Raw genomic sequence first — 44,269 nt, 5'->3', positions numbered from 1 at the left:
CATATCAGGTGGCGACAGCGGCGGGGTTCCACCTCTTCCCATTCCGAACAGAGAAGTTAAGCCCGCTTGCGCCGATGGTACTGCAATGCAATGTGGGAGAGTAGGTAACCGCCTTTTTTCACTTTAAGACTTGAATCCTCCGGAAGAGCAATCCTCCGGGGGATTTTTTTTGCGTCTGTACGCATCAGAGGCTTTCTTGGTCCTCATGCAGCTTTATGTCTGTTTTCATCAGGCGATAATTGAATTGTCCGGACAATTACCAGATGGTTTTTGCATGCAGAAACAGACGGAAGTGACTGAATTATAGACACTTCCGAATCTGGGACCAGATGGTTGACGGTTTTGGGGAAAAAGTGGTTTTGAGGAGTTTTTCATATTCTTTACTTCGGCGAGTATTTCTTTTGTTGGTTTGGCATCCATGTCACATACTTATCTCATTATATTGTTTTTGATACTTCAGTATGTCTACTTTTCTTTAGAATTTATCCAGAATGAATAAATCTCTAAGACTATAATCTATTTTCTTTCTTCATTATTTTCCTTTTTTCATATAATTATTTACCTTTGTGGAAAATATTAAAAACACATGGATATCTTAAAGGAAAGGATTATGCAGGATGGCAAATGCTATCCTGGAGGAATTTTGAAAGTTGACAGTTTTATCAACCATCAGATGGACCCTAATCTCATGATGGATGTGGCTAAGGAGTTTGTTCGTCTCTTTGATGGATTGAATATCAACAAGATCGTTACCATTGAGGCAAGTGGTATCGCTCCGGCCATCCTTGTCGGATATTTGAAGCAGTTGCCTGTGGTTTTCATCAAAAAGAAACAGCCTAAGACTATGGATAATATGCTTTCAACTGTAGTCCATTCTTTCACCAAAGATAGAGATTATACCGTCTGCATCAGCAATTCCTTTTTGACTCCTGATGACCATGTGCTCTTCATCGACGACTTCCTTGCCAATGGCAATGCTGCAAATGGTGTGATAGACCTATGCAAGATGTCAGGAGCAACAATCGAGGCGATGGGATTCATAATCGAGAAGGCTTTCCAGCATGGCGGAGATTTCCTTCGCGAACACAATATCCGATATGAGGCTCTGGCTACTGTGGAGAGTCTTGATGACTGTAAGATATTGCTGAAATAATTTTTTCTGCACTTGTCTTCAACGACTGTTTAAGATGTTCTTCTAAGTTCAATATTTCTCTGGACAGGTAATTCTGACAATTATTACTTCTAATATTTCAAAATCCGCATATGGCACAGCATAATGATTTCGGTAAATGGGGAGAAGATCTCGCTGTACATTATCTTTCTGAGAAGGGATATGCCATATTGGAGAGAGATTGGAGATATGGGCATAAGGATATTGACATCATTGCAATTTCTGATGACACGCTTGTATTTGTGGAAGTGAAGACAAGGAGAAACGACACCTTCATGCGGCCGGAGCAGTCTGTCGACTGGAAGAAGATAAAGAACATCACTCTTGCAGCCAATCATTACGTAAAGATGAATGGTATCGACCTGCAGATCAGATTTGATATCATCTCGATTGTGGCAAAGGGAGCAGATGGCAAATGCAGTATAGATCATATTGAAAGTGCTTTCTTGCCATATTATTTCAGATAATGCGGTATTACAGCTCTTTCAAGAACTATATTGAACGATTCTGTAACAGCGTGTGGAATGCTATTTCAAGAACAACATAGAACTAATAATATTTGAGGATTAATATTGGAAAGAATAAAGGTTATAGAACTTGATTCCGTAGACTCTACAAACCGTTATCTTCATGACTATGACGGTGAGGAGGGTGAGCTGATGACAGTAGTCGTTAGCAGAAACCAGACTGCCGGTCGTGGACACGGTGATAATAAATGGGAGAGCGAGGATGGCAAGAACCTTACGTTCAGCGTAAAGGTACATCCTGAGAATCTGCCAGCCAACAGTCAGTATGTCATGCTCGAAGCAATGGCTCTCGCCATCCGTTCCGCTTTGGATGCGGAAGTGAAGAGCGTGAGGAGCTGGTCGATGTTGGAAGACTACGACTTTATGTTCGGCAGGTCGGTGGCAAGCGGAACTGACTGTCGCGGTTTCACCATCAAATGGCCCAATGACATATATTGGGACGATCTTAAGATCAGCGGCACGCTTTCAGAATGTGAGATAAACAGTAGTGGAGTGAAGAGCTGCATCATCGGCAGCGGCATCAATGTGAATCAGCGAGAATTCGTCAGCGATGCTCCAAATCCCGTTTCTCTGTCACAGATAATGCGCCGCACGGTGCCGTTGAAGAAAGTCTTCGAGGCAGTGCTCGCCAAGTTTGAGCATTATCTCGCCATTGTCAATGCGGGCGAGTATGCAAAATTGAAGGAAGAGTATATGGGTGTTCTCTACCGTCGTTACGGTTCCTATGGATATATAGATGGCGACGGCGAGTTTTATGCTCGTATTGAGGATGTTGGTCAGAACGGGCATATCATGTTGCGCAGAGACGACGGGAAGCTTTCTGAATACGAGTTCAAGGAAGTGAAATTCAAATTGAAACAAAGATAGAATATAAAAATCAAACATAACATGGCAAAGTATAATAGAATCCTTTTGAAGCTCAGCGGCGAGAGTCTTATGGGCAAGCAGAATTATGGTATCGACGTGGAACGTCTCAACGACTATGCGCGCCAGATAAAGGAAGTGCATGAGATGGGAGTGCAGATAGGAATCGTCATCGGCGGCGGAAACATCTTCCGTGGACTCAGCGGTGCCGGGAAGGGCTTCGACCGTGTGAAAGGCGACCAGATGGGAATGTGTGCCACTGTCATCAATTCCCTCGCCCTCAGTTCCGCCCTCGGAGCTGTAGGTGTGAAGACCAAGGTGCTCACAGCTATCCGTATGGAGCCTATCGGCGAGTTCTACAACAAGTGGAAGGCTATCGAGGCAATGGAGGCAGGATACGTATGTATTTTCTCAGCAGGAACGGGAAGTCCGTATTTCACCACCGATACCGGTTCTTCACTCCGTGGAATAGAGATTGAGGCCGACGTGATGCTCAAGGGGACAAGAGTAGACGGTATCTATACCGCTGACCCGGAGAAAGATTCTACAGCTACCAAGTTCAGCGAGATTACCTACGACGAGATCTACACTCGCGGTCTGAAGGTCATGGACCTTACTGCTACAACAATGTGCAAGGAGAACAACCTGCCGATATATGTGTTCAACATGGACATCGTGGGCAACCTGAAGAAAGTGATGGACGGAGAGCAGATCGGTACACTCGTGCACAACTGATACAGAATGTCATAAGATCAAACTGTGATAGTAGCTGTGTCTTGCTATTTGTCCATGATGATGGCATGACACAGCTGCTTTGGCTTTAGTCAGAAATCCCGGAGATTCTAATTGTCAATCGGGCTTAATCCCTAAAACGGTCATTCGACCGTCTTATATAATATTGTATAAAACAATCTAACAGGCATTTGGGATAAACGGCAATCCCCCATCTGACTGCCGAATTAGATTCATATTCATGTAAACGACAAATAATGATGGAGACATATTTGATAATAGCAATAGTGGCGTCTGTAGTCGTGCTTTTCATCGGCTACTATTTGGGAAGTAAAGGCAAGAACGCCAATTCGCCAGACAATTCCCAACTTCTTGACAATATGCGTGAACAGATTGCATCCCTTGAAGCCAGGCTGAAAGAGAAAGACAGTACCGTAGCCCGTATGACCGATGAGATTCGCGGACTCACCTCTCAAAGGGATGTGCAGAAAGCCAAGGCCGACAACGCCGTGCAGACCATCGCCATGCAGAAAGAAGATTTCGAGAACCGGCTCCGTAGGCAGAAAGAGCAGCATGATGTGCTCCTTGCCGACCATAAGACTTCGTATGAAAAGCAGATTGCAGAACTGAGAATTTCATATGACCGGCAGGTTGCCGAGCTTAGGGATAACTTCAACACACAGCTCGCCCAGACCAAGGAGAGCGCCGAGAAACAGATTGAGGCCCTGAAGACAATGAACCGTGAGCAGGTGGACAGTCAGCTGAAGCTGATAAAGGAACAGATGCAGACCACCTCCGAAGAGGTGCTGAAGCGTAGACAAGACGAACTCGGCGAGAGGAACAAAGAGCAGGTGTCGAAAATCATCGACCCTCTGCAGCAGAGTCTGAAAGACATGCAGGAAGCCTTCAACAAGTCTAAGCTCCAGCAGAACGAAGCCCTCACGCGTCTTGACGAAACGATAAAGATAAACATGCAGAAGAGTGCCGCCCTGGGCGAGACCGCCGACAGGCTTACCCGTGCGCTCACCGGTGAGGTGAAGGTGCAGGGAAATTTCGGCGAGCTGAAACTCAAGCAGCTTCTCGAAGACCTGGAACTCAAGGAAGGCGAACAGTTTGATACCCAGGAAACGCTCCGCGACAAGGCTGGACGATCAGCCAGAGGCGACGACGGAAAGGGACTGGTGCCCGACTTCATCCTGCATTTCCCAAACAACCGTCACGTCGTGGTAGACTCAAAGATGTCGCTCACCGACTACGAGCGCTATATGAATGCCGCCGACGGCACACCGGAAAAGTCGGAATATCTCAAGGCACATATTGCGAGTGTTAGGGCTCAAGTGCGCCGACTTGCCCGTAAGGAATACACCAAATTCCTGCCCGACGGATACAACAAGCTCAATTTCGCCATCATGTACGTGCCGATAGAAGGTGCTCTCAACCTTGCTCTGCTCAATGATGACACCCTATGGCGCGAGGCATACGACGAGGGCGTGATGATTCTCGGTCCGCAGACCATGTATATGAACCTACGTGTGCTGGAGATGATGTGGACACAGGTGAGACAGCTCAAGAACCAGCAGGTGATGATCGACGCCGCTAATCAGGTGATAGACCGTGTGCAGGATTTCGGAGTGCGCTTCATGGATGTGGAGACGAGCATGAACGACACTATAAAGAAGATGACCAAACTGAAGATCACCACCGCCGACAGCGGTCCGAGCATCATAACGGCAGCGCGGAAGCTGCTCAAGGCAGGAGCTAAGGAAAACCAGCGCAAGAAGACACTCGCCGAAATGGACGAGTCTATATACATAGAGTCTGACGACGCTCCATTGCTCGCCCATCATCAGACTGGTGATGCCGATGTGGCAGCGGCAGACAATGAAACAGACAATAACCCACATACACCGACTGGCAACGAGGAGGCGGACTCATGAAATATATTCTTGCCATAGATTCATTCAAGGGATGCCTGTCGTCGGTCGAAGTGGAGACGGCATTGGCAGAAACCCTCTGTCGTGAGGGAATAGAGACAGTCTGTCTGCCGATGTCAGACGGAGGCGACGGGATGCTCCATGCCTTTACCGCAGCCCTCGGCGGAACATTGGAGCCGGTGTATATCCACGACCAGATGATGCGTCGGGTGGATGCCCAATATGGCATTGCGCCAGACGGCACGGCGATAATAGAGGTGGCACAGGCATGTGGACTGAATCTCGTAAAGGAGGATGAGCGCAATCCGATGCGTGCCACCACGTATGGAGTGGGGGAGTTGCTGTCGAGAGCCATAAAGCGGGGCTGCCGCAATTTCATTATCGGACTGGGCGGCACGGGGACGAGCGATGCAGGAATAGGAATGATTCGTGCGCTCGTGGATATCTTTGCCCGTGGCAAGAATTTCGATGAGGCGATGAATACGGAACTTGGCGAATGTAGGTTCACTCTCGCTTCCGATGTAACCAATCCTCTTTGCGGTGAGAACGGTGCAGCCTATGTTTATGCTCCGCAGAAGGGAGCAACGCCAGAGATGGTGGAACAGCTCGACCGCCGTGCCCGTCTCTTTGCCGAGAAATCAGCTTTGCATTTCGGTTTCGACAAGTCAAACGAACCGGGAGCCGGAGCTGCCGGAGGGTTGGGCTATGCCTTTATGCAATATCTCGGAGCAGAGATGAAGTCGGGTGCCGACCTGCTCTTGGACCTCACGGACTTCAATGAAAAGATAAAAGATGCTGATTTGATAATAACAGGTGAAGGAAGTGCCGACCGCCAGACCTTGATGGGCAAGCTGCCTGAGCGGGTGCTGAAGTGTGGAAAAGAGTCGGGTGTACCCGTCGGACTCGTTGCCGGCGTGGTGGAAGACAAGGAAGTTCTTCTTTCCGCAGGTTTCTCCTTTGTGAAAAGCATAACACCGGAAGGCATGCCGTTGGAAGAGGCAATAAAAAAAGAAGTGGCATTCAGCAACCTCCGTCACTTTGCCGCTTCTCTTATTTAAAACTTAATTTCCGTTGTCGTCTTTCTCGCCAAGTGTGAACTCATCTGTATAGTATCTGAAGCGTAGGCCTATGTTTTACGAGTCAAAAGTATATGTTTTTTGCCTCGTGAATTATAGGCTGGATAATCTTCTGGATATACCCTGTCAGGCAATGCCCAACAGTTCAATTTCGAACACGAGCGTGGAGCCGCCAGGTATTCCCGGTTGCGAGAACTTGCCGTAGCCTTTCTCTGCAGGGATATACACCTCCCATTTGTCGCCCACACACATCTGCTGCATGGCGATAATCCATCCATCGATGAGGTCGCAGAGGCGCACGGCGAGCGGTGCACTGCCGAGCGAGGAATCGAATTTCTTGCCGTTTATCGTGCGTCCCGTATAGTGGGCGGTCACGATGCTGCGCCTCGACGGGTGTCGCCCGTCGCCGAGTCCCTCCTTCAATACCTTATAATATATGCCTCCGGGAATCTCCCTGACCCCCTCTTCCTTTGCTTTCTCCAATAGCCATTCTTTGTTGACTTTGGCATATTCCTGTTTCTTCATGTTTTCTTATTTCCTATTTCAGAAGTTTCACTACGTTTTCAAGACTAATGCCAGTCATTGTCGAAATCTGCTCCTCTGTCATTCCTTTGGCAAACAACGCTTTAGCCATATTGCGTAGCTGTTCATCCTTCAAAGTCAACTGTTCGCTCTGCTGTGACAACTGTTCGCTCTGCTGTGACAACTGTTCGCTCTGCTGTGACAACTGTTCGCTCTGCTGCGACAACTGTTCGCTCTGCTGTGACAACTGCTGCTCTTGCTCCTTGAGCATTTTGTCGCGCTGCATTATAGCTGTATCACGGTCTTCAATGGCTTTGTAGTATTCATCCTCTACATTCATGTCCTGACGCATCTCTGAATTTGCGGCAGCAGCTGTGAGCTTATGCAGCACGTACAGCATGTCGCTGTCATCAGCATACTTGTCTTCGTCTATTTTAAGTACCTGTTGCGTGTCGCCCTCAACTTGGGTCTGGTCGAACACGCTGAGCACCTTCTCAAGTCTGTTGTTCACATTGCCATGCAGAAGAGGAATCTGCACAATAATGCTATTGTGGGTCAGACTTTCCACAAAAGGCTCTTCATTGACGTCGGCCACGACATTTCCGTTATAGTCAAACACGTCATGATTGACATATACTATCGGTTCCTTGATGTTTCCCACCTTGTGCCCGAGGAGATAAACAGCTACCATCGGGTAGGCAAAGCCTTTCTCATCGGCTTCGCGCATGTTGTTCTTGTTGCTGTATTGGGCTCCGAGATATTGGCGGAAACGCAGGGTCTCGGTATTGAGCCATGTCTTCTGCAGCTCTATCAGAACAATGCGGTCCTTTATCGCACCGCCTTCGCGCTCACGCACCGTCGCCGCAAAATCTATGCGGAACATAGACAGGGTGTCGCGTGTGGTGTTGCTGTATTCATGTGGACGCACCGTCACGTGGATCACTTCTTTCTTCAGCAAAGCCGACAGTATGGTCTTGGCTATGCGCTCGTCTTCCATGAGATATTTGAACACGGAGTCGTAAATCGGATTGGCTACATGTATAATCATAACGTTCTGTTTTGTTTCATTTACAAAAGTAGATAAAAAATCCGAATAATGAGTCTCTGTTGCTTAAAAAACGCCACCTAATTCGTCAAAAGGTATTCTGCTTATTCCACTTCCTCGAAGTCTACATATTCTCCTTCGTCTTGGGTGAATATGCGGCGGTTTATCTCGTCTTCGGTGCGGCGGTCTTCTATCACGTCGCCAGTCGTAGTGGTGTAGCGGCGTGAGGAACTGGCATTGCCAGAGGTTTGGCTGTTGCCTGTGTTAGGGCTGCTCCCGAATCCGCTACGAGAAGTGCCGTTTCCGAATCCGCCTTTGGCATTGTCGCCGAATGGGTTGTTGCCGTTCCACTGTTTGTTGAGATCGTCGAATTGCTTTTTCACTTTGTGTATCTGTCTGAATATCACAAAGAGTTTTATTGCACCCCTTATTCCCCAGTAGATGAAGAAGAAGAGTATGATGTATAATAGCAGTTCCATGTTGAGATGTTTTGGTGAGTACTGTCGTTATGCCGCTCTCTCCCTTACCTTGAATAATGACGATATTCGCATAGGGGTGAGCAGTCGCTTCTGTCTTTGGACCGGCAAATATGATGCCATTTGTCCGGCAGAGGGTGTTCCTATGCCTTAGGGTCGTTGGCAGGGGCGGTTTTCTTTGCTGTCTTGTTCACGCAAACCGACAGAATGACATACCATGCTATTATTATGGCGAATGCCGAGAGCTGGAAAAAGGCTATCAGCGGGATGCAGGTTATGATGAATATGTATTTCACTTCGTTTCCTTTCCATCCCCAGTTTTTGAATTTCAATGCGAACATCGGTATTTCGGCAATCAGTATGTAGCTGGTCAGCAGTACCATTGCCATTACGATGAACACGTTGTATGGCGAAGCCTCCAGCAGGTCTCTTGCTCCCACGATGAGCGATCCCCAGAACAGGGCATTGGCAGGTGTCGGCAGTCCGATGAACGATGTGGCCTGTCGGGTGTCGAGGTTGAACTTCGCGAGTCTGAGCGCAGAGAATGCCGCCATTATGTATGCGAAGTATGGCAGGTATTGCCGCAGCGGTTCGAGAGTGGCGGGATAGTCCATCACGGCAAGTTCGGCGAACACCATAGTTGCCGGTGCTACTCCGAACGTGATGTCGTCGGCGAGCGAGTCCAGTTCTTTTCCTATCGGCGACGACACTCCGAGCAGTCTTGCGCTCATGCCGTCGAAGAAGTCGAACACGGCACCTATGATTATCCACAACAGAGCCAGTTCAGGGCGGTTGACGAATGCGAAAGATGTGGCTATGCAGCCTGATATGAGGTTGCAGCAGGTTATGGTGTTTGGTATGTTTTTGGTGATGAAGTTTGCCATTTCTTTTTCTCCTTCCTTTTGTTTCGTTGTTTTGTTTGTTGTTTTTCTCTATGATGGGTTCTTGTCTGCAGGTCTGGCGGATGAGGCTTGGTGAATTGCTCTTTTCGTATTCCGCGTATTTGCCGTTGCCTTCTATATGGCGTTGTTGTCCGCCATTCTTTATAAAAACAAGCCATAGACTCTTGCAGCCCGGCCTTTGGCGTAGGGTCATGAGTCTATGGCTTTATGGTTTCCTCATCATGTGTGTGCTCTTATTTGAGCTTTGCGATGACGGTCTTGTCTCCGGTGGTGCTTTGTCCCATCTTCACGCACACCTCCGTGCCTAGCGGCAGATATACATCCACTCTTGAACCGAATTTGATGAATCCAAGATGCTCGTCGATGTAGCAGTCTTCTTCCGGCTTCGCGTATGTCACGATTCTTCGTGCCACGGCTCCCGCAATCTGTCTGCACAGGATTTCCGTGCCGTCTTCGGTCTCAAGCATTATGTCAGCGTGCTCATTCTCCTCGCTTGCTTTCGGTAGCCATGCCTTGTGGAAGTTTCCGTTCTGATGGTGAACGAATTTCACTTTGCCGTCAACGGGAAACCAGTTGGCATGCACGTTGAAAAGGCTCATGAATATGCTTATCATTAGTCGCTTGTCGTGGAAATAAGTGTTTTCCTCAACCTCTTCGATAACCACAATCTTTCCGTCGGCAGGTGCTACTACCACCTTGTCGGTGTCGCCCTCGAAATATCTTTTTGGGCAGCGGAAAAAGTTCAGCACTATGGCATAGACGATTCCGAAGACGCCGACGAAGCTCCAGAAAGCCGCTTTGCAGTCTACATAGAACCAGAGTATTGCAGCGACGGCGACGACGAAAATCGCCCCGTAGAGCAGTGTGTCTGTTCCTTCTCTATGTATTCTTACGTTCTTCAGTTTTTTTATTTTCTTACCCATAGTATTTCGTCGTAAAATAGAAGCTTGTTTTTAAAGCATCTGCAAAGATACCGCTTTTTTGCGTATTTCGCAAATTTTGTTCTTATTCTTTTGCCATTTCATGGATAAAGTGTAACTTTGAGCCACTTTTATAGCAAAAAGTAAAACAGAAAACTTAACCACCTTATACTCAGCGATGCAGGATTTCATACATTTACACGTACATACATATTACAGTATCCTTGACGGACAGTCGAGCGTATCGAAGCTCGTGGACAAGGCCGTTGCCAACGGCATGAAGGGAATGGCGATAACCGACCACGGCGACATGTTCGGAATCAAGGAGCTGTTCAACTATTGCAACAAGGTGAACGGCAAACTCCGCGACGAGGGCAAGCCCGAATTCAAACCCATCTTCGGTTGCGAGATGTATGTGGCGCGCCGCAAGAAGTCAGACCGCAGCGACCCAAAGGTGGACAAGAGCGGCTACCACCTGATAGTGCTCGCCAAGAACTACAACGGATACAAGAACCTGATAAAGCTCGTTTCCCGTGCATGGGTAGACGGATTCTACATGCGTCCGCGAACCGACCGCGAGGACCTGGAGAGATATCATGAAGACCTCATCGTGTGTTCGGCATGTATCGCCGGCGAGGTGCCGGCAAAAATCCTGCGCGACGACATCGAGGGAGCACGTGAGGCGATAGAGTGGTATAAGCGGGTGTTTGGCGACGACTACTATCTGGAGCTGCAGCGGCACGAAGTGAAAGATCCCAACCAGAGGGCAAACCGAGAGACATTCCCGCTGCAGCAGAAGGCGAACAGGGTGATACTGCAGCTTGCCAAAGAATACGGCATAAAGGTGGTATGTACCAACGACGCCCATTTCGTGGACAAAGACAATGCCGAGGCACATGACCATCTGCTGTGTCTATCCACCGGCCACGACCTCGATGACCCCAACCGTATGCTCTACTCCAAGCAGGAGTGGTTCAAGACCCGTGAGGAGATGAACGAGGTGTTTGCCGATGTGCCGGAGGCGCTGTCTAACACAATTGAGATTCTCGACAAGGTGGAGACATACTCCATCGACCATGCCCCCATCATGCCATTCTTCCCCATCCCCAAAGAGTTCGGAACAGAGGAAGACACACGCCGTAACATCACGCCGGAACAACTATACCATGAGTTTACCTCAGACGAGAACGGCGAGAATCCGCTGCCGAAAGATGAGGCAGACAAGAAGATAAAAAAGCTGGGAGGCATCGACAAGCTTTATAGGATAAAGTTTGAGGCAGACTATCTTGCCAAGCTCGCCTACGACGGAGCAAAGGAACGCTACGGCGATCCGTTGTCGAAGGAAGTGCACGAACGAGTGAAGTTCGAGCTGCATATCATGAAGACGATGGGATTTCCGGGATACTTCCTCATCGTGCAGGATTTCATCAACTCGGCACGCGACGAGCTGGGAGTGATGGTGGGACCGGGACGTGGATCGGCAGCAGGATCCGTCGTGGCATACTGTCTGGGCATCACCAAGATAGACCCGATGAAATACGACCTGCTGTTTGAGCGTTTCCTCAACCCCGACCGTATATCGCTCCCCGATATCGATACCGACTTCGACGATGACGGACGAGGCAAGGTGTTGGAATGGGTGGAAGACAAATATGGCCACGACAAGGTGGCGCATATCATCACATACGGAACGATGGCGACGAAGAACGCCATCAAAGACGTGGCGCGAGTGGAGAAAGTGCCGCTTGCCGAGGTGAACGCCCTCTGCAAGCAGATACCTGACAAACTGTCGGATTCAGAAGGAAACTCGCTGAAGATGAACCTTCCGAACGCCATCAAATGCGTGCCGGCGCTGAGAGAGGCAGAGGCTTCTCCAGACCCGCGGATGCGCAACACCATAACTTATGCCAAGATGCTTGAGGGCACTGTGCGTGGCACAGGTATCCATGCCTGTGGCACCATCATATGCCGCGACGCCATCAGCGACTGGGTGCCGGTGTCAACGGCAGAAGACAAGTCGGACCCCGGCCACAAACTGCTCTGTACGCAATACGACGGACACGTGATTGAGGAGACCGGACTCATCAAGATGGACTTCCTCGGACTGAAGACCCTATCCATCCTGAAAGAGGCAGTGGAGAACGTGAAGCTTCACCGGGGCATAGACATAGACCTCGATACTATCCCTATCGACGATCCGGAGACATATCAGCTATACAGCGAAGGACGCACCATCGGAACTTTCCAGTTTGAGTCAGCCGGAATGCAGAAATACCTGCGCGAGCTGCATCCCACGACATTCGAGGACATCATCGCCATGAACGCCCTCTACCGTCCGGGACCAATGGACTATATTCCATCCTTCATCGCCCGTAAGAACGGCAAGGAAGAGATAAAATACGATATCCCTTGCATGGAGAAATACCTGAAAGACACCTACGGCATCACGGTGTATCAGGAGCAGGTGATGCTTCTCTCCCGTCAGCTCGCCGACTTCACCCGAGGCCAGAGCGACGCCCTGCGTAAGGCGATGGGAAAGAAGAAGAAAGCCATCGTAGACCAGATGAAGCCGATGTTCATCGAGGGCGGAAAGAAAAACGGCCACGACCCGAAGGTGCTCGAGAAAATATGGGCAGACTGGGAGAAGTTCGCCAGCTACGCCTTCAACAAGTCGCATGCCACCTGCTACTCATGGGTGGCATATCAGACGGCATATCTCAAGGCACACTATCCTGCCGAATACATGGCTGCCAACATGAGCCGGAACCTTGCCAACATCACCGAAATCACGAAACTCATGGATGAGTGTAAGGCGATGGGAATAGAGACCCTCGGACCCGACGTGAACGAGAGCCGCAACAAGTTCAGCGTGAACAAAGGCGGAGCCATCCGTTTCGGACTCGCCGCCATCAAGGGAATGGGAGCGGCAGCTGCCGAATCGCTGATTGCCGAGAGAGAGAAAAACGGACCTTACAAGGATATCTTCGACTTTGTGCAGCGAGTGAACCTCAGCGCCTGCAACCGCAAATGCTTCGAGAGCTTGGCGCTCAGCGGAGGCTTCGACAGCTTCGGTATAGACCGTGAACGATATTTCGCACAGAACGAGAAGGGAGAAAACTTCTTCGATACGCTGCTGCGTTTCGGACAGGCATACCAGGTGTCAAAGCAGCAGGCAAGCAACAACCTCTTCAGTATGTTTGCTGATGAAGAAGTGGAAATCGCAACGCCCAAGATTCCTGAGTGTGAACGGTGGAGCGACATAGAGAGACTCAACCGCGAGCGCGACCTCGTGGGCATCTATCTCTCGGCGCATCCTCTCGACAGCTATGCCGTGGTGCTCGAAAACCTTTGCAACACGAAATGTCCGGAGGTGGCAGACAAAAAGGAACTGATGGACCGTGGCGACATCACCGTAGGAGGTATCGTGACCAACGTCCGCGAGTCGATGACAAAGAAAGGTAAACCATGTGGCTTTGTCATGCTCGAAGATTTTGAAGGCTCTGGTGAGATTGCTCTTTTCGGAGAGGCGTGGGGACGCTGGAGGGGAATGTTCTCCATCGGGGCATCGGTGTATATCAAGGCACAGATAACCCAGATGTATGCCGGCAGCAATTTCTATGATTTCAATATCTCCGATATTCAGTATCTGCAGACCGTGAAGGACAAACGTATCGAGAAGCTCACCATAATCATCGATTCGCATAAAATATCCACTACGCTCGTCACAGACCTGTGTCAGAAACTCTCAGCTGATCCAGGCCCGACGCATGTCTATGTGCAGCTCGACAGCATTGAAGACCGTCGCAGCATCACCATGCGCTCGAAGGGCATGAGTGTGAACGTGACTAAAGATCTGTTGTCTTTCATCAAGGAGAACGAAGCGTTGGAATATCATATAAATTGAAAAATATTGATAAAAAGCTTCGCATCTCATAAAAAAGAGCTAAATTTGTGGCGCAATTTGAATGCAGGTCATACGCGGAGGCTGTGGCAACCCATGGAAAGCACCTTGGATAAACAGGGAAATGCCGGTTGTGGCAGCCAGGGGTGATGACATGCGGAGTATGAAAGACATCCTTAGAATTTAATAACAAGAACAATAAAACAAAAATAAAATGGAAGTAACAATCACCTCAGAGAACTTTGAGAGTTTGAAGAATGGCGAGCAGCCATTAGTAGTGGATTTCTGGGCAACATGGTGTGGACCATGCCGTGCCATCGCTCCTTTCGTGGCAGAGCTTGCAGAGGAGTACGACGGCAAGGTAGTAGTAGGCAAGTGTGACGTTGAGGCTAACGACGACATCGCTATGGAGTATGGCATCCGCAACATCCCGACTCTGCTGTTCATCAAGAACGGCGAGGTCGTAGACCGTCTCGTTGGCGGACAGTCTAAGTCTGCTATCCAGAAGAAGTTCGAGACTCTGCTCTAAGCAGATTGTAATGCTCCTTTGCCAGTCGGCATTGTAGGCTGGCTGGGCTGGAGAAAAGGAATTATCGTTCCATATCGCTGTTGATATAGCGGTATGGAACGATTTTCTTTTTCCTGTAAATTATTTAGTCAATATGCTTGTAAATGTAAATATTTTGTCCTGTCTTTGCATTTGAATAAAAAATGGCTGTCATACTATAGCTTTACGTATAGTATGACATATAGGATTTGGATTTGATCGGGTAAATATAGGTGTGCTTTTAAGGTAAAAGCAACAACCGTCGGTAGCATTCATAACGTTGCTTCCGGTGGTTTTTTATTTTGGCCGATTTTTTTTAAAACCATTGGCGGCATCACGCACACTTGAAATATTCTGACATAATTATATTAATGAAGATTGATGATAACAAATGATTTTATCTGAAAACCCCATAAATATGAATCTAAAAACAATAGAACAATTACTGCAAAACGCTCAGATTATATTACAAAAAGATAAGACTGAGAAGAAAGAGCATGAGGCCAGAGGTGAATATTTCAATGTTTTTGAAAATTTACACTTTACGCGTCCAGAGGAGCATCTGCATACACCTATCCTACGGATGCTTCTTGATAAGAATGCCAATCATGGTGTAGGAGATCGCTTTTTAAAGGCTTTTATAGATATGGTTGTGCGAAAATTGAATCCTAATTTTCAATATGATGTTACCTCAAGCAATATTGAATATAAAGACAAATATATTGGTGAAATAAAAATATCAGAAGATGGAAATTCAACAGGAGGAGAGATTGATATCTTTATTAATGATGATAAAGGACATGCTATCATCATAGAAAACAAATTTGACAGATATGGCAATCCTGCCCAGGAACAGCGAAGGCAACTTGAACGATATTACAATTACGGAAAGGAGCATTATGAGGATAATTTTATCTTGATTTATCTCACACCTTCCGGTCAAAGTGCCTCTGAGTATTCTACCGGTCCTAACAAAATAGCATACCATACGCTAAGTTATGATCCATCTGATAAAAAGCCCAATATTATATCTTGGCTCAATAAGTGTTTGGAAATATCTAAACACTGCCCTCGCATTCATGAAGTAATAAAACAATACATAACCTATATAATGAATACAAGACAGATTATGGAAGATAAATATCAAAAAGAATTATTAGAGCTGTTGCTTGCACCCAAAAATATAGATGCGACTCTTAGTATTTTATGTAATGTGCAAAATATTAAACAGAAAATTAGAAGAGATTTCTGCGACCAGTTGGTGTCTTTGGCTGGTGAATATGGTCTTGAACCTCGTGAGCATTATAATGACAGCCTCGTTACCTGGGATGAAGATTATGGATGGATGATTTTTTTAGGGAAAAATAAGCATCAATCACAAGTAGGATTTGTAGTTGGAAATTACTCAAGAACAGATCAAGACTATGGAGGAATGTTATATGGGTTGTCTATTATTAATGGGGATTATTCAGATATAGAAGAGTTGAAGAATGTCTTTAAAATAAAATCAACCGATTCTGATGAGCAACCTTTGTTCCGTTATGAGAAAGATTATCATCATGTTCCTGAAAGTAAAGGAAATTTAAAGAAAGAATTTCCTTTTGGATATTCTTTTTTGTATGATGAAAATAGAGACTGGAATAAAAATTGGTTTGATTGGGATGACCTTCATACATTGGAAGATATGCGCAATGGTAAACTGCTTAAATTCATGAGAAGCCGCTTTGAAATACTTAAAAAAAGTGGTATCATAGAAAAGCTATAGTGTGACTTAATTCATTTCATTATAAAATGGAGTTGTGCCCACAGTTGGCATAGCTCCTTTTTATTTTTGCACCATATTTTTGATATTATAAGGTATAAGCATTAATAATATGGAAAAAATCGCACTTGAATCTTTGCGACTGATAGCAGCAGATTTTGTTAGTCAGCAAGTAATTGATGAGCTTTGCTCTGAAGGAATATATTCAATAAAGAACAGCACAAATGTACATGTTAATGTTGTGTTGGTGTCTACCGATAAAGGAGCAGATAACGTTAATGAAATCTTAGAAACACATGCACGTGCAAGGAGGAATGTCGTAATAAAAACGAATCCAGGACTCTGTATCAAAGAAGAATCTGACATTTTCTCTATATTGTCTTTTCAGGCAGATAGCAATCCATACTTAGAATTGAAAAAGTTTCTGCAACTGTATAATATATGTATAGAGAAGCATAGTATGGTATGCTTTGATTTGTCTGATTTCTTAATACTTATAAGAGGAAGGAACGTAATATCTACCCACTCGTATGTGTATAAAAAAGACATAACAGATGCTCTTGCACATCTAAAGTCTATATGTATAAAAGAAAATGGCAGATATCTTTTGGCAATTACCATAGCCGGCTATGACAATAATGAGATGGAGAAGATGATGCTTCCTGTAAGTGACTATATGGAAACCTTCCCGGATAAGAGCATATTTCATTTTACGATCACGGAAGCTACACCGAAAACATTAACTTTATTCACGTCAATACCTTTGTAGCAGTATGAACAAAAAAGACACACCGGAGCAATATCTTTGAAGTCGAAACGTTATCTATAAAAGTAATATACGAATATGGCACTTAATCAAACCAACAAACTCGTGTGGATTGTGGAGACCATTTATCGGGCACATAAGATTTCATTCGAGGAACTGAACCGCCGTTGGATGGACAATGTGGATTTGAGTAGAGGTGAGGAGATGTTGAAGCGCACTTTCCACAAGTGGAAGTGGAATATCTTCGACACCTTCGGATTGTCGATAGACTGCGAAAAGACCGCTCCATATAGGTATTACATCGCCAATGAGGATGACATGAAGAGTGGAAGTATTGGAAATTGGCTGCTCAGTACGCTATCGGTAAGTAATTTTCTCCTTGAAAGCAAATCAATCAAGAACAGGATTATCCTTGAAGACGTGCCCAGTGGCAGGGAATATTTGGAGCAAATCATCGATGCGATGAAGAAGAACCGCTTCATTCATATCAACTATTTCAACTACTGGAAAGGTGACACACACGACCATTATGTGATGCCGCTATGCGTAAAGCTATTCCGTCAACGCTGGTATTTGTTGGGGCGTAATTGGCCTGCAGGTTATGATCTCGTCTTTTGTCTCGACCGCATTCAAAACTTCCGTCTTTCGAGCCACACGTTTGAATATCCAGAAGAGTTCAATCCACAGGAATACTTCAATGGTTGTATAGGTGTAATTCCTGGCGATGGCACCGACATTGAGAAGGTAAAAATCATGGTCAGTGCCAGTCAGGCTAACTACTTGCGCGACCTTCCTCTGCATGAGTCGCAACAAGAGACTGAGCAAACAAATGAATACAGTATCTTTGAACTGCATGTCCGCCCGACATTCGACTTCCAACAGGAACTGCTGTGGAATGGTGAAGACCTTGAAGTACTCGAGCCGCTATGGCTACGTAATGAGATTGCAGGAAAAATAAAGAGAATGTGGAACAAGTATAAGGAATAATGTTAGATATGATATCATTATTGCTAATGGAGAAAGACAAGTTATATTAGATACTCTATTTGAATCTCTTTGCTAAGCTGAAGAGGTCGCTATAATGACAAATAAAGAAAATGAGCTAAACAAGAAAACTTATGAGCAAGAATATTTCACTTAAATCAATAGTTGATTTTAAAAATGACAGAATCAACTTCTATATTCCCAGCTATCAGCGAGGGTATAGGTGGAAAAGCCGACAAGTCAGCCAGCTGATAGATGATATTGACTCTTTTAGTCCCACAGAATCCACTCCTTTCTATTTTCTCCAGGCATTAGCTGTTGCAAAAGATATAGAGAATAATAGAGTCAATGTAGTGGATGGACAACAGCGACTTACCACGTTAAAGCTGATACTTGGTGAGGAAAGTGGCGAATTGCCAATTGATTATGCCCGTGAGGCAAACGAGGCTCTTGATAAGCATTTTATGAGAATGGCCCAAAAAGTTATTGAGGAAAAATTGGGTGAGACTGGAACCGAAAGAAGAACCGAATTCTGCAAAAAGATAAAGGAGCGTTGCAGATTTCTCTACTATGAAGTTGACATAGATAAGGAATTGTCAACCTTCTACCAACTTAATAGTGGAAAAATCCCAGCAAAGGATTCTGAATTGGTGAAATGCGTCATGCTGACTTTAGGAAATGACGAGGCATCGAATGTAACGAAAGTGCGTGCTGACGAATGGGACGATATTGAACGCATGCTTAATAACAATAGTTTTTTTTCATTCATAACGCCACGTAACACCTGGAAAGAAGATGATGGAATGACTGTTCTGTTGCGCTATGCAGGATTAATTCCAACGAAGACAGAACAAGAGGAAGAGGTTTTTCCTTTTCTTACAAGAATTCTTGACGAACTGAAGACCAAGTCGCGTGTAACGATATGGAAAATGATATACTCGGCATTCTATCGTTTGTCAGAATGGTATAACGACCCTCTTATGTATCATGCTTTTGGAGCTATTGTTCATCAAAGAAATAATAAGGATATCAAGCCCAAAACAAGAAAGGAGATATTGGACGCTATAGAAAAAATGGCAGAATACAAGCCAAAAGAAGACAAGAACGATTACTCCAACTGGGGAGAAGATTTATTTAATTATCTGTTGCTCAGCAATGTCGCTTTCTGTTGGAAAAGATGGCCCTATCGCTATAGCTTTGAAATGCATCGACAAGTAGAAGCTTGGTCGATTGAGCATATATTTGCCAGAAACCAAAAAAATTTGGATGAAAAAGAACTAGAAGAGTGGTTAGGCAATGATTATTCTAAAAGTGTGTTTGACGAGTATCAAAAAAAATGCAATGAAGGAAAAGAAAAAGCAGATGATTGGCTAGCTAATAAGCTAGACAGTAGATACCCGTCAACAACAGAAGACAATTCCGTCAAGAACCTTGCATTATTACCCCAAAATGCGAACTCCTCATTAAATAACAAGTTGTTTGAAGGCAAACGGGAAGCAGTTTCTAAATGGGCATGTGATAGTTGGACGGACTATTGGGCTCCGCCAGTTACAGAAGCCGTGTTTATGAAATCACTCCCAGGATTAAAGTTGACACTTCCATACTGGTCAAAAGAAGACAAAGATAGTTATATAAAGTCTATGAGTATGAATATAGCCAGTTTTATTGACGCATTAAAGAATCCTGTAAGATTATGAGAAATGATATTTTAAAGTACTATATAGAAGTACCTGACAATTTGTTTGCACTATTGTCCAGGTATCGTGTGGTTATCCCTGGTATTCAACGCCACTATGTTCAGGGAGCCAATAATCCCAAAGCAGAAAGCGTACGTAAACAGTTTATAAAAGAAATCTTCACTGCAATAGAAAAAAAGCAGAGTGATTTTAATCTGCATTTCATCTATGGTCCCATCAACACTGATGGAGAAGATTCTTTTGTACCCGTAGATGGTCAGCAACGCCTGACCACCTTATGGTTGATTGCAAGATACGCAGTGGAAAAGGCTGAACCTTCTGACCGTAAGGACTTACTGCGTTTGCTTTCTCGTTTTACCTATGAAGACAGAATCAATGCCAAACGATTCTGCCAGGCATTGACATGTGAAGACTCAATATGGGACATTACCCAAGACCCTAATCCTGATATACTTTGTCAAGATTGGTTTTTGGATTATTGGAAAGAAGATGAAACCGTAGCTTCTATGATAAGAATGCTTTCCACCATTCATGAAGAATGGAATAAGCACAATACAATCACTATAGAGGATGTCTTGACAGCCATTGCTTCTCAAATCAGATTTGAACTGAATATAGACAGATTTTGTGATGATATTTACATGAAGATGAATGCCCGTGGTTTGCAATTGACGCAATGGGAGAACTTCAAAGGCAAATTCTCGGAAGACTTACGCGAAGATATAAAAGAGAGCTGGGATAAAGAGATGGAAGAGCTTTCCAATCGTTTTTTCACTTGTTCAGACGAACAACATGAATTGCCGGATAATGCTTTCTTCGCTTTGTATGCACGAATCATGGCCTACGAAGCGAGAAAATCTGGCGTGGATTGCGGTAACAGCATCAAGCAGCTTGCAGCATACACCCACAATCATAATACCTGGAGTCAGTCAGAACTTCCATTTGTTCCCTATTCAGATTTCTCAGGTATCACTAATGACGAATCCATCGCTTCAACTGTTGCTGCCACATGTGTCAAGATGATAAAAACTGTTCTGGACAACTACCAAAACAAAGTGCCCTATTTTGTAGACGGAGACATTATATTATTTGATACATTCTTTCATCCCCAAAACGGAAATGAACTCGACTTCACACTATGTTGCTATGAATATTTTAAGAAATTCGTCAATGAGGATGTGGATACCACCCATTTCTTGAAAGCTCTGCGCTTAATGTGGAACATTCTCGAAAATGTAGATAAACAATACGAGAATCCAGACAATAGGGTTGAACTTGTCAAAAAACTCATCAGCTTAGAGGACAAAACATTGTACTCTCCCCAAATCAAGGAAATAATCGGTTCTGATGCTCCAGAGCAAGCGAAAGAGGAGGCAGAAAAGGCTGTCCAAATGCATCGAAATGACCAGTCTATGCCAAATGATTGGAGTGAGGAAACACTTGGTCCTTGGAGTAATTGGAATGATGCAATAGAGAAAGCTGAAGAATGGGCATTCTTTCATGGTTCTATCCGATTCCTATACAGAAATGGTAATGGAGAAACCACTTGGGAGAATTTCGCTACCAAACTCAGTAATTGCATGGACCTCTTTGTCTCAGAAGGTCTTTCAGAAGACAAGAAGGTGAAAGCAAACCAAGTGCTTATTTCTCATTGCAAAGAATGGGATAAGATCAGGCGGAAACCGGTATTTGATGCTAAAAAAGAGAGTTGGAAACAAGTTCTAACTGACGTTAAGCTTTCAGAATACGTAAATGGTCTGCTTTTATCACCTAATGAAATTGTAGATAATCATAATGGAATCATACAGATTTTAATTGATGATGCAATATGGAAGAATCTCATAAAGGATACTCCTGGATATGAACTTGAATGGAAGGCAAACTCTCCTTCGTTATGGTTGAACAGGTATCTATATTTAACGGTGAAATTGATGCGCAATAATCGTGAGGACATCTTAGACTCATTCATTAAGAATGTTAACATTATATTTGAAGCCGAAGATGAAAGACGGTACATGGAAATAAAAGGTGTAAACTACTATTTTGCTGTACCTATGTTCTTCGTGTATAAATACAAAGACGAAAAATACCGCTTTGCTTGGCAAACATGGGGATACATTGATATGTATGATGATAATTGGAATAAGTTATTCGATCTATACTACAAAAAGTATGGTGAAGGATTTAATATCGCAATTGACGATCAATCAGACCATGACTCTTCATATTATATAAGAATGATTGAAGATTGTATTGAAAGATATGTGAAATTCAAAGACAATCATAACGAAAAAACATCACAATGATGAAGTTTTTCCAACACCGACCAATAAAAAAAAATCTATGTTGCAGCAGGCAAGGAGAAGAAACCTTTCCTTGCTTTGCTTGCACAATTCATACAAGTTCTTCGCCAGTACCACATAAGTAACACTCCAGTACCAGTTGGGTGGTACTGAGAACGGTACTGGGAGCGTGCGTCAAGCTTATTGTAATCTTCTATAGTGACACAAGAATAACTGAGTCCATAACAATTCTCATGAAGAAATTCTATTTCGCTATCCCAAAGAAAATCGTCATGGTTACCTGCAATAAAAATTTTATATTTGTATGGCAGATAACAGAACCAATTTAAAAAGTCTATAATTTCTCGTTTTGAACCTCCGAAACTAAAATCACCAGAATGTATGATTACATCTGCCCACGGTATTTCTGGAAGCCGATTGTGCTGACCATGCGTATCTGATAAATGAAGTATTTTCATACGTAAATATTTTGAGCTCAACCACTAAAAGTAGAGCATTTTGTTTGTAAATCCATGCGATACGACCTGAGAATTCTACGTTAGCCATAGTTCTTTCGGTTTGAGGGTTATATTCACCACAAAGGTAACTAAAGCAAAACATTCTCATCCGCTTTGGCGAGAATTATTTTATCATGGGTGCTTCATACAATTTACACAGATCGCTTATACAACATTTCATGGTCTGCCTTAGCGACTGTGGTTCCATCACTTCTATCATCGTCCCATAGCTTTGCAACTCCATTATGAAGTCGTAAGTGGGACGAAGCGTAAGTTCGAAGTCGGCATATTCGGTGCAAGAACAAAGCTCTTTTTGTGAGAGATGCAATGGAAGAGAGCGCATGTAGTGTTGGTGTGCACCAAAGGCACGAACAACAATTCGTTGTAAGGGTATATCCTCGTCTATTACTACACCGAAGAAGCTGGAGAAATAGTCCTTAGCATTGAAGTCGCTAGGGAACTTAAAATGATGTTTCCCATATACAGCATGCGGCAATCTCTGCTAAGGAGATGTCTGCTCTATTTGGCACTACCACTTTTTGGCCTATAATGGCTTCTGTTTTTGCTATACGTGACTTATCAAAGTCTTCAATGATAATTTCTCTACCAAGAGAATCTTCCCAAGGGTTGCCCATGCCTCATATACAGCGCAGCACAATAGACGCCCTGCGACGATGCTACATGAAATGGAAAGAATACTTCCGCCTTTCTGCATCAAGGGTTAGTCAACAGCAAGAGGTGCAACCCTCGCTCGTAGAACAGCGTAAGGTGTGCCGTGATTTGCAGCGTGTGATAGGAAACAAGGCATCTGCCGTAGAGCTTGCCCCAAATGTCAAGGCTCTGCTACAAGACATTCTCGACAGCGAGTATCTGGACACCAACGGACTCTACTATGCCAAGTTCGAAGACGAGATGATGTTCATGTCGCCCGAAAAGTCTGTGGCACAGGCATTTCTTTACACCTTGCCTTGCTCGGCTACACTGGATGGCATAAGGAAATGTATAGAAGACTATCTTGAAGACAAAACCGACATTATTAATTCACCCGACAAGTGGTAATATGAGCTATATAGGTATTATAGGTGCAAAAAGACTTGACGATAGCAATGCTTCGTCAGGTCTTGTCGAAGCACAAAAGAAGGCAGTCCAACTGCTTCGCTGCAGCACGGATATGCACATGATAAAACAGCAGACGGGTTGGGAAATGGGTGTAGACGGCAAATGGCGCTATGAAGTGGCAGACCCTTTCCACAATACAGTCGAAATAGAAGACCATCTGAAACGCCATTTTGGCGAGTCCATAAACATCAGCCTATGTATGCACGACATCAGCCTGCTCATAGCATACCCAGCTTTCGAACGGCTCAGTCTATACGCCAGATACACACCAACCAACGAGTTCGCTGGGTATTTCAATCCTTTTAGTTACGGCATGATGATTTGCATGGGAACGCTAAATTCTCCTTTCCAATACCAGACCGAAGGTGTGTTGCTGCATGAGGTGCAGCATCTTATACAAGAGGAAGAGGACTTTGCCCGTGGTGGAAACCTGTCACAAGGCAGGAGACGATATTTGAGAATGGCTGGCGAGGTGGAAGCGCGTAACATATGCATTAGGCACTCGATGAGTCCTGAACAACGCCGCTCGTCGTTGCGGACAGACACGCAGGATGTGCCAGACGCAGAACAAATAATAGTGTTCTGTTAGAATTTACTGATAGTGGATTTTTCATAAATAACCATTGGCGGAATTAATTCAGTGCATGCTTAATTCTAATGTCAGTTTGTGCTAAATTGGGCACGGTGCTTGCCCAACTGGGGAACGCTGCTTTCTCATCATGGGCACGCTGCTTACCCCGGATGGGCAGAATTGCTGTCAGACGTCTGCCCAATAATTGACTGTTGTAATACTGTTTCCTAACCTTGATTTTTCCCCCCACAGCGTGGGGAACATAACCCCCTAATGTGGGGTTTCATTCCCCACGTTAGGGGGGATATAAGCCGGTGAGTCAACTTTACGAAAAATTGGTGGGTTTAAATTTGCTTATTACAAATACCCGTATTCCTGTTTTCTGGATTCTGCAAACGCATACAATCCCTATAGTCTGAATTCCTCACATCTGACAATTCGTAAGCGTATCCGCGATGCTCGTGTATGCGGTCAAAAAAAACATCGCCCAAGTTTTATTCCCTTTCTTCAGCAGACCATCCAGACAATTGGCTGACAATCGCCAGACAGTCAACTGTCTGCCTGTCAGAATGTTATGACGAAAAACCAGATGGTCTGACAGTTTTTCAGAAATTCTCGCTTTTACTAAGAATCAGAGGTGTGGGCATCCATTTCGTCAGCTTTTTTATCATGGCCTTTCCTTTCCTCTCATTTTCTTTCCGACTCCTTTTCTCTTATCGCTTGTCATCTTCTTTTCTTGAAGAACTCCTGCATCAGCGTCCGGCATTCCTCTTCGAGTACTCCTCCGATGGCTGTCGCTTTGGGATGAAGTACGTCGGGGGCGAATCTGCGGTAACCACGCTTTTCATCGGGTGCTCCGTATACGATGCGTGGTATCTGTGCCCATCCGATGGCTCCTGCACACATGGGACACGGTTCCACGGTGACGTAGAGCGTGCAGTCGGTGAGATATTTGCCTCCCAAGGCATTTGCGGCAGCCGTTATCGCCTGCATTTCGGCATGTGCGGTAACGTCGGTCAGGGTTTCCGTCAGGTTGTGGGCACGGGAGATGATGCGGCCGCGACACACCACGATGGCTCCCACGGGAATCTCTCCCTTGTCGAAAGCAGCCTGTGCTTCAACGAGAGCCTTGCGCATGAATTGCTCGTCTTGGTTTTCAGTGTTCATTGTGGATAAAGATTGTTTCCTTTGTCAGAACTTGACACTTCTCGTGCCGTCTTCGTTCTCTTTGATGTCCACATGGACAGCGTCCTCCGGCAACAGATCTTCTATCAGCTCCGGCCATTCTATAAGGCATATTCCGCCTCCATAGAAATAATCTTCATAGCCCATATCGTAGACCTCTTCCAACTTTTTGATGCGATAGAAGTCGAAGTGATAGATAGGGTAGTCCACGGTGTCAGACTGATATTCGTTCACGATGGCGAAGGTTGGCGACGTAACGGTGTCTACCACGCCGAGACAATCGCAGATTGCCTTGATGAATGTAGTCTTGCCGGCACCCATCTTGCCGTAGAAGGCGAACACCTTGGCGTCGCCCATGTTGTTTACAAACTCTTTGGCAGCTTCGTTGATGCTGTCGAGACCGTTTATTGTTATTTCTTTGTTCATTGTCGTTTGTTTTGTCAAGGGAAATACGGAGTCCTCTGTCGGATTATCCTTGTCTTTCCCTTGGTTTCTATTCCTTTAATAGTAATGTCGCTCTTCCTGTTTTCAGTTTCTCTTTTTCTTTTTCATCGTGACGAGCGGTATGAGCATCTCTTCCATGGATATTCCTCCATGCTGGAAGGTGTCTTTGTAGTACGACACATAATAGTTGTAGTTGTTTGGATATGCAAAGAACGTGTCGTTTGTGGCAAATACATACGATGTGCTCAGGTTCGGCGATGGCAGCTGTGCCTTCTGTGGGGCTTTTATGGCGAATACCTCCTTGGCGTTGTAGTTCAGGTTCTTGCCCAGTTTGTAGCGCAGGTTGGTGTTCGTGTTTCTGTCTCCCACTATCTTGATTGGTCTTGATGCCCTCACGCTGCCGTGGTCTGTAGTCAGCACCACGGTGTAGTCGCTCTCTGACAGTCGGCGGAAGAGGTCGGAGAGCACGGTGTGTCTGAACCAGCTCAGCGTGATGCTTCGGTATGCCGACTCGTTGTTTGCCAGTTCGCGCACCATCTTTGATTCCGTGCGGGCATGGCTGAGCATGTCGATGAAGTTTATTACAAGTACGTTGAGGTCATTGTCGCCAAGCTGACTGAACTGCTGCAACAGTTTGTCGGCGCCCACCGAGTCGTTCACCTTGTGGTAAGAGAATTTCGTTCCCGTCCGGCGGTATCTTTCGAGTTGCGTCTGTATGAGTGGCGCTTCGTTGAGGTTTTTCCCCTCCTCTTCGTCCTCATCGACCCACAGTTCCGGAAACATCCTCGCTATCTGGTTTGGCATCAGCCCGCTGAAGATGGCGTTTCGTGCATACTGCGTCGCTGTCGGCAGAATGCTCATATATAGATTCTCGTCGATATCGAACATGTCGCCCACCTCGTTTGCGAGCACCCTCCATTGGTCGTAGCGGAAGTTGTCAATCACAATCAGGAACACCTTCTCTCCCTTGTCGAGCAGCGGAAATATCTTCCGGCTGAATATGTTGTTGCTCATCAGTGGCCTTGATGGCAGCTGTGCGTTGTTGGGGTCCACCCAGTCAAGGTAGTTGTTGCGTATGAACTTGGCGAATCCGTTGTTGGCTTCGCTCTTCTGCATCATGAGCATTTCTGTCATGTTGCTTTCGGTGCTGCTCAGTTCCAGTTCCCAATGCACGAGCAGTTTGTACACGTCGATCCATTCCTCCACAGTCCGGCAGTTGTCAATCTTCGTCGATATGTTCATGAAGCTCTGCTGATATCCGGTCTGTGTCACTTCCGTCACTATTTCCTTCTGGTGTATGTTCTTTTTGAGGGTGAGCAGGATTTGGCTTGGGTTGACTGGCTTTATCAGATAATCGGCAATCTTCGATCCTATTGCCTGGTCCATGATGTTTTCCTCCTCGCTCTTTGTCACCATCACTACAGGTGTGGCAGGCAGAATCTCCTTTATCTTCTGCAGCGTTTCCAGTCCGCTTATTCCCGGCATCATTTCGTCGAGCAATACGAGGTCGAAGTTGTGTCGTGAGCATTCGTCGATGGCGTCGGTGCCGTTGCTCACGGTGATGACCTCATATCCCTTCTTTTCCAGGAATATGATGTGGGCGTGCAAGAGTTCTATCTCGTCGTCCACCCATAATAATAGTCCGTTGCTCATTGTCGGTTCGTGATTTATTATTCAATATACTTGATCCATGATGACATGCAACAGTGGGTTAGAATCCGTCCAGCTCGTAGTAGTCGTCTTCGAGGTTGAATTCCTGTTGCTTCTTCTGCTTTTTGTCGTCCTGCTGGATATTGTAGTTGTTGTCGTCAGCGTCGTCGGTGAAGTGGATGCCGTTGTCTTGCTGTTGAGGCTTTTTCTCTTCTTCCTTCTTGGGCGCAGGCTTCTCTGTCGTTGTCGCTTTCTCCGTCTTGGTTGTAGACTCCGTCTTGGCTGAGGTGCCTGTCTTTTCCGTTTTCTCAGTCATTGCAGGACTATCTGTCTTGGCAGGTTCCTTTGTCGGCTTTGGCACTTCCTTTTCCGCCTGCTGTTCCAACTCTATGTTTGGCAGGTCGTCGTTTGCGGTTTGCTGCTTTCTGTCGTTGGCAGACTGTCGTTCAGGAGTCATGTCGAATGTTTCCTGCTGGTCTGTCGTCAAGTTGTCAGTGTCAGGCAGAGAGAATGTGTTGTCGTCAACAGGTGTTTCAACCTTCTTGTCAGTCGGTGCTGCCACGTTGTTGTCCACCGGTATTGTCAGACCGTTGTCGGCAGGCGCAACTGTTTGACTGTCGATAGGTATTATGGTGCCATCGTTCTCCTCGTTCTGCTTCTCGTCGTTTGTCGGTATTCCCAACTGCAGGAACGTGTCGTCGTCGATCACTCCGCCATTGTATAATTTGTTCTCCTCCTGCTTCTCGCTTTCCGGTTCCTTTTCGTATTCTATCGTTTCCGGCTCAGAGAGCAGTCGCATGGTACTGATGCGCAGCGGTACGAAGTGCTTCTCGTAGAACTTGTCATAGTCGTTATAACTGTATTGCGTTCCGAGCAGCTCCTTGTTGGAGTCGCTGATTATTATCGCTCTTGCCTTGCGTGTGAGTCGCAGGATGTTATTGTTGGAGTATAGCTGTCGTGCGTATTGCAGCGCCTCGTCGTAGCTCTTGAATCCGCTTATCACCATTCTTTCCAATCCTTCCACTTCTTCTCTTGCTATCTCGAAGTTTCTGACGAGGAAGTTGCTGAAATTGTATTTCGCCAATTCGAAGAGCAGCTGGTTCTCGTTTATGGAGTCAGTCTGATAGGCGATGATGAACGAGAAGTCCACATTGCGCTCCGCCGTGAATTTGCGCGTCTTTATAGAGTCACTGTCGCTCATCACTTCGGCACGTCTCTCCCACACATCGCTGATGTCGAATTTTCCGCCATGCAGTTTTCTTCCGGCGTTCACTCCGTTTACAATCATTCCTGCCAGTGTGCTCACTTCGCTCTTCGGGTATTTGTCCACCACGATCTTCATGTCGTCTACGCAACCTTTGGCGTCACCGCTGTTCAGCTTTGCCATACCGTCGAAGAAAATGAACTTGTCGCGGTTTGCACCCAATGGGAATCGTGTTGCCGATATCTGCACGTTGTTTTTCACCTCCATGAACTTGTCAGCCTTGAAGGCATCGTATGTGGCGGCATACAGAGAGTCTTCCAGATGCACGCCATAGCGTGCGTTCTCCACGAAATGCGGGTCGGAGAGCAGCGTCGTCCATTCGCTGTCGGGGAATCCGCTTTTCAGCTTTTCGAGATATGATGCAGCCGTCTGTGGCTGGTGCATTCTGCTGTAGAGCAGGAACAAATGATAGTATGCATTGTCCATGTGCTCGTAAGTAGGGTAGTCGTCGGCAAGACGTCGCAGCTCCTTTTCGCTGAGCACGAGGTTGTCGAGTTTGTCCTTGAATATCACTCCTGCATTGTATAGTCCGTCCATTATAAGGAGGTTGCTCGCCTCCACCTGTTCTTCGGTGAACGGAATCTGTGCGAGATAATATTCCCGTTTGTGTGGATCGTTCTGTGCGCTGTCAGCCACATTTGCCAGTGAGTCCTCCATTTGTGCCACGTTTGCCAGTGAGTCTCTCATCTCGTCGGTCATCTCTTCCACTCCCTGTGCCTGTGCGACGACGGTCTTGTTCACTCGCTGCCAGTCGTCCACGTTCTCGCGCTTTCCCCATAGTTTCTGGAAGGTAGCCTTGCCTTGACTCACTGCCATAGGGTTGTAGAAATACCAGATGGCGTCTTTCTTCTGTTGGGTGTTGTTTGTGATGTTGTTTCTCTGGTCAGCGTTTGCGCTGCCTCCGTTCTGTGCCTGAACGCGCTGTGCCTCGGCTTCGGCCTGTGCGTCGCGCTCTTCCTTTTCCTTCTTCTTCAGCGCTTCTATCACACGGTCGATGGCGGCATTGCGGTCTTTCTCCGACATCTTGGCGAGAGCCTGCAGAGAGTCCTGCAGGTGTACAGCGTCGGTATGTGGAACGAGTTCGTCGAGAATCTTCGAGCGGTCAGACAGTTGCTTGTAGTCCTTGCGGTCTTTGTCGAGCAGTCCGATGGCTTCCCCGTAGCAGCGTCGTGCGTTGCTGAAGTCCTCCTTCGCCCAGTAAATGTCGCCGAGTGTCAGGAGCAGCACGCCTTTCTCTATTCCGTTGCGCGTAGATTTGGCGTTTCCCTTCTCATATGCGGCAATTGCCTGCACGGTGTCCTTCTGGTTCATGTATATGTTTCCGATGGCATAATACACCTGGTCGAGATATTCCTTGTTGTTGTCGTTTCTCGCCATTCGTTTCAGTCTGCCCACCATTTGCTTCCATTTTCCCGTTGCCATCACTTCCGTCATGGCTATGCGGGCATTGAATTCCAGTTCGTATGGCGGTTGCTGCCTTATCACGCTTCTGTATGCCTTGTATGCCTCCTGCCTGTTGCCTACAGCGGTCTGCAGCTGTCCCATCAGATACCATTCGCGGGCGCGCTGCTTGCGGCGTCCCTCGTGTTTGATTACCTTTCTCAGATAAGGTATTGCCTCCTGGTATCTGCCTGTTCGGATATAGTAGTCGGCGTAGGTGTAGTCCCAGTCTTTCTGCGCCCTCCAGTTCAGCGAGTCTCGCTTTATTTTGGTTATCACGTCCTCTGCGTCGTATAGCCAGTCCTGTTCCACGTAGCATCTTGCCAGCCATGCCCTTGCCTTGCCGTAGATAGCGGGTTGCGTGGCATACAGACGGCTCATGTATGCGAAAGTGGAAGCCGCTTCGTCGAACGACCCCTTCATGAATTGTGAGCGTCCCATCAGCAGCCATGCTTTCCAGAGGAACGGGTTGTATTCGCGTCTGTTCAGCCATTCGATGTCTTTTGCGTTTTTCTTGCGCGATTTGTTCCATTCCGGTCGTTTCTTGATGCTGTGCAGCTTTATCGCCTTCTGGCATTTTTCTATTGCGCGGTCGAAGTTTCCCTTTCCCAGTTCGCGGCTTGCTTTGTTGCCCACGGTGTATAGGGGCAACATCTCAGTGAAGTTGTCCTTGTTGCCGTTCTCTTTTTCGAGAGAAGCGTCTATATATGCTAACGAACCGTTGTAGTAGGTGTTGTATCTTGCGTTGAATGAATGCCACCATCTGCTTGCCGATGTGTTCTTCTGTGTGGAGCAGCCGATTACGGTCATGACGGCAAGAAACGCCACGACTATTGATAATGTATGTTTGTCTATAATATTTTTCACTCTATAATAACTCAAAAAACCGCTTTTTATTGTATGTGCGGATGTTTTGTATTATCTTGTGTAATAAAGATTGTCGGCAGATTGTTTTGCTCCGGTCCTGCTATTCTTCCGAGATCAGGAAACCGGCGTCTGCCAGGTCTTTCCAGAAATGCGGATATGATTTCGTCACCACTTGCGGATTGTTGATTCCCAGTCCTGGTATCTGTGATGCCGCAGGAGCGAAAGCCAATGCCATACGATGGTCCTCATAGGTTTCGATTACGGGATTTTCTTCCGGTTCGCAGCGCTCTCCGTCCCATATCAGTTCCGTTCCGTCGCCGTCGCTTATCACATATCCCAGCTTGCGCATTTCCGTTTTCAGCGCCACGATTCGGTCGGTCTCCTTGATGTGCAGTGTGGCGAGTCCTGTGAAATGGAACGGCACTCCCATCATTGCGCAGGTCACTACGAATGTCTGTGCCAGGTCTGGCTGGTTGATGAAGTTGTAGTCGAGCCGTGCCGACACAAGTCCGGTCTTGCGTAGTGTCACAGTTGTCGGCACGTTGAGTGTCCTGCTGCTGAACGAAGTCTTGATGCCCAGCATGCTGAAGAGGTATTTCACCACGGAGTCGCCCTGCAGCGAACCGTCCATCAGTCCGTTGAGTTTTATCTCTGCCTCGTTGTCTTTTGAGAGGGCGAGAATCTCATACCAGTATGACGCCGCACTCCAGTCGCTCTCGATGTAATAATCCTGTGGGGTGTATGGTTGAGGCTTCACTTCTATAGTGTCGTTGTCTGTCCATTCTGCATTCGCTCCGAAGTTGCGCATTGTGCAGAGAGTCAGGTCGATGTATGGTCTGGAGATGATGTCTCCGGTGAGATGCAGTGTCAGTCCCTTCTCCATACCCGGTGCAATCATGAGCAGGGCTGAGATGAACTGCGAGCTTACGTCGCCCTGTACTTCCAGCGAACCTCCCTGCAGCTGTCTTCCCTTGATGCGCAATGGCGGGAATCCCTCGTTCTCTTCGTATGCCACGTCGGCGCCGAGTCTTAGCAGTGCGTCGGCCAGGATGTTGATTGGGCGGTGTCTCATGCGTTCCGTTCCCGTTATAGTGTGCTCTCCAGGTGTCACGGCAAGATAAGCTGTCAGAAATCTCATTGCCGTGCCGCCCGCCTTGATGTCGATGGTTTCGGGCATGTCTCTCAGTGCGTTGACCATTACCACTGTATCGTCGCAGTCTGAGAGATGTTCCGGCATTGTCTTCCTTCCCGAGAGGGCATATATGATGAGCGCCCTGTTGCTGATGCTCTTCGATGCCGGCAGATTTATTCCCGTTTCGAGCTGTTGTGGTGCCGTTATTCTATATGTCATGTCTGTATCTTTTTAAATTGGTTTCGCTATGTGGCGTTTTTCTTGCCGTTTCGTATCAATAAGCCGCATTGTCGCCTTCGATGATATTTCTCACCGTGCGATACATTATATATAAGTCGAGACCTATCGACCAATGCTCTATATACCAGATGTCGCCTTCCACTCTGCCCTCCATCTGTGACAGCTGTTTCGTTTCACCTCTGAATCCGGTCACTTGGCTCCATCCCGTTATTCCCGGTTTCACGAAATGGCGTATCATATATTTGTCGATTAGCTTTGAGTATTCCTCAGTGTGCTTGAGCATATGTGGGCGCGGTCCCACCACGCTCATGTCCCCCTTCAGCACATTCCAGAACTGCGGCATCTCGTCGATGTTCGTCTTTCTCATTATGTCGCCCCATTTCGTCTTTCTCGGATCGTCTTTCGTAGCCTGCAGTTTGTCGGCATCAGCGTTCACCTTCATGCTGCGGAATTTGTAGCAGTAGAACTCCTTGCCGTTCAGTCCGTTTCTTTTCTGCTTGAAGAAAATCGGTCCCGGCATTGTCAGTTTCGTTATTATTGCCACGATAATGAAAATGATAGGGAACAGCGTCACCAGGAACACTCCCGACACCACGATGTCGAAGGCACGTTTCAGTGCACGGTTTTCGGGATGGGAGAGAGGTTCCCTGTAGAGACTCAGGTATGGCACGTTGCCGAGCATGTTGAAATAAACCCTGTGGTGCAGGTAGTTCGTCACGTTCGGTACGTTGTAGAAGTGTATGAAATTCTTTTCGCAGTAGTGTATTATCGGCAGGATCTCGTCGGCACGGCTTGATGGCAGACAGCAGAACAGCTCATGTATTGAATGGTTGCCCTTGAGATAGTCTATCACTTCGCTCGTCTTGCCAAGGAATTTGCATTCTTGGGGAAAGTTCTGGTTAGGCTGGTCATCGAAATATCCCACCACTTGGTATCCCAAAGATGATATTGCGAGCATTTCTTTGTATAGCGAGATGTTGTTCTCCTTACTGCCGACGAACACCACCCGGTTGATTGATTTGCCTCGTCTTCTGTAGCTTATCACCGCCCATCTCACGAAAATGCGGTATGCCGACACCATGAATATCAGCGAGAAGAGGAAGAGCGGTAGGATTTTGTAGCTCATGTGGTTGAAATGACCGAGTCTGAGCAGCGGCACAGACAGGACCACGAAGAGCAGCACGTTTCTTGTCACGAGCGTCACTATCTGAAATCTCTTCACGTTGCGTATGTATAGTATTACTCCGCCGTTGAGTATGCAGGCGCAGTAGATCACTCCGATGAGTATCGACGTGTGTAGCTGCGTGTCGTCCAACGGCGTGCCTTTCACGGTGTTGAAGAGCCAGTATGTCAGCATGGCGATGATGAAGTCGCCAAGGATGGTGGCAGCTACTACGAGACCGTTGCTGTGCATATTGTTCAGCTTCTGTCTCATCCATGTTCCGCCCATATTTACTTGTACCCATTCCATATGCGTAGTTCAAAACTTGTTTTTTTATTAGAGATCTTTGCTCTTTTTATCTTAAGTCGGTATAGTCTGATAGAAAGGATGTTTCTTTTTCTCATGGTATCTCTTTCTCGTCTTTGTCAGGGGCAATGCAGGTTTTGACATGCATTGTCCCCGGATTGTCGGCGAGTCGGGGGTGTCTCTTCCCAGTCCTCATTTAGTCTTCTTTTCTTCCTTTTTTCAGAGTTTTTGAGCCTTTGCTGTTGTTGCAGACTCGTAAGCATGTGTCAGCTGATGCCGTCCTTATACCACTTGAACAGTTTCTCCACTCCGTCTTCTATCTCCACCTTGTGGGTCCATCCCAGACTGTGCAGCTTGCTCACATCGATGAGTTTGCGTGGTGTGCCGTCCGGCTTGCTTGCGTCGAATTCCACTGTTCCTTCGAATCCTACTGCTTTTACCACAAGTTCAGACAATTCCTTGATTGTCAGTTCTTTGCCTGTGCCCACGTTGATATGGCAGTTCCTTATTTCGCCGAGCTGCGGTATCGCACCTCCTCGTCCCTCGCTGTTGTTGCGGTCTACTGTTCCGTCAACCTTTGCTCCATAGAACACCGAGCTGTATTTCTCTATGCCTATGATGTCTTTGAAGTCCACGTTGAGCAGCACGTGTACACTGGCGTCGGCCATGTCTTCGCTCCACAGGAATTCGCGCAGCGGCTTGCCGGTACCCCAGAGCACCACTTTGTTGTCGTATATCCCGTAGTATTCCAGAGCCTTGAGTATGCGGTCCTTCGGATTCTTTCCGTCCACGTTCCCTTCACCTATAGTCTGGCGTAGCTTGTCGTCTGGGTTGATCGGTCGTTTGTCCATATCCTTCTCAATCATGTCCCATGCTCCGTCGTGGATAAGCTTTGCCAGATATATCTTGCGCATCATCGCAGGCATCACGTGGCTGTTCTCCAGATGGAAGTTGTCGTTCGGTCCATATAGGTTCGTCGGCATCACGGCGATATAGTTCGTGCCATACTGCAGGTTGTAGCTCTCACACATTTTCAGTCCGGCAATCTTTGCTATTGCATATTCCTCGTTGGTGTATTCCAGTGGTGAGGTGAGCAGTGCGTCCTCCTTCATCGGTTGTGGCGCATCCTTCGGATAGATGCAAGTTGAACCGAGGAAGAGCAGTTTCTTCACCCCGTGCGAATATGCGTTGCTTATCACGTTGCACTGCATCTTCATGTTCTGCATGATGAAGTCGGCGCGGTATAGCGAGTTCGCCATTATTCCGCCCACGAAGGCTGCTGCGAGCACCACAGCGTCCGGCTTCTCCTCGTCGAAGAATTTCTCCACTGCGTATTGGTCTGTGAGGTCCAGCTCTTTGTGTGAACGTCCCACCAGGTTTTCGTATCCCCTTGCCTTAAGATTGTTCCATATCGCCGACCCCACGAGTCCGTGGTGACCGGCGATGTAGATTTTGCTGCTTTTGTCTAATGACATATTTTATTAGTGTTTTGTATTCCTATATCGGTGTTGTTATTTCACGATACCCTTCTCAAGATATTCGGCGAGGTTTGTCTTCACCTTCTCTCCGGCGCGTTCCACTGCCACCTTTGCCATGTCGGCGTCAACCATTATTTTGACGAGCTTCTCAAACGATGTCTTGCCCGGGTCCCATCCCAACTTAGCCTTTGCCTTGGTTGGGTCTCCCCAGAGATTCACCACGTCGGTAGGGCGATAGAAATCCTTTGACACCTCGATGATTACCTTGCCCGTCTTCTTGTCGATACCCTTCTCGTTTTCGCCTTCGCCCTTGAATTCCAGTTCTATGCCGACATGCTTGAATGCCAGATAGCAGAAGTCACGCACAGAGTGCTGCACTCCGGTAGCGATGACGAAGTCCTCCGGTTTGTCATGCTGCAGGATGAGCCACATACACTCCACGTAGTCCTTGGCGTATCCCCAGTCGCGCAGCGAAGAAAGGTTGCCCAGGTAAAGCTTTTCCTGTTTTCCCTGTGCGATGCGTGCTGCCGCGAGTGTTATCTTGCGTGTCACGAACGTCTCGCCTCTGCGCTCGCTCTCATGGTTGAAAAGGATTCCCGAGCAGCAGAACATATTGTAAGCCTCGCGGTATTCCTTCACAATCCAATATCCGTAGAGCTTTGCCACGGCGTATGGGCTATATGGATGGAACGGAGTGTTTTCGTTCTGTGGCACTTCCTCCACCTTTCCGTATAGCTCCGATGTCGATGCCTGATATATTCGGCATGTGTCGGCAAGTCCGCACTGGCGCACAGCCTCGAGCACTCTGAGCACTCCGGTTGCGTCAACGTCGGCTGTGAACTCCGGTGAGTCGAAGCTCACCTGCACGTGGCTCTGTGCCGCGAGGTTGTATATCTCTGTGGGTCGCACCTTGCTCACCACCTGTATGAGGCTCATGGAATCTCCCATGTCGGCATAATGCAGATGGAAGTGTGGCTGTCCCTCAAGATGGGCGATGCGCTCACGGAAGTCAACCGATGAACGGCGTATCGTACCGTGTACTTCATATCCTTTACCGAGCAGGAATTCTGCCAAAAACGAGCCGTCCTGGCCCGTGATGCCTGTAATAAGAGCTATATTCTTCATAAATAACTGTTTGTTCTGTTGTGTCCTTTTTTATGTTGAAAATCCGCTATTATAGCGTTATAATAGTGCATTCAGCTCGCAAAGTTACAAATCTAAATTAAGATGTGCAACTTATTTTGTGGTTTAAATGCCATTATTATATAATATGTTGAAATTCTTGACTGATTTCTCTTTTCTTGGGATGATTCCTGTTTTTTTTTATCTGATAATTGTCTTTGATGCGTGTGTGAAATTAGAGCGTAGCTTCGTACCTTTTCTTTCAAACAGGTGAAAGGCGTCTTCTGAAAAGTCAAAATCCGAGCAAGTCCCAATGGCCGATTCGGGCTTTATACACTTGTCCCGGATTGGGTAAGGAAGGGACAAAGTGAAATCAAACCGCTTTTGTTTTGCATTGCTCTTGAATTTGCATTACCTTTGTCCGCAAAAAACAAGAAGAAATGAAAAAGATAATTTGCTTTGCCTTGGCGCTGGCGCTGTTTTCGGCATGTGCTGACAATGGCAAGGAAGAGGCCCGGCGCATTCTCACAGAAGCCCAGGGACAATATGACAAAGGGAACTACAAAGAGTCGTTGCGGCTTGTTGACTCCCTCCGCCGCTCTCATCCCGAAGCAGTGGAAGAGAGGCGTCAGGCGCTGACACTCTATCAGGACGCATCCGAAAAACTCGCACAGTCGGAAATAGCCCGTCTCGATATGCAACTGCAGACTGCACAGTGCCGCCTCGACAGTATGGCTGCAGTGGTGGATTCGCATTCCGGAAGCAACGGCGATGCAGCCCTCGACAAGCTCGCCAGACTGCGCCAGCAGAGAGACTCCCTTCAGGTGGCGTTCGATACCCAGTGTGCTATGGTCAGACTGATAAGAGAGAAGCGCAAGGGATAGTCTGTATGCGGAAAGGGAAAAGGGGAGAAAATGCTGTGGCAATGACAAGTGGAGATTGCTTATAGTCGCTCAAATCGCCGATTTGGGTTAAAAAACTTTTCAAATCACTTGATTGTCAATATTAATGTGTAACTTTGCCCCAATATTGACTTCTGGTAAGTCATTTAAAAATAAAATAAGACCCATAAACAGAGCATCATACAATGGCTAAGGAAAATCCAGAAACGGAAAAGCAGTTCAAGGAAACACTCGAAGGCTGTCGCACGCTCTTTGCGAAGAAGCTACACGACTACAATGCGTCATGGCGAATGCTCCGACCATCGTCGCTCACCGACCAGCTCCTCATCAAGGCGCGCCGCATACGCAGCATCGAGGTGAAAGGCAAGGCTATGGTTGAAGACGACATACGTTCGGAATTCGTGGCGCTGATAAACTATGGCATCGTAGGACTGATACAGCTCGAGAAAGGATTTGCCGACAGCGTGGACATCACCAACGATGAGGCCCTGGCGCTATACGACAAATATGCCTCTGAGGCCCTGCAGCTCATGCTCCGCAAGAACCACGACTACGACGAGGCGTGGCGCATGATGCGCGTGAGCAGCTATACCGATTTCATCCTGACAAAGATAGAACGAGTGAAAGAGATAGAGAACCTTGGCGGAGGAACCCTCGTTTCTGAAGGAATCGACGCCAACTATATGGACATCATAAACTACTCCGTGTTCGGAGTGATAAAACTGACATACGGGGAGTGACAAAGAGGCTGATGAACAAGGAGACGATAAAAGATATCGGAGTCAACGTGTGCCGCTTCGTGGTGGCACTGACATTCGTGTTCTCAGGCTACGTGAAGGCGGTAGACCCCATCGGAACGCAATATAAGCTGAACGACTATCTTGCCGCCGTGAATCTCGAAGGGTCCGTTCCCGACTATCTCACGCTCAGCGCCTCGGTGCTGCTGGCTGCCGTGGAACTGTCGCTTGGAATCCTCCTGCTCTTTGCCATCCGCCGCAGGCTCGTGTCCAAGCTGATACTCGCCTTCATGACGGTGATGACCGCCATAACGGTATGGATAGCTATAGCCGATCCCGTGAAAGACTGCGGATGTTTCGGCGATGCATTGAAACTCACCAACGGTGAGACGCTCCTCAAGAACATCGTGCTGCTCGCCGCCTCCATCGTCGTGTGTAAATGGCCGTGCGCCATGGTGAGGTTCATAGGCAAGGCAAACCAGTGGATAGCCATCAACTATACCATACTGTATAGCATAGCCACAAGTACATATTGCCTGTATGCACTGCCGGTATTCGACTTCCGTCCATACCACATCGGTGCCGACATACGCAAGGGGATGGAAATACCGCCCGGAGCAGAGCAGCCACAGTTTGAGACCACCTTCATACTGAAGAAAAACGGACAGACCAAGGAGTTCACCCTCGAAAACTATCCCGACTCCACATGGACTTTCGTAGACAGCAAGACCGTACAGACGAGCGAGGGGTACGTACCGCCGATACATGACTTCAGCATGGAAGACATGACGACGGGCGACGACATGACAGACGACGTGATATCCTCCAAGGGATACACCTTCCTGCTCGTGTCGCCACATCTGGAGAATGCCAACGACTCATACTTCGGCAACATGAACCAACTCTACGACTATGCCCAGGCGCATAAATACCGCTTCTACTGCCTCACGGCAAGCAACGCCAAGGCGATAGACCGCTGGCGGGACATGACGGGAGCCGAATACCCGTTCCTCTTCACCGACGAGACCACGCTGAAGACAATCGTCAGAAGCAATCCCGGACTGCTGTTGCTGAAAGATGGAGTGGTGATAGGCAAATGGAGCCATAACCAGCTGCCGCAGCTCGACGACGAGTCGGCGCCGCTCGACAAACTGCCCGAGGGCAAGCTCTCAGTCACATCGCTGGGCAAGAAAATATGCCTGTCGCTGCTGTGGTTCTTCCTTCCGCTGTTCATCCTGTCGCTTGCCGACAGGACATGGGCATGGACGCGCCGCTTCAGAAAACAGAAGTCGGCGGCAGGACAGACAGGCGGAAGTGATTCTACTGACAAAGACAACAACACCCCCGTCGCAGACGAGGGATAACATCATTTTAATTATTAGCAAAAGTAAAAGGAAATGAGAAAGAAAATTGTAGCAGGAAACTGGAAGATGAACATGAACCTGCAAGACGGAGTAGCTCTGGCAAAGGAGCTTAACGACACACTGACAGCACAGAAGCCAAACTGCGGAGTGATAATCTGCACTCCATTCATCCATCTGGCAAGCATCGCACAGTTCCTCGATCAGAGCGTAATCGGTCTTGGAGCCGAAAACTGCGCCGACAAGGAGAAGGGCGCATACACCGGCGAGGTGTCAGCAGAGATGGTGAAGAGCACCGGTGCACAGTATGTCATCATCGGCCACTCAGAGCGCAGAGGCTATTACAATGATACTCCAGAGGTACTGAAGGAGAAAGTGCTCCTGGCGCTGAAAAACGGTCTGAAGGTAATCTTCTGCATCGGCGAGAGCCTTGAGGAGCGTGAGGCAAACAAGCAGAACGAGGTTGTGAAGGCTGAACTCGAAGGAAGCGTGTTCAACCTCTCAGCAGAGGAATTCAAGAACATCATCGTTGCCTACGAGCCAATCTGGGCTATCGGTACAGGCAAGACCGCCACTGCCGACCAGGCAGAGGAGATCCACGCATACATCCGCAGCGTGATTGCCGACAAGTATGGCAAGGAAGTAGCCGACGACACTACCATCCTCTATGGTGGAAGCTGCAAGGCAAGCAACGCTCCAGAGCTGTTTGCAAAGCCAGACATCGACGGTGGACTCATCGGTGGAGCTTCTCTGAAGGCTGCCGACTTCAAGGGTATCATCGACGCACGATAATAATTGAATACGAGAGCATCCCCTGTCGCAGAATGCCTGCAAACGGCATTGGCGGCAGAGGACTCTCCTTTTTATATTAAAGCAAAAAGACAAACATGAAACAGTTCATCGCTATATTAGTATTCACGGTATGCCTCGCCACCAGCGCCAAGGCACAGACATTCCTCAACGACCTGCAGAAATCCAAGCCGGGAGAGGGAAAGATTACCGTGACGCAAAGTGCCGATATAGACAACTTGGTGAACAACGCCAAACTGAAATACGCACAGGAACAGGCCTCTAAGCAGAAGGCAGGTCAGAACGTCGTGCCTCAGGACGACAAAGACAAGAAAAACAAGACCCATGTTCCTGCCGACAAGAAAGACCACCATACGGCAGCCACGGACAAGAAAGAAAACCACACCGCGGCTCCCAACAAGAATACTGCAGGAGAGCATCACCGTGGAGACTCCACGGAGCACAAGAACCCTTCTGCCGAAGCAAACAACACACACAGAAGCCAGGACCGCCAGCCTGTTGACAGCCAGCAGCCTGTAGACACCAGCAAGAAGATGATGCGCAACAGCCGCAAGGTGACCGGCTATCGCATCCAGGCATATTCAGGAGGAAATTCCAGAGCCGACCGCGAGAAGGCAAATCGCATAGGCAACGACATAAAGATGAAATACCCCGACCAGCCAGTCTACGTGCATTTCTATTCTCCGCGATGGATATGCCGGGTGGGCAACTTCCGGTCATACGGAGAGGCGGAACAGATTCTCAGAGGCATCAAGGCGATGGGCTACAAACAGGCTTGCATCGTGAAGGGAAAGATTACAGTGGCATACTGATCTGTCCCGTCGGCTGAGAAAAGTCAGTTCCCGCCTTTACTCCCCACAAGGAAGGGTATGACACATCGTTAATCAGTAAACTAAAATAAAACAATATAATGAATCCCGAAACAGAATTCCGCCCCGGGCTCGACCAGCTGGCGGAGAACTACAAGAGCATTCTTAACCTGCTCGGTGAAGACACGGAGCGTGAGGGACTGCTCAAGACGCCGATGCGCGTAGCCAAGGCGATGCAAGTGCTGACACGCGGATATACGCAGGACGCACACAAAGTGCTTACCGACGCACTCTTCAAGGAAGAATACAACCAGATGGTAATCGTGAAGGACATCGACTTCTTCTCGCTCTGCGAGCACCACATGCTGCCGTTCTATGGAAAGGTGCACGTGGCGTATATCCCCAACGGATACATCACCGGACTGAGCAAGATAGCGCGCGTGGTAGACATCTTCAGCCATCGTCTGCAGGTGCAGGAGAGAATGACGCAGCAGATAAAAGACTGCATCAACGAGACTTTGCATCCACAGGGCGTAATCGTGGTGGTTGAGGCTAAACACATGTGCATGCAGATGAGAGGCGTGGAGAAGCAGAACTCCATCACCACAACCAGCGACTTCTGCGGTGCCTTCGAACAGGCAAAGACCCGTCAGGAGTTCATGAACCTCATCCATAAGTGATGCCCTGCAGCCGGTGCCGGCAGTGAGGCTCGGTGGAATATCCTCCATACCAGACAGAAAAAATATACCGTCGCCATGCAATGAAATGACATCATCGGAGTTTTACAGGTAAAAAATGAAATAAAAATTATTTGTAATATGAATAAACTAAGAAAACTACTGCCATTGATGCTTATGGCATTGATGGTCTCTATGACAATGGTGTCATGTCTCGACAGCAACGACGATGAACAGCTCTCAGACAAGGAGAAGCAGAATTGGCTTATGAACGCAGCCGGAACATACAGCGGAAAGTTGTACTGGTTTGACAAGAACATTGACAAGACGAAATACCCCAAGCAGGTTGACTCGCTCGTTGTCACCACAAAGATGTCGCTCGACAACACCATCACCATCTACGACTTCCCTGTGAAGCTCTTCTTCAAGTCATTGCCTGTAACGAAGAACTATACCGAGCAGCAGCTCGCAGAACTCTCTGCTGACGAACTCGCCAAGCTGAAGCGCAACGACGAAATCGTGAAGTCTGCTGAGGAAGTGGGAACGATGGACCTGAAGATGAACTTCAGCATCTTCACCGCCAAGAACAGCTTCTTGTATTACTATGTGGCTCCAAACCCCGTAAGAATGACGCTCAACTTCGGTGGCGCATCACACGATATTGCCATAGCCTTCATCAGCATGACAAGAGGTATCTACAGTTCCAACAAGAACTATATCCAGATCTACGAGGCTGCCATCTACGACGGTAAGGACGTGAACGGCAAGGACAAGCTCCTCGACGGAAAGGCTCTCTACGACAACAACTCTACCGGAACAGAACTCCAGGATCTCATATTCGAGTTCAACGGAGAGAAATAAAAGCATATTGCAGAGATGAGATATACTGCCGCAGCAGGTTGACTACATGGATAGTCACTTGCTGCGGCAGTTTTTTTTGTTTCCCCAATCCATTCTCTAAAAAACAAAATCCGCTCTTCTAAAAATCAAAATCCAAGCAAGCCCTAATTGCCGATTTGGGTTAAAATGCCACCTGTCTGTATTTTGTCATTGGCTAAATTTCATAATCTTATACAAAATCATTAACTTTGCAGCCGCTTTTATTTATATACAGTATATGAGACTATTGAGTGACGCCGAACTGGCACAAATACTTGACAAAGAAATATTCCATAAAATTTCAGATGCAGCCGACTCCCTCGGACTGGAGTGCTATGTAGTGGGGGGCTACGTGCGCGACCTCTTTCTTGAGCGCCCGTCAAACGACATTGACGTCGTGGTGGTGGGCAGTGGGATAAAGGTGGCCGACGCACTGAGGCGGTCGCTCGGCAGGAAGGCTCATATCTCCGTGTTCCGCAATTTCGGAACGGCACAGGTGAAATACAAGGGAACGGAAGTTGAGTTCGTAGGCGCCCGCCGTGAGAGCTACACCCGTGGGTCACGAAAGCCGATCGTTGAAGACGGTACGCTCGAAGACGACCAGAACCGTCGCGACTTCACCATCAATGCACTTGCCGTATGCCTGAACAAAGACCGCTTCGGTGAGCTCGTGGATCCCTTCGACGGAGTATACGACATGGAAGACGGCATCATACGCACACCCCTCGATCCCGACATCACATTCTCCGACGACCCGCTGCGCATGCTGCGCTGCATACGTTTCGCCACACAGCTCAACTTCTTTATAGAAGAAGAGACCTTCGACGCACTGCAGCGCAATGCCGACAGGATAAAGATCATTAGCGGAGAGAGAGTGGAAGAGGAGCTGAACAAGATAATGATGACCAAGACACCGAGCAAGGGGTTCGTTGACCTGCAGCGTTGCGGACTGCTGCCGCTGATAATGCCGGAGCTTAGCGCTCTCGATATCATAGAGACCAAAAACGGCAGGGCACACAAGAATAACTTCTATCACACACTTGAGGTGCTCGACAACGTTAGCCGCCGGAGCGACAATCTGTGGCTGCGCTGGGCAGCCCTCATGCACGACATCGGAAAAGCGCGCAGCAAGCGCTGGGACCCCATTGCCGGATGGACATTCCACAACCACAACTTCATCGGTGCCAAGATGGTGCCGGAGATATTCCGCAGGATGAAGCTTCCGATGGATGCCAAGATGAAATACGTGCAGAAACTCGTCGACCTGCACATGCGCCCCATCGCCATCGCCGACGATGTGGTGACCGACAGCGCCGTGCGCCGACTCATCAATGATGCCGGCGACGATATCGATGACTTGATGATTCTCTGCGAGGCAGACATCACGAGCAAAAACCAGGTGCGCAAGCAGCAGTTCCTCGAGAATTTCCGTATGGTGCGCGAGAAACTCACTGACCTTAAGGAAAAGGACTTCAAGCGTTTTTTTTT

The 44,269-nt window shown here is 47.4% G+C and carries 39 protein-coding genes and 1 rRNA gene; 24 read left to right on the top strand and 16 right to left on the bottom strand.

What is annotated here, in order from left to right; all coding sequences use genetic code 11:
• Window positions 1-4 precede the first annotated feature (4 nt).
• The 7 genes from rrf to ST42_RS04550 all read left to right on the top strand — a co-directional run bounded on the left by rrf (window position 5) and on the right by ST42_RS04550 (window position 6,286).
• Window positions 5-117, top strand: a 5S ribosomal RNA gene (rrf, locus tag ST42_RS04580).
• A 469-nt stretch (window positions 118-586) separates the two neighbouring features.
• The gene (gene xpt / locus ST42_RS04575) at window positions 587-1,153 is read left to right on the top strand and encodes a xanthine phosphoribosyltransferase (protein ID WP_022317138.1); all 567 of its coding nucleotides are present in this window, start codon (window positions 587-589) and stop codon (window positions 1,151-1,153) included.
• A gap of 110 nt (window positions 1,154-1,263) precedes the next feature.
• Window positions 1,264-1,638, top strand: coding sequence for a YraN family protein (locus ST42_RS04570; protein WP_042517346.1), 375 nt, complete (start codon window positions 1,264-1,266; stop codon window positions 1,636-1,638).
• A gap of 105 nt (window positions 1,639-1,743) precedes the next feature.
• Entirely contained in the window at window positions 1,744-2,565 is an 822-nt protein-coding gene (locus ST42_RS04565; protein WP_052486445.1) for a biotin--[acetyl-CoA-carboxylase] ligase, read from the top strand.
• A 21-nt stretch (window positions 2,566-2,586) separates the two neighbouring features.
• Window positions 2,587-3,297, top strand: a complete 711-nt coding sequence (gene pyrH, locus ST42_RS04560) for a UMP kinase (RefSeq protein ID WP_044065244.1) — start codon at window positions 2,587-2,589, stop codon at window positions 3,295-3,297.
• A gap of 254 nt (window positions 3,298-3,551) precedes the next feature.
• Window positions 3,552-5,231: a DNA recombination protein RmuC gene (gene rmuC, locus ST42_RS04555; RefSeq protein WP_231556909.1), complete on the top strand. Its 1,680-nt coding sequence runs from the start codon at window positions 3,552-3,554 to the stop codon at window positions 5,229-5,231.
• Window positions 5,228-6,286, top strand: coding sequence for a glycerate kinase family protein (locus ST42_RS04550; protein WP_044072542.1), 1,059 nt, complete (start codon window positions 5,228-5,230; stop codon window positions 6,284-6,286). Before rmuC ends, ST42_RS04550 begins: the two co-directional genes overlap by 4 nt.
• 144 nt (window positions 6,287-6,430) lie before the next feature.
• Here ST42_RS04550 and ST42_RS04545 read toward each other — a convergent pair whose 3' ends face one another.
• From ST42_RS04545 to ST42_RS04525, 5 genes are all read right to left on the bottom strand, one after another.
• Window positions 6,431-6,829, bottom strand: a complete 399-nt coding sequence (locus tag ST42_RS04545) for an FKBP-type peptidyl-prolyl cis-trans isomerase (protein WP_044072539.1) — start codon at window positions 6,827-6,829, stop codon at window positions 6,431-6,433.
• Window positions 6,830-6,842: 13 nt separating this feature from the next.
• Entirely contained in the window at window positions 6,843-7,874 is a 1,032-nt protein-coding gene (locus ST42_RS04540; protein ID WP_042517354.1) for a hypothetical protein, read from the bottom strand.
• 101 nt (window positions 7,875-7,975) lie between these two features.
• Window positions 7,976-8,350, bottom strand: coding sequence for a DUF4834 family protein (locus ST42_RS04535; RefSeq protein ID WP_044072537.1), 375 nt, complete (start codon window positions 8,348-8,350; stop codon window positions 7,976-7,978).
• Window positions 8,351-8,490: 140 nt separating this feature from the next.
• Window positions 8,491-9,231, bottom strand: coding sequence for a CDP-alcohol phosphatidyltransferase family protein (locus tag ST42_RS04530; protein WP_042517363.1), 741 nt, complete (start codon window positions 9,229-9,231; stop codon window positions 8,491-8,493).
• A 251-nt stretch (window positions 9,232-9,482) separates the two neighbouring features.
• Window positions 9,483-10,172: a phosphatidylserine decarboxylase family protein gene (locus ST42_RS04525; protein ID WP_042517358.1), complete on the bottom strand. Its 690-nt coding sequence runs from the start codon at window positions 10,170-10,172 to the stop codon at window positions 9,483-9,485.
• Window positions 10,173-10,347: 175 nt separating this feature from the next.
• On the opposite strand from ST42_RS04525, the gene dnaE reads away from it, so the two are divergent.
• The 7 genes from dnaE (at window position 10,348) to ST42_RS04490 (ending at window position 22,132) form a co-directional block, all read left to right on the top strand.
• Window positions 10,348-14,073 (top strand): DNA polymerase III subunit alpha, encoded by a 3,726-nt coding sequence (gene dnaE, locus ST42_RS04520; RefSeq protein WP_044072535.1) that lies wholly within the window; start codon window positions 10,348-10,350, stop codon window positions 14,071-14,073.
• A gap of 211 nt (window positions 14,074-14,284) precedes the next feature.
• Complete coding sequence (trxA, locus tag ST42_RS04515; RefSeq protein ID WP_022317124.1) at window positions 14,285-14,599, top strand: thioredoxin; 315 nt, start codon at window positions 14,285-14,287, stop codon at window positions 14,597-14,599.
• Between the two features lie 409 nt (window positions 14,600-15,008).
• Window positions 15,009-16,382, top strand: a complete 1,374-nt coding sequence (locus tag ST42_RS04510) for a PDDEXK-like family protein (RefSeq protein ID WP_082028576.1) — start codon at window positions 15,009-15,011, stop codon at window positions 16,380-16,382.
• Window positions 16,383-16,491: 109 nt separating this feature from the next.
• Window positions 16,492-17,148, top strand: a complete 657-nt coding sequence (locus ST42_RS04505; RefSeq protein ID WP_044072532.1) for a hypothetical protein — start codon at window positions 16,492-16,494, stop codon at window positions 17,146-17,148.
• A 75-nt stretch (window positions 17,149-17,223) separates the two neighbouring features.
• Window positions 17,224-18,132, top strand: a complete 909-nt coding sequence (locus tag ST42_RS04500; RefSeq protein ID WP_044072529.1) for a helix-turn-helix transcriptional regulator — start codon at window positions 17,224-17,226, stop codon at window positions 18,130-18,132.
• 131 nt (window positions 18,133-18,263) lie between these two features.
• Window positions 18,264-19,826 carry a DUF262 domain-containing protein gene (locus tag ST42_RS04495; protein WP_044072527.1) on the top strand — a complete coding sequence of 521 codons (1,563 nt, stop codon included), beginning with the start codon at window positions 18,264-18,266 and terminating at the stop codon, window positions 19,824-19,826.
• A complete protein-coding gene (locus ST42_RS04490; RefSeq protein WP_044072526.1) occupies window positions 19,823-22,132 on the top strand; it encodes a DUF262 domain-containing protein in 2,310 nt (769 codons plus the stop codon). Before ST42_RS04495 ends, ST42_RS04490 begins: the two co-directional genes overlap by 4 nt.
• A gap of 35 nt (window positions 22,133-22,167) precedes the next feature.
• Here the strand turns inward: ST42_RS04490 and ST42_RS13440 are convergent, their stop codons facing one another.
• From ST42_RS13440 to ST42_RS14000, 3 genes are all read right to left on the bottom strand, one after another.
• A complete protein-coding gene (locus tag ST42_RS13440) occupies window positions 22,168-22,587 on the bottom strand; it encodes a metallophosphoesterase (RefSeq protein ID WP_082028575.1) in 420 nt (139 codons plus the stop codon).
• Between the two features lie 163 nt (window positions 22,588-22,750).
• Window positions 22,751-23,122 carry a WCX domain-containing protein gene (locus tag ST42_RS04485; RefSeq protein WP_044072525.1) on the bottom strand — a complete coding sequence of 124 codons (372 nt, stop codon included), beginning with the start codon at window positions 23,120-23,122 and terminating at the stop codon, window positions 22,751-22,753.
• The gene (locus ST42_RS14000; protein ID WP_197068906.1) at window positions 23,088-23,261 is read right to left on the bottom strand and encodes a hypothetical protein; all 174 of its coding nucleotides are present in this window, start codon (window positions 23,259-23,261) and stop codon (window positions 23,088-23,090) included. The genes ST42_RS04485 and ST42_RS14000 overlap by 35 nt, the downstream gene beginning before the upstream one ends.
• Here ST42_RS14000 and ST42_RS04480 point away from each other — a divergent pair.
• Window positions 23,260-23,685 carry a hypothetical protein gene (locus tag ST42_RS04480; RefSeq protein WP_044072523.1) on the top strand — a complete coding sequence of 142 codons (426 nt, stop codon included), beginning with the start codon at window positions 23,260-23,262 and terminating at the stop codon, window positions 23,683-23,685. The genes ST42_RS14000 and ST42_RS04480 overlap by 2 nt on opposite strands.
• Window position 23,686: 1 nt before the next feature.
• Window positions 23,687-24,334, top strand: a complete 648-nt coding sequence (locus tag ST42_RS04475; protein WP_044072520.1) for an LPD23 domain-containing protein — start codon at window positions 23,687-23,689, stop codon at window positions 24,332-24,334.
• A gap of 705 nt (window positions 24,335-25,039) precedes the next feature.
• On the opposite strand, the gene ST42_RS04470 is transcribed toward ST42_RS04475, so the two are convergent.
• The 8 genes from ST42_RS04470 to gmd form a co-directional block, all read right to left on the bottom strand.
• Window positions 25,040-25,483 carry a nucleoside deaminase gene (locus ST42_RS04470; protein ID WP_044072518.1) on the bottom strand — a complete coding sequence of 148 codons (444 nt, stop codon included), beginning with the start codon at window positions 25,481-25,483 and terminating at the stop codon, window positions 25,040-25,042.
• Window positions 25,484-25,507: 24 nt separating this feature from the next.
• The gene (gene tsaE / locus ST42_RS04465) at window positions 25,508-25,927 is read right to left on the bottom strand and encodes a tRNA (adenosine(37)-N6)-threonylcarbamoyltransferase complex ATPase subunit type 1 TsaE (RefSeq protein ID WP_022315677.1); all 420 of its coding nucleotides are present in this window, start codon (window positions 25,925-25,927) and stop codon (window positions 25,508-25,510) included.
• A 102-nt stretch (window positions 25,928-26,029) separates the two neighbouring features.
• Window positions 26,030-27,598 (bottom strand): T9SS response regulator signal transducer PorX, encoded by a 1,569-nt coding sequence (gene porX, locus ST42_RS04460; RefSeq protein WP_044072516.1) that lies wholly within the window; start codon window positions 27,596-27,598, stop codon window positions 26,030-26,032.
• Between the two features lie 58 nt (window positions 27,599-27,656).
• Window positions 27,657-31,109, bottom strand: a complete 3,453-nt coding sequence (porW, locus tag ST42_RS04455) for a type IX secretion system periplasmic lipoprotein PorW/SprE (RefSeq protein WP_082028574.1) — start codon at window positions 31,107-31,109, stop codon at window positions 27,657-27,659.
• A gap of 157 nt (window positions 31,110-31,266) precedes the next feature.
• Window positions 31,267-32,517: a 3-phosphoshikimate 1-carboxyvinyltransferase gene (locus tag ST42_RS04450; RefSeq protein ID WP_044072513.1), complete on the bottom strand. Its 1,251-nt coding sequence runs from the start codon at window positions 32,515-32,517 to the stop codon at window positions 31,267-31,269.
• A 55-nt stretch (window positions 32,518-32,572) separates the two neighbouring features.
• Window positions 32,573-33,973 carry an undecaprenyl-phosphate glucose phosphotransferase gene (locus ST42_RS04445; RefSeq protein ID WP_044072548.1) on the bottom strand — a complete coding sequence of 467 codons (1,401 nt, stop codon included), beginning with the start codon at window positions 33,971-33,973 and terminating at the stop codon, window positions 32,573-32,575.
• Window positions 33,974-34,272: 299 nt separating this feature from the next.
• Entirely contained in the window at window positions 34,273-35,481 is a 1,209-nt protein-coding gene (locus ST42_RS04440) for a GDP-L-fucose synthase family protein (protein ID WP_042517093.1), read from the bottom strand.
• Between the two features lie 36 nt (window positions 35,482-35,517).
• Window positions 35,518-36,609 carry a GDP-mannose 4,6-dehydratase gene (gene gmd, locus ST42_RS04435; protein ID WP_022315670.1) on the bottom strand — a complete coding sequence of 364 codons (1,092 nt, stop codon included), beginning with the start codon at window positions 36,607-36,609 and terminating at the stop codon, window positions 35,518-35,520.
• A gap of 437 nt (window positions 36,610-37,046) precedes the next feature.
• Between gmd and ST42_RS04430 the strand changes: the two genes are divergently transcribed.
• From ST42_RS04430 to ST42_RS04395, 8 genes are all read left to right on the top strand, one after another.
• Window positions 37,047-37,490: an outer membrane protein assembly factor BamD gene (locus ST42_RS04430; RefSeq protein WP_042517091.1), complete on the top strand. Its 444-nt coding sequence runs from the start codon at window positions 37,047-37,049 to the stop codon at window positions 37,488-37,490.
• Window positions 37,491-37,693: 203 nt separating this feature from the next.
• Entirely contained in the window at window positions 37,694-38,248 is a 555-nt protein-coding gene (locus ST42_RS04425) for a DUF1599 domain-containing protein (protein WP_022315668.1), read from the top strand.
• Window positions 38,249-38,259: 11 nt separating this feature from the next.
• On the top strand, window positions 38,260-39,609 hold the full coding sequence (locus ST42_RS14635) for a BT_3928 family protein (RefSeq protein WP_044072510.1): 1,350 nt from the start codon (window positions 38,260-38,262) through the stop codon (window positions 39,607-39,609).
• Between the two features lie 33 nt (window positions 39,610-39,642).
• Window positions 39,643-40,398 carry a triose-phosphate isomerase gene (tpiA, locus tag ST42_RS14630; RefSeq protein WP_022315666.1) on the top strand — a complete coding sequence of 252 codons (756 nt, stop codon included), beginning with the start codon at window positions 39,643-39,645 and terminating at the stop codon, window positions 40,396-40,398.
• Window positions 40,399-40,493: 95 nt separating this feature from the next.
• The gene (locus ST42_RS04410) at window positions 40,494-41,228 is read left to right on the top strand and encodes an SPOR domain-containing protein (protein ID WP_044072509.1); all 735 of its coding nucleotides are present in this window, start codon (window positions 40,494-40,496) and stop codon (window positions 41,226-41,228) included.
• A gap of 98 nt (window positions 41,229-41,326) precedes the next feature.
• Window positions 41,327-41,905: a GTP cyclohydrolase I FolE gene (gene folE / locus ST42_RS04405; protein ID WP_022315664.1), complete on the top strand. Its 579-nt coding sequence runs from the start codon at window positions 41,327-41,329 to the stop codon at window positions 41,903-41,905.
• 138 nt (window positions 41,906-42,043) lie between these two features.
• On the top strand, window positions 42,044-42,763 hold the full coding sequence (locus tag ST42_RS04400; protein WP_082028573.1) for a DUF4840 domain-containing protein: 720 nt from the start codon (window positions 42,044-42,046) through the stop codon (window positions 42,761-42,763).
• Window positions 42,764-43,019: 256 nt separating this feature from the next.
• On the top strand, window positions 43,020-44,269 hold a 1,250-nt coding region (locus tag ST42_RS04395; RefSeq protein ID WP_044072545.1), incomplete at its 3' end, for a CCA tRNA nucleotidyltransferase.

Origin of the sequence: Prevotella pectinovora (assembly GCF_000834015.1) — a bacterium.
Classification (GTDB): Bacteria; Bacteroidota; Bacteroidia; order Bacteroidales; family Bacteroidaceae; genus Prevotella; species Prevotella pectinovora.
The sequence above is the reverse complement of the archived record's forward strand: the minus strand, read 5'-3'. Positions and strand labels throughout refer to the sequence as shown.

What these genes read in the sequence shown, in the direction of transcription:
- ST42_RS04540 (WP_042517354.1), bottom strand. Translation starts at nt 7,874, where the DNA reads ATGATTATACATGTAGCCAATCCGATTTACGACTCCGTGTTCAAATAT.
- ST42_RS04425 (WP_022315668.1), top strand. Translation starts at nt 37,694, where the DNA reads ATGGCTAAGGAAAATCCAGAAACGGAAAAGCAGTTCAAGGAAACACTC.
- ST42_RS04490 (WP_044072526.1), top strand. Translation starts at nt 19,823, where the DNA reads ATGAGAAATGATATTTTAAAGTACTATATAGAAGTACCTGACAATTTG.
- ST42_RS04535 (WP_044072537.1), bottom strand. Translation starts at nt 8,350, where the DNA reads ATGGAACTGCTATTATACATCATACTCTTCTTCTTCATCTACTGGGGA.
- ST42_RS04445 (WP_044072548.1), bottom strand. Translation starts at nt 33,973, where the DNA reads ATGAGACAGAAGCTGAACAATATGCACAGCAACGGTCTCGTAGTAGCT.
- ST42_RS04505 (WP_044072532.1), top strand. Translation starts at nt 16,492, where the DNA reads ATGGAAAAAATCGCACTTGAATCTTTGCGACTGATAGCAGCAGATTTT.
- porX (WP_044072516.1), bottom strand. Translation starts at nt 27,598, where the DNA reads ATGAGCAACGGACTATTATTATGGGTGGACGACGAGATAGAACTCTTG.
- ST42_RS04545 (WP_044072539.1), bottom strand. Translation starts at nt 6,829, where the DNA reads ATGAAGAAACAGGAATATGCCAAAGTCAACAAAGAATGGCTATTGGAG.
- dnaE (WP_044072535.1), top strand. Translation starts at nt 10,348, where the DNA reads ATGCAGGATTTCATACATTTACACGTACATACATATTACAGTATCCTT.
- xpt (WP_022317138.1), top strand. Translation starts at nt 587, where the DNA reads ATGGATATCTTAAAGGAAAGGATTATGCAGGATGGCAAATGCTATCCT.
- ST42_RS04430 (WP_042517091.1), top strand. Translation starts at nt 37,047, where the DNA reads ATGAAAAAGATAATTTGCTTTGCCTTGGCGCTGGCGCTGTTTTCGGCA.
- ST42_RS04475 (WP_044072520.1), top strand. Translation starts at nt 23,687, where the DNA reads ATGAGCTATATAGGTATTATAGGTGCAAAAAGACTTGACGATAGCAAT.
- ST42_RS04470 (WP_044072518.1), bottom strand. Translation starts at nt 25,483, where the DNA reads ATGAACACTGAAAACCAAGACGAGCAATTCATGCGCAAGGCTCTCGTT.
- ST42_RS04510 (WP_082028576.1), top strand. Translation starts at nt 15,009, where the DNA reads ATGATTTTATCTGAAAACCCCATAAATATGAATCTAAAAACAATAGAA.
- rmuC (WP_231556909.1), top strand. Translation starts at nt 3,552, where the DNA reads ATGATGGAGACATATTTGATAATAGCAATAGTGGCGTCTGTAGTCGTG.
- gmd (WP_022315670.1), bottom strand. Translation starts at nt 36,609, where the DNA reads ATGAAGAATATAGCTCTTATTACAGGCATCACGGGCCAGGACGGCTCG.
- tsaE (WP_022315677.1), bottom strand. Translation starts at nt 25,927, where the DNA reads ATGAACAAAGAAATAACAATAAACGGTCTCGACAGCATCAACGAAGCT.
- porW (WP_082028574.1), bottom strand. Translation starts at nt 31,109, where the DNA reads ATGACCGTAATCGGCTGCTCCACACAGAAGAACACATCGGCAAGCAGA.
- ST42_RS14000 (WP_197068906.1), bottom strand. Translation starts at nt 23,261, where the DNA reads ATGGGCAACCCTTGGGAAGATTCTCTTGGTAGAGAAATTATCATTGAA.
- ST42_RS13440 (WP_082028575.1), bottom strand. Translation starts at nt 22,587, where the DNA reads ATGAAAATACTTCATTTATCAGATACGCATGGTCAGCACAATCGGCTT.
- pyrH (WP_044065244.1), top strand. Translation starts at nt 2,587, where the DNA reads ATGGCAAAGTATAATAGAATCCTTTTGAAGCTCAGCGGCGAGAGTCTT.
- ST42_RS04525 (WP_042517358.1), bottom strand. Translation starts at nt 10,172, where the DNA reads ATGGGTAAGAAAATAAAAAAACTGAAGAACGTAAGAATACATAGAGAA.
- ST42_RS04570 (WP_042517346.1), top strand. Translation starts at nt 1,264, where the DNA reads ATGGCACAGCATAATGATTTCGGTAAATGGGGAGAAGATCTCGCTGTA.
- ST42_RS04530 (WP_042517363.1), bottom strand. Translation starts at nt 9,231, where the DNA reads ATGGCAAACTTCATCACCAAAAACATACCAAACACCATAACCTGCTGC.
- ST42_RS04450 (WP_044072513.1), bottom strand. Translation starts at nt 32,517, where the DNA reads ATGACATATAGAATAACGGCACCACAACAGCTCGAAACGGGAATAAAT.
- trxA (WP_022317124.1), top strand. Translation starts at nt 14,285, where the DNA reads ATGGAAGTAACAATCACCTCAGAGAACTTTGAGAGTTTGAAGAATGGC.
- tpiA (WP_022315666.1), top strand. Translation starts at nt 39,643, where the DNA reads ATGAGAAAGAAAATTGTAGCAGGAAACTGGAAGATGAACATGAACCTG.
- ST42_RS04400 (WP_082028573.1), top strand. Translation starts at nt 42,044, where the DNA reads ATGAATAAACTAAGAAAACTACTGCCATTGATGCTTATGGCATTGATG.
- ST42_RS04495 (WP_044072527.1), top strand. Translation starts at nt 18,264, where the DNA reads ATGAGCAAGAATATTTCACTTAAATCAATAGTTGATTTTAAAAATGAC.
- ST42_RS04480 (WP_044072523.1), top strand. Translation starts at nt 23,260, where the DNA reads ATGCCTCATATACAGCGCAGCACAATAGACGCCCTGCGACGATGCTAC.
- ST42_RS14635 (WP_044072510.1), top strand. Translation starts at nt 38,260, where the DNA reads ATGAACAAGGAGACGATAAAAGATATCGGAGTCAACGTGTGCCGCTTC.
- folE (WP_022315664.1), top strand. Translation starts at nt 41,327, where the DNA reads ATGAATCCCGAAACAGAATTCCGCCCCGGGCTCGACCAGCTGGCGGAG.
- ST42_RS04440 (WP_042517093.1), bottom strand. Translation starts at nt 35,481, where the DNA reads ATGTCATTAGACAAAAGCAGCAAAATCTACATCGCCGGTCACCACGGA.
- ST42_RS04500 (WP_044072529.1), top strand. Translation starts at nt 17,224, where the DNA reads ATGGCACTTAATCAAACCAACAAACTCGTGTGGATTGTGGAGACCATT.
- ST42_RS04410 (WP_044072509.1), top strand. Translation starts at nt 40,494, where the DNA reads ATGAAACAGTTCATCGCTATATTAGTATTCACGGTATGCCTCGCCACC.
- ST42_RS04550 (WP_044072542.1), top strand. Translation starts at nt 5,228, where the DNA reads ATGAAATATATTCTTGCCATAGATTCATTCAAGGGATGCCTGTCGTCG.